57 protein-coding genes, 2 tRNA genes and 2 rRNA genes (2 of these 61 cut by a window edge) are annotated in these 56,174 nt (G+C 47.5%); 23 read left to right on the forward strand and 38 right to left on the reverse strand.

Annotated features, from left to right (window positions below; all coding sequences use genetic code 11):
- The 3 genes from R3P39_RS13800 to R3P39_RS13810 form a co-directional block, all read left to right on the forward strand.
- Positions 1-1,049 (forward strand): 23S ribosomal RNA (locus tag R3P39_RS13800) (it extends 1,842 nt beyond the left edge of the window).
- A gap of 141 nt (positions 1,050-1,190) precedes the next feature.
- Positions 1,191-1,304, forward strand: a 5S ribosomal RNA gene (gene rrf / locus R3P39_RS13805).
- A gap of 354 nt (positions 1,305-1,658) precedes the next feature.
- Positions 1,659-1,847, forward strand: a complete 189-nt coding sequence (locus tag R3P39_RS13810) for a hypothetical protein (RefSeq protein WP_336568155.1) — start codon at positions 1,659-1,661, stop codon at positions 1,845-1,847.
- Here the strand turns inward: R3P39_RS13810 and R3P39_RS13815 are convergent, their stop codons facing one another.
- The 5 genes from R3P39_RS13815 to R3P39_RS13835 all read right to left on the reverse strand — a co-directional run bounded on the left by R3P39_RS13815 (position 1,848) and on the right by R3P39_RS13835 (position 4,868).
- A complete protein-coding gene (locus tag R3P39_RS13815) occupies positions 1,848-2,237 on the reverse strand; it encodes a hypothetical protein (RefSeq protein ID WP_336568156.1) in 390 nt (129 codons plus the stop codon).
- Between the two features lie 9 nt (positions 2,238-2,246).
- Positions 2,247-2,726, reverse strand: coding sequence for a hypothetical protein (locus R3P39_RS13820; protein ID WP_336568157.1), 480 nt, complete (start codon positions 2,724-2,726; stop codon positions 2,247-2,249).
- Between the two features lie 92 nt (positions 2,727-2,818).
- Positions 2,819-4,195 carry a class II fumarate hydratase gene (locus R3P39_RS13825; RefSeq protein ID WP_336568158.1) on the reverse strand — a complete coding sequence of 459 codons (1,377 nt, stop codon included), beginning with the start codon at positions 4,193-4,195 and terminating at the stop codon, positions 2,819-2,821.
- 8 nt (positions 4,196-4,203) lie between these two features.
- Positions 4,204-4,560, reverse strand: coding sequence for a hypothetical protein (locus R3P39_RS13830; RefSeq protein ID WP_336568159.1), 357 nt, complete (start codon positions 4,558-4,560; stop codon positions 4,204-4,206).
- A 125-nt stretch (positions 4,561-4,685) separates the two neighbouring features.
- Positions 4,686-4,868: a hypothetical protein gene (locus tag R3P39_RS13835; protein ID WP_336568160.1), complete on the reverse strand. Its 183-nt coding sequence runs from the start codon at positions 4,866-4,868 to the stop codon at positions 4,686-4,688.
- A 165-nt stretch (positions 4,869-5,033) separates the two neighbouring features.
- On the opposite strand from R3P39_RS13835, the gene R3P39_RS13840 reads away from it, so the two are divergent.
- A complete protein-coding gene (locus R3P39_RS13840; RefSeq protein WP_336568161.1) occupies positions 5,034-5,624 on the forward strand; it encodes a DUF938 domain-containing protein in 591 nt (196 codons plus the stop codon).
- On the opposite strand, the gene R3P39_RS13845 is transcribed toward R3P39_RS13840, so the two are convergent.
- The 3 genes from R3P39_RS13845 to R3P39_RS13855 are packed head-to-tail and all read right to left on the reverse strand — an operon-like array spanning position 5,610 to position 8,526.
- Positions 5,610-6,731: a GNAT family N-acetyltransferase gene (locus tag R3P39_RS13845; RefSeq protein WP_336568162.1), complete on the reverse strand. Its 1,122-nt coding sequence runs from the start codon at positions 6,729-6,731 to the stop codon at positions 5,610-5,612. The genes R3P39_RS13840 and R3P39_RS13845 overlap by 15 nt on opposite strands.
- Positions 6,731-8,047, reverse strand: a complete 1,317-nt coding sequence (locus R3P39_RS13850) for an alpha/beta hydrolase (protein ID WP_336568163.1) — start codon at positions 8,045-8,047, stop codon at positions 6,731-6,733. The genes R3P39_RS13845 and R3P39_RS13850 overlap by 1 nt, the downstream gene beginning before the upstream one ends.
- 17 nt (positions 8,048-8,064) lie before the next feature.
- On the reverse strand, positions 8,065-8,526 hold the full coding sequence (locus R3P39_RS13855; protein ID WP_336568164.1) for an Lrp/AsnC family transcriptional regulator: 462 nt from the start codon (positions 8,524-8,526) through the stop codon (positions 8,065-8,067).
- A gap of 120 nt (positions 8,527-8,646) precedes the next feature.
- On the opposite strand from R3P39_RS13855, the gene R3P39_RS13860 reads away from it, so the two are divergent.
- Positions 8,647-9,828, forward strand: a complete 1,182-nt coding sequence (locus R3P39_RS13860) for a PrnB family protein (RefSeq protein WP_336568165.1) — start codon at positions 8,647-8,649, stop codon at positions 9,826-9,828.
- Entirely contained in the window at positions 9,821-10,942 is a 1,122-nt protein-coding gene (locus R3P39_RS13865; RefSeq protein ID WP_336568166.1) for an aminotransferase class V-fold PLP-dependent enzyme, read from the forward strand. The genes R3P39_RS13860 and R3P39_RS13865 overlap by 8 nt, the downstream gene beginning before the upstream one ends.
- On the opposite strand, the gene R3P39_RS13870 is transcribed toward R3P39_RS13865, so the two are convergent.
- The 4 genes from R3P39_RS13870 to R3P39_RS13885 all read right to left on the reverse strand — a co-directional run bounded on the left by R3P39_RS13870 (position 10,931) and on the right by R3P39_RS13885 (position 12,381).
- A complete protein-coding gene (locus R3P39_RS13870) occupies positions 10,931-11,680 on the reverse strand; it encodes an MBL fold metallo-hydrolase (RefSeq protein WP_336568168.1) in 750 nt (249 codons plus the stop codon). The genes R3P39_RS13865 and R3P39_RS13870 overlap by 12 nt on opposite strands.
- A 128-nt stretch (positions 11,681-11,808) precedes the next feature.
- A tRNA-Ser gene (locus R3P39_RS13875) sits at positions 11,809-11,901 on the reverse strand.
- A 20-nt stretch (positions 11,902-11,921) separates the two neighbouring features.
- Positions 11,922-12,012 (reverse strand) — tRNA-Ser (locus tag R3P39_RS13880).
- Positions 12,013-12,237: 225 nt separating this feature from the next.
- The gene (locus R3P39_RS13885; protein ID WP_336568169.1) at positions 12,238-12,381 is read right to left on the reverse strand and encodes a hypothetical protein; all 144 of its coding nucleotides are present in this window, start codon (positions 12,379-12,381) and stop codon (positions 12,238-12,240) included.
- A 283-nt stretch (positions 12,382-12,664) separates the two neighbouring features.
- Here R3P39_RS13885 and R3P39_RS13890 point away from each other — a divergent pair, with 283 nt between their 5' ends.
- On the forward strand, positions 12,665-13,519 hold the full coding sequence (locus R3P39_RS13890) for a diacylglycerol/lipid kinase family protein (RefSeq protein WP_336568170.1): 855 nt from the start codon (positions 12,665-12,667) through the stop codon (positions 13,517-13,519).
- A gap of 30 nt (positions 13,520-13,549) precedes the next feature.
- Here the strand turns inward: R3P39_RS13890 and R3P39_RS13895 are convergent, their stop codons facing one another.
- Complete coding sequence (locus tag R3P39_RS13895; RefSeq protein ID WP_336568172.1) at positions 13,550-14,464, reverse strand: DMT family transporter; 915 nt, start codon at positions 14,462-14,464, stop codon at positions 13,550-13,552.
- 109 nt (positions 14,465-14,573) lie between these two features.
- On the opposite strand from R3P39_RS13895, the gene R3P39_RS13900 reads away from it, so the two are divergent.
- Positions 14,574-16,028 carry an aminotransferase-like domain-containing protein gene (locus tag R3P39_RS13900; protein ID WP_336568174.1) on the forward strand — a complete coding sequence of 485 codons (1,455 nt, stop codon included), beginning with the start codon at positions 14,574-14,576 and terminating at the stop codon, positions 16,026-16,028.
- 34 nt (positions 16,029-16,062) lie between these two features.
- Here R3P39_RS13900 and R3P39_RS13905 read toward each other — a convergent pair whose 3' ends face one another.
- Entirely contained in the window at positions 16,063-16,848 is a 786-nt protein-coding gene (locus tag R3P39_RS13905) for a DUF2884 family protein (protein ID WP_336568175.1), read from the reverse strand.
- A gap of 289 nt (positions 16,849-17,137) precedes the next feature.
- Here R3P39_RS13905 and R3P39_RS13910 point away from each other — a divergent pair, with 289 nt between their 5' ends.
- Positions 17,138-17,323, forward strand: coding sequence for a PA3496 family putative envelope integrity protein (locus R3P39_RS13910; RefSeq protein ID WP_336568177.1), 186 nt, complete (start codon positions 17,138-17,140; stop codon positions 17,321-17,323).
- Between the two features lie 147 nt (positions 17,324-17,470).
- On the opposite strand, the gene R3P39_RS13915 is transcribed toward R3P39_RS13910, so the two are convergent.
- The 3 genes from R3P39_RS13915 to R3P39_RS13925 are packed head-to-tail and all read right to left on the reverse strand — an operon-like array spanning position 17,471 to position 18,961.
- Entirely contained in the window at positions 17,471-17,917 is a 447-nt protein-coding gene (locus tag R3P39_RS13915) for a c-type cytochrome (RefSeq protein ID WP_336568178.1), read from the reverse strand.
- Positions 17,918-17,977: 60 nt separating this feature from the next.
- Complete coding sequence (locus tag R3P39_RS13920) at positions 17,978-18,442, reverse strand: DUF2721 domain-containing protein (protein WP_336568179.1); 465 nt, start codon at positions 18,440-18,442, stop codon at positions 17,978-17,980.
- 9 nt (positions 18,443-18,451) lie between these two features.
- A complete protein-coding gene (locus tag R3P39_RS13925; protein ID WP_336568181.1) occupies positions 18,452-18,961 on the reverse strand; it encodes a TlpA family protein disulfide reductase in 510 nt (169 codons plus the stop codon).
- A gap of 133 nt (positions 18,962-19,094) precedes the next feature.
- Here R3P39_RS13925 and R3P39_RS13930 point away from each other — a divergent pair, with 133 nt between their 5' ends.
- Complete coding sequence (locus R3P39_RS13930) at positions 19,095-19,532, forward strand: YqaA family protein (RefSeq protein WP_336568182.1); 438 nt, start codon at positions 19,095-19,097, stop codon at positions 19,530-19,532.
- A 12-nt stretch (positions 19,533-19,544) separates the two neighbouring features.
- Here R3P39_RS13930 and folX read toward each other — a convergent pair whose 3' ends face one another.
- The 6 genes from folX to R3P39_RS13960 all read right to left on the reverse strand — a co-directional run bounded on the left by folX (position 19,545) and on the right by R3P39_RS13960 (position 26,303).
- Positions 19,545-19,907, reverse strand: a complete 363-nt coding sequence (folX, locus tag R3P39_RS13935; protein ID WP_336568183.1) for a dihydroneopterin triphosphate 2'-epimerase — start codon at positions 19,905-19,907, stop codon at positions 19,545-19,547.
- Positions 19,908-19,910: 3 nt separating this feature from the next.
- Complete coding sequence (folE, locus tag R3P39_RS13940) at positions 19,911-20,465, reverse strand: GTP cyclohydrolase I FolE (RefSeq protein ID WP_336568185.1); 555 nt, start codon at positions 20,463-20,465, stop codon at positions 19,911-19,913.
- Positions 20,466-20,472: 7 nt separating this feature from the next.
- A complete protein-coding gene (gene folM / locus R3P39_RS13945; protein ID WP_336568186.1) occupies positions 20,473-21,201 on the reverse strand; it encodes a dihydromonapterin reductase in 729 nt (242 codons plus the stop codon).
- Positions 21,202-21,327: 126 nt separating this feature from the next.
- Positions 21,328-22,164 carry an ammonia-dependent NAD(+) synthetase gene (gene nadE, locus R3P39_RS13950; protein WP_336568187.1) on the reverse strand — a complete coding sequence of 279 codons (837 nt, stop codon included), beginning with the start codon at positions 22,162-22,164 and terminating at the stop codon, positions 21,328-21,330.
- A gap of 62 nt (positions 22,165-22,226) precedes the next feature.
- Positions 22,227-22,850, reverse strand: a complete 624-nt coding sequence (locus R3P39_RS13955) for a YceH family protein (protein ID WP_336568189.1) — start codon at positions 22,848-22,850, stop codon at positions 22,227-22,229.
- 108 nt (positions 22,851-22,958) lie between these two features.
- Entirely contained in the window at positions 22,959-26,303 is a 3,345-nt protein-coding gene (locus R3P39_RS13960) for an ATP-binding protein (protein ID WP_336568190.1), read from the reverse strand.
- Positions 26,304-26,538: 235 nt separating this feature from the next.
- Here R3P39_RS13960 and R3P39_RS13965 point away from each other — a divergent pair, with 235 nt between their 5' ends.
- Entirely contained in the window at positions 26,539-28,821 is a 2,283-nt protein-coding gene (locus tag R3P39_RS13965) for a penicillin acylase family protein (protein ID WP_336568192.1), read from the forward strand.
- Here R3P39_RS13965 and R3P39_RS13970 read toward each other — a convergent pair.
- The gene (locus tag R3P39_RS13970; protein WP_336568193.1) at positions 28,818-29,993 is read right to left on the reverse strand and encodes a GGDEF domain-containing protein; all 1,176 of its coding nucleotides are present in this window, start codon (positions 29,991-29,993) and stop codon (positions 28,818-28,820) included. The two genes, R3P39_RS13965 and R3P39_RS13970, sit on opposite strands and share 4 nt — an antisense overlap.
- Positions 29,994-30,031: 38 nt before the next feature.
- Between R3P39_RS13970 and R3P39_RS13975 the strand changes: the two genes are divergently transcribed.
- The 3 genes from R3P39_RS13975 (at position 30,032) to R3P39_RS13985 (ending at position 32,545) form a co-directional block, all read left to right on the forward strand.
- Positions 30,032-31,558 carry a carbon-nitrogen hydrolase family protein gene (locus R3P39_RS13975; protein ID WP_336568194.1) on the forward strand — a complete coding sequence of 509 codons (1,527 nt, stop codon included), beginning with the start codon at positions 30,032-30,034 and terminating at the stop codon, positions 31,556-31,558.
- Positions 31,559-31,560: 2 nt separating this feature from the next.
- Entirely contained in the window at positions 31,561-31,875 is a 315-nt protein-coding gene (locus R3P39_RS13980) for a DMT family transporter (protein WP_336568195.1), read from the forward strand.
- Positions 31,876-32,158: 283 nt separating this feature from the next.
- Entirely contained in the window at positions 32,159-32,545 is a 387-nt protein-coding gene (locus R3P39_RS13985) for an MAPEG family protein (RefSeq protein ID WP_336568196.1), read from the forward strand.
- On the opposite strand, the gene R3P39_RS13990 is transcribed toward R3P39_RS13985, so the two are convergent.
- A complete protein-coding gene (locus R3P39_RS13990) occupies positions 32,523-33,239 on the reverse strand; it encodes a pseudouridine synthase (RefSeq protein ID WP_336568197.1) in 717 nt (238 codons plus the stop codon). The genes R3P39_RS13985 and R3P39_RS13990 overlap by 23 nt on opposite strands.
- Before the next feature lie 73 nt (positions 33,240-33,312).
- On the opposite strand from R3P39_RS13990, the gene R3P39_RS13995 reads away from it, so the two are divergent.
- Complete coding sequence (locus tag R3P39_RS13995; protein WP_336568198.1) at positions 33,313-33,618, forward strand: DUF6482 family protein; 306 nt, start codon at positions 33,313-33,315, stop codon at positions 33,616-33,618.
- On the opposite strand, the gene R3P39_RS14000 is transcribed toward R3P39_RS13995, so the two are convergent.
- The 8 genes from R3P39_RS14000 to lptM all read right to left on the reverse strand — a co-directional run bounded on the left by R3P39_RS14000 (position 33,615) and on the right by lptM (position 41,071).
- Positions 33,615-34,484, reverse strand: coding sequence for a dTDP-4-dehydrorhamnose reductase family protein (locus tag R3P39_RS14000; protein ID WP_336568199.1), 870 nt, complete (start codon positions 34,482-34,484; stop codon positions 33,615-33,617). The two genes, R3P39_RS13995 and R3P39_RS14000, sit on opposite strands and share 4 nt — an antisense overlap.
- A 357-nt stretch (positions 34,485-34,841) precedes the next feature.
- Entirely contained in the window at positions 34,842-36,353 is a 1,512-nt protein-coding gene (locus R3P39_RS14005) for a peptide MFS transporter (protein ID WP_336568201.1), read from the reverse strand.
- A gap of 84 nt (positions 36,354-36,437) precedes the next feature.
- Positions 36,438-37,139 (reverse strand): HAD-IA family hydrolase, encoded by a 702-nt coding sequence (locus tag R3P39_RS14010; RefSeq protein WP_336568202.1) that lies wholly within the window; start codon positions 37,137-37,139, stop codon positions 36,438-36,440.
- Positions 37,140-37,144: 5 nt separating this feature from the next.
- Positions 37,145-38,065: a tyrosine recombinase XerC gene (xerC, locus tag R3P39_RS14015; protein WP_336568203.1), complete on the reverse strand. Its 921-nt coding sequence runs from the start codon at positions 38,063-38,065 to the stop codon at positions 37,145-37,147.
- Positions 38,062-38,688, reverse strand: coding sequence for a DUF484 family protein (locus R3P39_RS14020; RefSeq protein WP_336568204.1), 627 nt, complete (start codon positions 38,686-38,688; stop codon positions 38,062-38,064). Before R3P39_RS14020 ends, xerC begins: the two co-directional genes overlap by 4 nt.
- Positions 38,685-39,515: a diaminopimelate epimerase gene (dapF, locus tag R3P39_RS14025; RefSeq protein WP_336568206.1), complete on the reverse strand. Its 831-nt coding sequence runs from the start codon at positions 39,513-39,515 to the stop codon at positions 38,685-38,687. Before dapF ends, R3P39_RS14020 begins: the two co-directional genes overlap by 4 nt.
- A 118-nt stretch (positions 39,516-39,633) precedes the next feature.
- Positions 39,634-40,890, reverse strand: a complete 1,257-nt coding sequence (lysA, locus tag R3P39_RS14030) for a diaminopimelate decarboxylase (protein ID WP_336568207.1) — start codon at positions 40,888-40,890, stop codon at positions 39,634-39,636.
- Positions 40,877-41,071, reverse strand: a complete 195-nt coding sequence (gene lptM, locus R3P39_RS14035; protein WP_336569322.1) for an LPS translocon maturation chaperone LptM — start codon at positions 41,069-41,071, stop codon at positions 40,877-40,879. The genes lysA and lptM overlap by 14 nt, the downstream gene beginning before the upstream one ends.
- A gap of 156 nt (positions 41,072-41,227) precedes the next feature.
- Here lptM and cyaY point away from each other — a divergent pair, with 156 nt between their 5' ends.
- The 7 genes from cyaY to add all read left to right on the forward strand — a co-directional run bounded on the left by cyaY (position 41,228) and on the right by add (position 48,195).
- Positions 41,228-41,548, forward strand: a complete 321-nt coding sequence (cyaY, locus tag R3P39_RS14040; protein WP_336568209.1) for an iron donor protein CyaY — start codon at positions 41,228-41,230, stop codon at positions 41,546-41,548.
- Positions 41,548-42,204, forward strand: coding sequence for an alpha/beta hydrolase (locus tag R3P39_RS14045; RefSeq protein WP_336568210.1), 657 nt, complete (start codon positions 41,548-41,550; stop codon positions 42,202-42,204). Before cyaY ends, R3P39_RS14045 begins: the two co-directional genes overlap by 1 nt.
- Positions 42,205-42,233: 29 nt before the next feature.
- Positions 42,234-43,070: a DUF2914 domain-containing protein gene (locus tag R3P39_RS14050; RefSeq protein WP_336568211.1), complete on the forward strand. Its 837-nt coding sequence runs from the start codon at positions 42,234-42,236 to the stop codon at positions 43,068-43,070.
- Positions 43,071-43,150: 80 nt separating this feature from the next.
- Positions 43,151-44,089: a hydroxymethylbilane synthase gene (gene hemC, locus R3P39_RS14055; protein WP_336568212.1), complete on the forward strand. Its 939-nt coding sequence runs from the start codon at positions 43,151-43,153 to the stop codon at positions 44,087-44,089.
- Positions 44,090-45,907, forward strand: coding sequence for a uroporphyrinogen-III C-methyltransferase (locus R3P39_RS14060; protein ID WP_336568213.1), 1,818 nt, complete (start codon positions 44,090-44,092; stop codon positions 45,905-45,907).
- A complete protein-coding gene (locus tag R3P39_RS14065) occupies positions 45,904-47,010 on the forward strand; it encodes a heme biosynthesis HemY N-terminal domain-containing protein (RefSeq protein WP_336568214.1) in 1,107 nt (368 codons plus the stop codon). Before R3P39_RS14060 ends, R3P39_RS14065 begins: the two co-directional genes overlap by 4 nt.
- Before the next feature lie 189 nt (positions 47,011-47,199).
- The gene (gene add, locus R3P39_RS14070; RefSeq protein ID WP_336568215.1) at positions 47,200-48,195 is read left to right on the forward strand and encodes an adenosine deaminase; all 996 of its coding nucleotides are present in this window, start codon (positions 47,200-47,202) and stop codon (positions 48,193-48,195) included.
- Positions 48,196-48,236: 41 nt separating this feature from the next.
- On the opposite strand, the gene R3P39_RS14075 is transcribed toward add, so the two are convergent.
- The 3 genes from R3P39_RS14075 to ubiD all read right to left on the reverse strand — a co-directional run bounded on the left by R3P39_RS14075 (position 48,237) and on the right by ubiD (position 51,157).
- Positions 48,237-48,644 carry a CBS domain-containing protein gene (locus R3P39_RS14075; RefSeq protein ID WP_336568216.1) on the reverse strand — a complete coding sequence of 136 codons (408 nt, stop codon included), beginning with the start codon at positions 48,642-48,644 and terminating at the stop codon, positions 48,237-48,239.
- A 192-nt stretch (positions 48,645-48,836) separates the two neighbouring features.
- Entirely contained in the window at positions 48,837-49,550 is a 714-nt protein-coding gene (gene fre, locus R3P39_RS14080) for an NAD(P)H-flavin reductase (protein WP_336568218.1), read from the reverse strand.
- A gap of 134 nt (positions 49,551-49,684) precedes the next feature.
- Positions 49,685-51,157 carry a 4-hydroxy-3-polyprenylbenzoate decarboxylase gene (gene ubiD / locus R3P39_RS14085; protein ID WP_336568220.1) on the reverse strand — a complete coding sequence of 491 codons (1,473 nt, stop codon included), beginning with the start codon at positions 51,155-51,157 and terminating at the stop codon, positions 49,685-49,687.
- A 298-nt stretch (positions 51,158-51,455) separates the two neighbouring features.
- Between ubiD and R3P39_RS14090 the strand changes: the two genes are divergently transcribed.
- On the forward strand, positions 51,456-54,062 hold the full coding sequence (locus tag R3P39_RS14090; protein WP_336569323.1) for a sensor domain-containing protein: 2,607 nt from the start codon (positions 51,456-51,458) through the stop codon (positions 54,060-54,062).
- Positions 54,063-54,065: 3 nt separating this feature from the next.
- Here R3P39_RS14090 and R3P39_RS14095 read toward each other — a convergent pair whose 3' ends face one another.
- Positions 54,066-54,839: a tetratricopeptide repeat protein gene (locus R3P39_RS14095; protein ID WP_336568222.1), complete on the reverse strand. Its 774-nt coding sequence runs from the start codon at positions 54,837-54,839 to the stop codon at positions 54,066-54,068.
- A 105-nt stretch (positions 54,840-54,944) separates the two neighbouring features.
- Positions 54,945-56,174, reverse strand: the 3' portion of a protein-coding gene (locus tag R3P39_RS14100; protein ID WP_336569324.1) for a M20/M25/M40 family metallo-hydrolase. 138 nt of this gene lie beyond the right edge of the window; the window shows 1,230 of its 1,368 coding nt (coding positions 139-1,368); its start codon lies off the right edge, out of view — the gene reads right to left on this strand; the stop codon is at positions 54,945-54,947.

A 56,174-nucleotide genomic window follows, 5' to 3' on the forward strand; every position in this document is an offset into this window, starting at 1 on the left:
GATGGGGTTAGCGTATGCGAAGCTCTTGATCGAAGCCCCGGTAAACGGCGGCCGTAACTATAACGGTCCTAAGGTAGCGAAATTCCTTGTCGGGTAAGTTCCGACCTGCACGAATGGTGTAACCATGGCCACGCTGTCTCCACCCGAGACTCAGTGAAATTGAAATCGCAGTGAAGATGCTGTGTACCCGCGGCTAGACGGAAAGACCCCGTGAACCTTTACTACAGCTTGGCACTGAACATTGACCCTACATGTGTAGGATAGGTGGGAGGCTTTGAAGCATCGTCGCTAGATGGTGTGGAGCCGACCTTGAAATACCACCCTTGTAGTGTTGATGTTCTAACTTAGGTCCCTGGATCGGGATTGAGGACAGTGCCTGGTGGGTAGTTTGACTGGGGCGGTCTCCTCCCAAAGAGTAACGGAGGAGCACGAAGGTTGGCTAAGTACGGTCGGACATCGTACGGTTAGTGTAATGGTAGAAGCCAGCTTAACTGCGAGACAGACACGTCGAGCAGGTACGAAAGTAGGTCATAGTGATCCGGTGGTTCTGAATGGAAGGGCCATCGCTCAACGGATAAAAGGTACTCCGGGGATAACAGGCTGATACCGCCCAAGAGTTCATATCGACGGCGGTGTTTGGCACCTCGATGTCGGCTCATCACATCCTGGGGCTGAAGTCGGTCCCAAGGGTATGGCTGTTCGCCATTTAAAGTGGTACGCGAGCTGGGTTTAGAACGTCGTGAGACAGTTCGGTCCCTATCTGCCGTGGGCGTTTGAGAATTGAGAGGGGCTGCTCCTAGTACGAGAGGACCGGAGTGGACGAACCGCTGGTGTTCGGGTTGTTATGCCAATAGCATTGCCCGGTAGCTACGTTCGGAACTGATAAGCGCTGAAAGCATCTAAGCGCGAAGCAGGCCTCGAGATGAGTTCTCACTTGGGCTTTGAGTCCACTAAAGGGCCGTTGAAGACGACAACGTTGATAGGCAGGATGTGGAAGTGGTGCGAGCCATTAAGCTAACCTGTACTAATTACCCGTGAGGCTTAACCATACAACGCCAAAGTGGTTTAGCGACAGAAGTTGATAAGATACTAAAGTAGCAGCGGTTTTAGACCGCGACGAAGACGAAGAATTTAAGCAGTTTTTTCCAGATTTTAATTAATGAGGGCGACCTCATTGATGAACCGAATTTCCTGGTGACTATAGCGTTTTGGAACCACCTGACTCCATGCCGAACTCAGAAGTGAAACAAAACAGCGTCGATGATAGTGTGGGCTTCCCATGTGAAAGTAGAACATCGCCAGGGCCTTATAAGCGAAACCCGCTGCAGCAATGCAGCGGGTTTTTTGCGTTTACAGCACCATAAAACATCGCGGGGTAAACCTGCGCCTACAAAATCTAAACAGCCTGGAAGCAATAGGATAGAGACAAACCACAAGCCTTGCTCTGACAACCCTTGGACACACATCCCTGTGGAGGGCTTCCGGCTCGGTATCCATATCTCGCGTTCATTGCGCTGCGAAGCGGTGCTTCGGTCGCAATGAACCCACGCCTATAAGTGGCTTAATTCGCGGGTATAGGCTTTTCTTCAGCATTTTAAGGGGAATGGCTATTAGCGCAGCAGGATCCGCGATATGATGGGCAAAAAAGAGGAGGCACAGTGACCTTTCAACTATTAGCTTTATTAGTAATCTTTGCCTTATTTGGCACGTCGGCTACTTATTTAATCCGCTTTATGTATTGCTATTGGGTTAAGCATCAGCTGGAAGTAAAATATTTAGTTAATGCGGGCCTATGTGCCTTGATGGTCATGGTGGTGTCATTAATTAATGAATTTATTGGCCCATAACTATTTAATCGTTATGGGTTTGCATTGGTTATCAATACAAAGCGTTTGCACAGGCATTACTGGTTCGCAACTCTGTGCTGGCGGTTTTGACTGGTTTTCCTGTTGCTCTTGTTGAGTTAAGGTAGCCACAAGCTGCTCTACCTGCTTTTCATCGCTATGTTTAGTTGAGTAAATCAGGTATTCACGGGGGCCACCACAGGTTAAACGTTCACCCAAGCCGATCACTTTGCATTGATAGCTAGCATCACACCCTAATTGCTGTTCAATGTCGCTCAAACTGATATTGCTCTTGCTGTTACTGCTTTGGCTATTGTTTGCTGTGGTAGTTTCGCAGCCTGTTAACGCGATGGTTAGTGTTGCTAAAGCAGTGAGCAAAAAAGGTGATTTCATTGTAAGCCTCTATTGTGTCGGGTGATTGCTTGCTAGTTTAACACATTTATTTTCAACACATTGAGCGCTTGGTTTGGTTAAATGCTCACAAATGCTCATGACCTGATTGTTTAAGTTATAAGCCTTTTCTGCCGCCGTGATCTTATCTGCCAGTTGCGTCACAGTGGTTGCATTATTGTGTTTAGTAGAAAATATTAGGTAAGAAGAGGGCCCGCCACAGGCGCGATCACCGACCGCAGTGACTTGGCATTGTGAACTGTTGTCACAGCTTTTATCCGCGGTAAGCGTGTCCAGCTGTTGTTTTAAGTCGCTTAATTGTTCTTGTGTCAGCTCTGCTACCTTTTGCTCTTGCAGCTCTAGCTTAGGTTGTGGGGCATTACTGGTCTGAGTCGTTTCAGCTGTGGGTTGCTGTTGGTTATCACTTTGTGCTTCTTTTTGGCAGCCGGCCAGTAGGACTGAGACCAGCAGTGCTAATACGGTTTTATTCATTTACTATCTCCTGTTGTTGCTTATTAAGCTACGCAAATAACACGGTAATAGCAAGACAGAAGTAGGCTACTGTCGCAGCCTACTATGAGTAATCATAGCCCGCCAAGGGTCAGCTTTTGCGGATCCAACAGTCGCTGTAACTCTTCCTCGCTGAGATCCGTTTGCTCCTGTGCCACGGTAATAATCGGTCGCCCTTCTTGATAAGCTTGTTTAGCGATTTTAGCGGCTTTTTCATAGCCAATCACCGGGTTTAGCGCGGTAACCAGAATCGGGTTTTTGGCTAAGGCTTTACTAATATTGTCTTCATTGACGGTAAAGCTGGCGATGGCCTTGTCGGCGAGTAACCGTGCACTGTTTGCAAGTATTTCTATGCTTTGCAAAATATTAAGCGCAATGACTGGCAACATGACATTGAGTTCAAAATTACCAGACTGTCCTGCCACTGTAATGGTGGTGTCGTTACCTATGACTTGGGCGCTGGCCATAGCGGCGGCTTCAGGAATAACCGGATTAACTTTGCCTGGCATAATAGAGGAACCAGGCTGAAGCGCCTCGAGCTCGATTTCTCCCAGCCCTGCTAAGGGTCCTGAATTCATCCAACGGAGATCATTGGCCAGTTTCATTTGTGCAGTGGCGTACGTTTTTAACTGCCCAGAGAGGGCAACGATGGCATCCTGAGAGCCAATGTGATAGAAAAAGTTCTGACCTTTACTAAAGCGGATCCCAACGTTACTGCTTAGGCAATTATTGAATTGCTCAGAAAACTTAGGGTCGGCATTAATTCCAGTGCCGACAGCGGTTCCCCCTTGTCCTAATTGGTATACCTTTTCTAATGCTTGCACAATGCCTTGGCAAGCGTTATCCACTTGGCTTTGCCAGCTGCTGAGTACTTGTGCAAAACTGACGGGCATGGCGTCCATTAGATGGGTTCGGCCTGTTTTTACATGGTGGCCAACCGATGATGACTTTTGTTCAATGGTGGCTGATAGGTGTTTTAGGGCTGGCAATAATTCATACACAGCGGCAATGGCGCTACTGACGTGAATAGTGGTGGGTATAACATCATTGGAGCTTTGCCCCATGTTGACATCGTCATTAGGGTGAACCTTAATGCCGCCAATTTGTGTTGCTAAGGTGGCGATGACTTCATTAGCATTCATATTGGAGCTGGTGCCCGAACCGGTTTGAAAGACATCGACAGGAAATTGCTCAAGATGTTTACCATCAATCAATTGCTGGCAAGCCGCCACAATCGCTTTTGCTTTTTCGGCTTCTAGGTGACCAAGAGACTGATTGGCTTCAGCGGCAGCCTGTTTAATATAGGCCAGCGCTTTAATAAATTGCTGTGGTAACGTGATACCGCTAATGGGAAAGTTATTAACTGCGCGCTGGGTTTGGGCTTGATATAAGGCTTCTTTTGGCACATCAAGTGTGCCCATACTATCACTTTCTTGGCGGAACTTATCCATAGTTACTCCTATATAAACGGGTTAAACTGTTGGCATACTTGGCACGCCTCTCGTTGCAGCCGTAAAAAATGTTGCTGCGATGAGTGGTTTAGCCGATAAAAGCGCTTCAGTGCCAACAAAGGTTTGAATAGCTGATCCATACACTGTTTTCTAATGCTTAAGGCGATTAAAGGATCAGCTATGGCTTCTAATAATGTTGATAAGGCATGCTTAAGATAGAATTCTTGTAGCAAAGGGTTGTTGCGGCGGCCATAGTATCTGGCAGTATTTAACTTGGCAGAAATAAACTCGGCGACCATGACCGGAGCACATAGATCGCTATTCGGGGACTGCAATAAGGTGTCGTGCCATAATGGTGAAGTCATATTCCGCATGTATCCAACGCAACAATGTAATGATAATTATTATCATTACATTGTTGCGTTGTAAATTCAAGCTCGTGTCGAGCCTCATTATTGAGGTTCTGGCATTGCGAGCTGCAGGGATAAAATTAGTTATATCCGAGGAGATAGTTTTGCTCGGTATGTTCCTTTTCCTGCTCATCTAACTGCATCAGATTAGCGATCTCTTGCCGGTAAGACTTGCCTTTCATAAAGGCATTTTTACGACGCTTTAAGAGTAAACCTTGACTCTTAACTTCGCTAGGCATGTGTGTGATCTCTGAAATTTTCATCTTGCTTCTCCTCTAGTTCCTCTTTAAACGTAGCAGAAGTTATACCAAAATAAATTTCTTTCATGATTTTAATTGCTTAACAGACTTACTGATGACACCACTTGCAATTGTTGCTGATCCTTGCCTCAATAGCGGGCATAGATTGATCAAATTAGTGCAAAAACAATGACAAAACCCTTCTCTCAAGCATGTGAAAACAACAAAGATCCCATCCTGGAAAAGTTAAAACCTCACTTAACTGGTCGCTTGCAATTATTAGAAATAGGGTCGGGCACTGGCCAACACGCCGTGCATTTTGCGCAACATCTGCCTGAATTGACTTGGCAGACTGCCGATCAGCAAATGCATCATGAAGGTATTAATGCTTGGCTGGCAGAAGCGCAGCTAAGTAACCTTCGTCCTCCTTTAGCTATAGACTTACATTTCTCCTGGCCTGTGAAGCAGCAATACGATGCTATTTTTACCGCCAATACTGTGCATATCATCTCAGAGCAACTGGTGGTTAAGCTTATACAAGGAGCAGCAATGCACCTCAAGCCTGCTGGGTTGTTATTTATTTACGGCCCTTTTAATTATCATGGCCAATACACCAGTGCCAGTAATGAGCGCTTTGATGCGTTGTTACAACAGCGCGACCCACAAAGCGGTATACGGGAGCAAACTTGGTTGGTCTCGCTGGCACAACAACATGGCTTTACCTTATTAGAGGATCACCAGATGCCAGCCAACAATCGTTTATTACTATTTAAACGGTAGCTTGTCCTGACACTGTTGAAAATACTCACCCAGTGCTTGCGTTTCGCGGCGGCTAAAATCTTGTAGCGCACGGTGAAAGTCAGCTTGAAATAAATAGTGGAAGGAGTGTCGCCAAACCGGCTCAAACCCTCGTGCGAGTTTATGCTCGCCTTGGGCGCCAGCGTCGAAGATCTGAAGTTGTTGGGCAATGGCCAGCTCTATGCCTTGATAATAACAAAGCTCAAAATGCAAGAAGTCAAACTGGTCTTGAATGGCCCCCCAGTAACGGCCGTATAGCGTATCTTGGTCGATAAAATACAAGCTTGTGGCCACCACCTCGCCCTGATGATATGCACAGCAGAGCCGGACATGTTCAGGCAAGGTTTTACACAGTTGCTGGAAGAAGCCTTTAGAAAGGTAACCATGATGGCCCGAACGCTTTAAATAGGTTAGGCGATAACTAAGGAAAAAGGCATCGAGTAGCTCAGCTGTCACCTCATCACCTTGGAACCAACGGATCGCTATGCCCTGTTGTGCAACTTTACGGCGCTCCTTTACTACCATTTTACGTTTTCTGGCATTAAAGCGGCTAAGAAAATCGGCAAAGTCGTGATAATCACGGTTATACCAATGAAACTGAACGTTGCGTCTTGTCACAAAGCGGGTATTAGCCAAGGTAGCAGGGTTAGCAATAAAGTTTATATGCACACCACTTAACTCTGTGTGTGATAGTTGCAGTAACACCTGTTCAATGTAATTACATAACTCCTGATTGAGTGTTTTGGCTAATAGCCTTGGCCCTTGCACTGGGGTAAATGGCACGCCACACAGCCACTTTGGGTAATAGGGTAGGCCATGTTGTTGATACGCTTCTGCAAACGCCCAATCAAAAACGTATTCGCCATAAGAGTGTGTTTTAATATAACCGGGCAGGATGGCAACAATGTCATCTTGACAGCGGATAACTAAGTGATGAGGGGTCCAGCCCGTTTTATGGCTAACACAGCCAGTTTCCTCTAAGGCTCGTAAAAATGCATAGTGAGTGAATACCTGCTTACCAGATAGCGCCTGCCAAATTTGCTCTGGAATGTCGCTTATTGCGTTTTTGAAGTCATGACTAAACGACATTAGTGGCTACCATCCCCATGCGTTGAAAAGAAGTCGATAAGAGCGCTAACGAAGCCTTGATAGTCTGGGTTGAACGTGATCCTAGCAAGCGGCAAGGGCTGCTGCAGGTTGGCTTGGTGACGCTCACCATACACTACTTTTTCTCCCAGTCGACAGCGGGCAAATTGGGCCTTATCTAAATGGTAACTCGTGCAATTACGATAGGGGCCGTTGCTGCCATAGTAGCTATGCTCTGGTGGCTGCAAAATACCAATATGTGACATGTCTAACACGCGTTTAGAGGCAACACGACGGATAAAAACCTCAGGACGGTTGCTTTGTGGCTGAGTTTCACTATATAGCCATTGCACAGGGGGGATGGTATTGCTGGGGTGTTGTTGCCACTGCTTTAGCAGCTTTGCTGTTGTCTGGTTATCGATGGTGGTATCGACATCACTGAAGCTAACAAAGGTAGCGACATCGGGCAGTGCGGTCATCGCTTGTACAGGTGCCATTGCTTGATGGGCTAGGGTGGCGCCATGCCAAGGGAAGGACTCATACTTAGCAAAATCAAGGTCGGCATCTTCATCGATCCACTCTACAAACGGTAAGTAATCGAGCCACTGCGCCAGCCAAGCGTGTTTATTATGTGGCTCTGTGGCCGGAGAAATGAGCGCTAAGGCACTGAGATTATCCGGTACTTGTTGGTCAAGATAGTGCAGAGCTAACGCTGCACCAGTGGAGTATCCTAACACCGCAAACTGCTTAAAGTCCTCGCTGGTTTGTTCGATGGCATAAGCAACATGGCGTTGCCAATCTTGTATAGATACCTGAGTTAAATCACTCGCTGCAGTGCCATGACCAGGTAATAGCACCGTGCGCACGCTATATCCCTGTTGATGTAAGGACGCCGCCAGATAATGAAAGGTAAACGGCGAGTCAGTTAACCCGTGCAACAGCAAAATAGCCTTGTCTGAATTGCTCTGAGGTAGTTCAAAAGGAGCCACTAAATCGGCCACCGAAGTGGCATGCAGCTGTAATATTGCTGTTGTCGGAGTGGTGACGGGACAGGGAAGGTTGCCACGAGGGTTGCGACGCTCAATGAGTGCTTTAGTAAGGCTGAGGTACTGATTGAAACTCATCTGGGGAGTTACCTTGATAACCGCAGGACCAGAGTCGATAGCAAAGCGCAGTTTACCATTGGCTTTACTGTGTTCGAACAATGCCAAGTCATTAACCTGAGTTAAGCAGTCGGTTGCCATGACCTTTGCGGGTAGCATAACCAAACCAAGTAGCAGGGTGTGAGTAACAAAGTGCAGTATTGTCTTCTTATTCACAGGCTCTCCAGAGCGAATTACCGAATGGGCAGTGTGCGTTTAGCAAAGGTTTGTTTGAGTACAATGGTTGACTCAATGGCAGCAATGGCATTGCACGCACCTAACTGGTGTTTGACGAATTGCTCATAGCTGGGCAAGTCTTTCGCGACTATTTCAAGTAGGTAATCATAACTGCCTGAGATCACAGAGCAAGTGATCACATGATCTTGCTCACCGACATGTTGTTCAAACTGGTTTGCTGCACTGGCACTGTTTTCATGCAGGCGAATAAACGCATACACGAGAATACTTAAATCAACTTGAGCTCGGTCTATGGCAGCATGATAGCCACTAATGATGCCACTTTGCTGGAGCTTGTTGATGCGCCGCAAACACGGCGTGTCGGATAAATTGGCTTGCTCTGCTAACGCGGCATTACTCAAGCGAGCGTTATGCTGTAAGGCGTTGAGCAATAGTTTGTCTTTACGGTCTAAATTCACATTAAACGCTTAGATTTAGTGGATATTGCTAGTTAGTATTATTTTTTTAGCGAAAATTAGCAAATTATGCTCGTGCTACTTTGATAGCCTGTAGCTATTTAGAATAGCTAGCAGAGACTAATGAGCACCTTATCGTTACAATTCGACAACTGGATCCGCGGACCTTTCGTCACCATTAACGACCAACTTGAACAGTTATACTGGCAGCAAGAAGATAAAGCCAATGTTGCTGGAGTGGGCGAACCATATAAACAGCAGTTACTAGAGCAGGGCAATGCCCTAATTTCAGCCTTATTAGCAGAAGGTAACACCGACGAAGGCTTTGAGCAGGCCTTTGATTTACTGGGTAATGTCGGCTTATTTATGGCGGCATGCCGGCGCCATGAAATCACCGAGCCAAGTCGCGAAAGCCATTCACCACTGACAGAGGCCTCGGCATTAGCCATGCATATTGGCGCTTCCATTGGCGTCACACCACGCTTTGCAACGGCACACCTAACCACCCACAACCGAGCAATAAATGGCGTGTATAAACGCTTTACTTCACACCCTGCCGAGCGCTTGTTTATTGACTACAATACTCAAGCCATACTGGCTTATAAACGCGGTGCTGAGGCATTAATGAAGGTACATCATGTCGGCATATCTCACCCTATGGCGGTGGTATTATTACAGCAGGTAAAACAGGCGTTGCTGGATGTGATTGAGTCTAATCAGACGCTGTTTAAGGCGTTGGATGCCGATGCTTTTTTTCATGTTGTACGACCATACTATAAACCTTACCGGGTTGGTAAGGAGGTTTACCGCGGCGCAAATGCGGGGGACTTTGCTGGTATTAATGTGATCGACATGATGTTGGGCCTATGCCCGGCTAATGACATTAGCTATGGACAAATGCTGGTGGAAAAGTTTTTATATATGATGCCTGAGGACCAAGCTACACTGCGTGAGTGTATGCGCACCCCAAACCTGATGGATGCCTTTTTAGAAGCTCTTGAAGGTCCCCATGGGGAGTGGTTTGAGCCTGCGGCACGCTTGTTTATACAAGTGTGTAAACTCCATGGTGACACGGCAATACAGCATCATAATCAATTAGTTGAAAAGTATATCGCTAAGCCATCGCAGCAGATGCAAGAGCAGCACCTGAGTAAAGTCACCGCCAGTGGCCCACCACTAGACGCATTATTGCAGAGTTTAGCCGATCTCAGAGACCGACGCGCGGCAGCGAAGCGTGATGATATTTTTACCCGACACACCGACTTGCAGCGCTTAAAAGGGGCACTTGGAGCTGATAATGACTGAGTTTAACGCTGATTTTCACTTACCTGAAGGCCATTACTTACTGAGTCACTCAGTGGGCAGAATGCTGCGCTCTGCAGCGCAAGACTACCATCAACATTTTGTTTTGCCGTGGCAGAGTGAAAGCACAGAACCTTGGCCGCAATGGTTAAAAAGCATAGAGCGGTTTCAAGGAGCACTGGCGCAACTACTTAACTCGCAACCGCAGTGGTTTTGCCCGCAAGTCAATCTTTCCAGTGGTTTAAGCAAATGGTTGATGAGCCTACCCGAGAGTAACTTGCGCAAGGTGCGGGTGCTGATGAGTGAAGACGACTTTCCGAGCATGGGGTTTGTTTTCCAACACGCCTTAGACAATGTCGAAGTGGTCTTTATTCCGGCGCACTTAGATATGCACGACAGCAACGTTTGGCAAGAGTATATAAATGAGCAAATAGATTGGGTGTTTATCAGCCATGTCTATTCTAATAGCGGTGAGCAGGCTCCGGTAAAAGACATTATTACGCTGGCAAAACAGTCGGGATGTCGCACCATTGTTGATATTGCGCAGTCACTCTGTGTATTACCGATAGATTTAACTCTGTGGCAAGCCGACTGCGTTATCGGCTCCAGTGTAAAGTGGAGTTGTGGCGGCCCTGGGGCTGGATTTCTTTGGGTGCACCCCGATGTTTTACCCTATTGTGAACCGCAAGATGTTGGCTGGTTTTCCCATCAAAACCCATTTGAGTTCGACATTCATCACTTTGCTTTTAATGATACCGCATTGCGTTTTTGGGGAGGCACGCCATCGGTGGCGCCATTTGTGTATGCCGGACACAGTCTCGATTACTTTGCTCGGCTTGGCATAGACACGGTTCGTGCTCATAACCTTAAGCTGCTCACGCGTTTACAAACTGAACTCGCGCCATTCTACCGCTCACCAGTGGCTGCCGAGCATTGCTCTGGTACGGCAATCTTAGATTTTGCTGAGCAACAAGAAACGGTTAGCCAAGCGTTACAACAGGCTCAAGTTGCCACCGATCAGCGTCGCTATGGCTTACGGGTATCGCCGCATATCTACAACACGGAAGCAGACATTAACCAGCTGATCGCAGTCGTGAACTCGGTGCTAGCGACCTAATCCAAGGGCCTGCTTGGTTTTCTTTTTTACCGAGCGCCAGTGCGTCATTGGTTGTTTGGGCGCGCGTGCTATCAAGGCTGCAAAGTCAATCTCTGGCGTGTCCACTTCCCCTTGGTGGGCTAAGATCACTGAGTGTGGCTGGAGCTGTTGCACCTTGTGTAATGATTGGCGATACAGTCGCGGATAAAAAACCGGAAATGGCGCGATAAACTGGCCTTTGACCTTTACCATTAAGTCGGCGACATAGATGCGTTTGCTAGGCATATGTAGTAGGCTCAAATCACGGTCGGTATGGCCTGGGGTATGTATGGCCAGCCACTCATCAAAGCCGGGCAGGGTATCACCATCGGCGAGGAAATAGTCTGCAACGAGCTTACGCGGGTACCAGAGGTTGCGCTTCGCTTTGCGTTTTCTCCCGGCTACCCATAATGCTAAAGCCATGTCTGACAGGTGCATCATGATGCCATCAAGTCCTTGATACCACTGGCTAGGTGCATTGGCTGTGGCAATTTTGGCTGCGGTTAACTGGCGTAGTGCGTGCGCTCCCCCAGCATGATCAGGGTGCATGTGCGTAACCACTATTAGGGCTAAATCCGTGATAGGGCGGTTTAACTGCTTTATATAATCACATACTAAAGTGACATCGGCACGGCAGCAGCCATCGAGCAGTAAGAGTTGGTGTTGATACTCAACCAAGTAAATGCTTTGAATGTAGCCTTCTAGTACATGTAGTTTCATTCGGGACGGTGTTTTAACTAACAGAAGAACCAATTTAGCACAGCTCGATGTGGTCTGACCAGAGTGTGGGGGAAGGTAAATTTTGGCAATAAAAAAACCGCCATAATAGCGGTTTCTTTACAAAGAAATGGCGGAGGGGGAGGGATTCGAACCCTCGATAGGGCTACAAACCCTATACTCCCTTAGCAGGGGAGCGCCTTCAGCCACTCGGCCACCTCTCCGACGCAATACTTTTTAAAAATGGCGGAGAGATAGGGATTTGAACCCTAGATACGCTATTAACGTATGCCGGTTTTCAAGACCGGTGCTTTCAACCACTCAGCCATCTCTCCATGGGCAAAGATAATACTCAGCCAATTCGGCGCTGTAAACCGTTTTTAAACCGTTTGCTTAAAAAATACTCGAAAAGGCGGTTTTTTTTAAAATACGGCTAAAAATGAGCGCTTTGTATGACAGTCGAAGGAAAAACAGTGGTGGAACAGATGCTTTTATGCTCTATTGAGCACAGTGGAGGGAACAGCAGCATGGCGGGTTGGGGCGCCATGCTCTGTGCAGACTTACTTATACATAATCACGTCTTTAAGTGCCAAATGCTGAGCACATAAGGTGAGCCATTTGCTCCAGTTAAAACGGCGCTTAGATGGCCCAGTGGTATTAAACGTATTTTGTGAAGGGCTGCAAGGCGCAGCTGAATTAAGCATGTCTGACTCCTAACTGGTTTAATTGAAAACAAGGCTATTTTGCCGCCAAATTGATTAAATTAACAACGATAAAAAGTATCTCTTTCGCATTAGTTTTTCTTATCAATTAATGTGTGGTTAAGCTTTGTCTTGGTGTTTTAAATGAATAGGTATTCACTTTTTTATCTTGTGTTTATCTTTATAAGGTTAATAAAATCATGGTTTTATATGGGGTTGTTTGAATTCAGTGCTTTTGGGTTGGTTTTTTATTCATATAAAATGATTTTTTGCTTTTGGGGTTTTTATGTTGGTGGTTGTTAATCCACTTGCTGGGCCTGCTGCGGCGCAGCATATTGCTTGGTTAGAACAACAAATAAAACGAAAAAAATGCTCGGTGAAGTGGCTTTATAGCAGCGGAAATTATGCTTCTGATTGCTCGATAGTTGCTAAATTAGCGACAACAGAAGATACCGTGGTGGTCATTGGTGGTGATGGCACCCTAAACTTAGTCATCAATGCCGTAGCGAACTTAGCGTGTGACATTGCGCTACTGCCAGCTGGGACCGGCAATGACTTTGCAAGGCAGTTTCAGTATAGCACTGAGCAATGGCGCAACAGTGTGTTTTCATCACACACAATGGCGATTGACCTAGGCCGCGTAAACCAACATTGGTTTGTTAATATCGCAGGCGTTGGTTTTAATGCCCATGTGGTAAGTAAACTTCAGCAGGGCAAGCGGTTGGGCCGATTAAGCTACACTTTGGCGGGATTAACTGCGCTGTGGAGTGCCAAAACAATGCGGCTAGAGCATTCGGATTGGCCACAGCAGGGCATGATGCTATTAGCCGCCAATGGTAAGCACTTTGCTGCGGGTCTGACACCTGCACCGATGGCATCGATTGCTGATGGTCAACTGGAGTTAATCTGGTTCACACCCAGAACCATGTGGCAACGAGTTGGCTTATTTGCAGCCATGTTGCTTGGCCGTCATATGAAGGTTACAAATGTTTATCATCAGCCAATGCGCCATTTTGAAGTAAGTGAACCTGGTTTACCGGTGGAGGCAGATGGAGAAATCGTTGCAACAACTCCAGTGGAGATCCGTTGCTATGCCGGACAAATACGCATAAAAAAAGCGCCATCAATAAATGGCGCTTGAAGAGTAAGAAGCTAAAGCATTGGTAAGACTTCAACTTCTAACTGGGGACCGTAACGACAACCAAGCGGCAATACGCTCAAGGGGTGTCAGCACAATGGCGTTACCCACCACAACCAGCAAAAAGCCGATGAAGGTATTTTGTTGCCACTGAAATCCTTCAAAAATAGTACTTAAAATCACTGCCACAAAAGGGAATAACACAATGAGATAACTGGCTTTCTCTGGGCCAATGTTTTTCAGTAAAGAAAAATAGCAAGCAAATGCGATCACCGTGCCAAAGACGCTTAAATACACCAGTGACCACCAGTAAGAGGCTGGCGCAGCATTAATAAACTGGTGTTCGCTCAGCGCAATATAGCCTGCTAGCATCACTGTGCTATACAGCATGCCCCAAGCGTTACCTGCCATTATATTAATTTGGCGATTGGAGTTACGAACACTCACCATATTGCCAAGTGAGGCAATCACTGTACCTATTAACGCTAATGATAACCCGAGTACTGCACTGCTGCGCAAATCAAATGCGACCAAGTCCTGCCAAAACAAGCTGATTATCCCCCCAGTGCCAAGGGCGGCACCAAAATAAATGCGTTTGGCAATTGGCTTGGCGAAAAACAACTTGGTATTAATAATATTCACCACCAGTAGGAGCGAGAAGGCGATGGAAGCCATGGCTGAGGTTAAGTGCGCTTGAGCCCAGTACAAAAATAGGTAATTGGCACCAAAGTTACAAATGGCAAGCAACACAAAAAAGCCATGATCGGTCAGTGAAAACTTCATATCGACGCGTTTGTATAAAACCAGCATCCACATACAGATGGCCGCGAGACCAAAGCGATAAAATAGTGAAACAAACTCATTGACACTGCCGAGTTGATATTCGATGGCAAGCCAGGTCGATCCCCAGATCAATACCGTTATGGTGTACAGAAAAAGATTTTGCATGACAGACGCTCAAGGTTAAAACAATGCTAGAAGTGGGTAGTCTACGCTGTTATTCTGTATATGCTATATACAGAAATTGCTAATTTTAACCTATACAGATTTAATGCTTATGAGTACCGTAATTCAGCGCCAAGATGCCAGCTATTTATATCAACAAGTGATTCAAATGATATTAACCATGGTAGAACAAAAATCTCTGTTGCCAGGCGAAAAGCTGCCGTCGCTGCGCACCATGGCGCACAACCTCAATGTCAGCGTACCTACCGTTAAGCAGGCTTATCAGTTACTGGAAGCCCAAGGGTGGGTGGTGGCACGAGAAAAGTCAGGTTACTTTCTTAGCACTCGCCGTGAAGCCAATGTTTATCCGAAGCGCACCCAATTACCTAATAAACCGGTGGTGGTAAATAAACAAGCGCTGATTGAGCAGGTTTACAGCGGTATTCATCAGCCACACACAGTGCCGCTGGGTATTGCTAACCCCATTGCGGTGGCTGGTACAGAGCAAGTATTGGCCAAGTTAATGCGCAGAGCCATGAAGCAGGCCGGTCATGAGCTGATTAACTATGGTCCTATGGATGGCTTGGAAAGCCTAAAAAAACAGATTGTACGTCGTTACTTAGATATGGGCCTGGCCATTGATATGGCGGAATTAGTGATCACCAATGGCGCTCAAGAAGCCTTAGCAATCGCGCTGCAAGCGGTGACTACTAAGGGCGATGTCGTGGCGGTTGAATCACCTTGCTATTTTGGCATTGTTGAGCTGGTTGAGAGCTTGGGTCTTCAGGCCATTGAGATCCCAGTGTGTCATGATGATGGTATTTGGCTGGAAGACCTGGAAAAAGCACTGGATCAGCATGATATTCGTGCTTGTGTGTTTTCTACCAGCATTAATAATCCCTTAGGTAGCTTTATGCCCGATAGCCGCCGCGCTGAATTAGTTGCGCTGCTGGAATCTCGCGATGTGGTACTGATTGAAGACGATGTCTATGGAGACTTGTACTTTACTGAGCAACGCGGCATTCCTGCCCAAGCGTTTAGTCGCAAAGGCATGGTGATCACCTGCTCTTCCTTTTCAAAAACAGCAGCACCAAGCTACCGTGTCGGCTGGATGGTAGCAGGGCAGTTTGTGGCTAAGGCGAAGCGTATCAAGCGTGCGTTAAGTTGTTCTTCATCGCTGATGAATCAGTGGGCGTTAGCTGAGTTCCTCAGCTCGGGTGGCTATGAGCGTCACTTAAAGCTAGTACGTAAGCGCTTAATGGAAAACCGGGACCGTATGGTGCAAACGGTGCGTCAAGCATTCACAGACGACATACGGGTTAGCCGGCCGCAAGGAGGGTGCGTACTGTGGCTGGATCTGGGGAAGCAAGTGAGTGGAGCGGCATTATTTCAACGGGCACTGGAAAACGGCATTAGCATTACTCCTGGCACCTTGTTTAGCGCCAGTAACCGATATCAGCACTGTATTAGAATTAGCTATGGATTACCGTGGAGCAGTGACGTAGAGCAGGCAGTTTATCAATTAGGCAGGCTGACGACAGAGCTTAAAAACGCCAGTGGACGCTAATAGCATGCACTGGCGGTGAGCAGAGGGTTATCCTTTATTTAAAACGAAACAGTTGAAAATTAGACATTTCTGGTACCGCTTTGGCAACCATTGCTTCACTGTGAGCGATTTTTTCGAAGTCACCACACAGGGCATTGGCTTTTGCTTCGATGGCTTCGGCTTGGTGTTCAACTTTGCTTTCAATTTGCTGAGCAAAGTTCGTCATGCGCTTTTCGAAGTTGCCCATGTCGCCATTGGCATCAGACATCTCATTACCTAGTGCCACTAAAATACTGCCGATAGATTGCATCATGGCCTCTTCCATGGCTTCTTCAATTTTCTCTTCAAATTGACCGTTGAAGTTCTGACCAAAGTCTTCGAAGGTTTGTTTTCCCATCACAAAGGCACCCTGTTGATAAAAGGTGCGATGTACTTCACTTTCTAAGTCGGCAATCACCGCATGAATATTGTCTAAGCTATTTAGGTTAAATGCTTGCGCCACCTCATCTAACGCGACACCGGCCAGTTTAATGCCTTCAAAAGCGATGTCGGCCACTTGCGGTAAGCGACCACGTAACTGGTCACCGTATTGACTCAACTGCGCTTGCTGCTCAGCCGTTAAATTGACTTTTTCGCCATTGATGGTCAGCTCACCGTATTGTGTGATAGCGGCGGTATTATCTCTGGCAGTGGTAATGGTAAGGTGGTTGGGCGTAATTTTTACGTCGTTTTGAAACTCGACTTCACAGTTGTCACCGCTAAATGTGATGTGATTCTTTTGGTGTGCCATAGCGGTGCTGCTGATCATGGTTGCAGCGCTTAACAATAAAACTTTATACATGGTTTATCCCCTTTACTCTTGATTACGATAAGAAATAAAACAAGAACAGTGCCAACAATTAAAGTTCATATAAAACAGTGTGTTGAGGTTTTTTGGGGATATAGGTAAAAGAAAAGCGATGAGTAAAATGACGATTATTTGGTGAGATTCCGCACTATTTTTAAGAGGATAAATAAAATTTATTGTCATGATAAAAAACTCTCACTTTTCAGATCGTGATTTTAGCGCTAAATAGTGATCTTGAGAGTTCGCTCTCATCATTTTTAATTCAATATTTTTGGAGTGAGTTGTGGGTAAGACATTTTCTTACGATGCCCTTGATGATGACTTTGCAGATGATGAGTTTAAAAAGCTTGGGCGTAACCAGCATGACAAACAAAAGCGTAAAATTAAACGCAAGCTAGATGACTACCTAGAGCAAAAACGCTTACGCAGAAATTTAGGTGACGATGACTTCGATTACCTAGACGACTAGTGATCTTAGTTACCTATAAGCTGTGGCGATGACGACAGGTTATTATGCAATTCGGCTTATGGTTTCAGCCATTTACCAGCCGTATATGGTGGTGGGTGCCTGAGAATAAACAGCCGCGTTATGCGGCTGTTTGGTATGATAATGTTATTAGTCTTTGAATGACTTATGGCAGTCTTTACAGCCCTTTGCCCAATCACGGAATGCTGGCGCAATTTGTTTTTTATCACCACTTTGAGCGGCAACCGCAAGCGCTTGAGCGTATTCGGCAAATTGCGAAGCTTTGCTGTCGAACGTGGCTTTATCTTGCCAAATAGCAGGTAAGGCGTCGGTATCGCCCTTATCTGAACCTGTGATAAATGCTTCCCATGGCATTTGCGAAAGTTGTGCTGCGTTTTCTGCGCGCTGCTTAAACACTTCGGCATCAAACGGTACTTTACCCTTTAGCATGTCGCCCATATTACCAATCTGAAAACGGATCAATTGGAAAGAAGCTTTGCGATACTCAATGGCGTCCTCGGCAGATTCAAACATCGGATTCGCTTGTACGCTTGCTGCTAGGCAGCTTAATAGTGTGACGGTGATGAATTTTTTCATGAAATACCCTTAATGTTTCCTTATTTTTCAAAATATAAACTGGCTTATACCACCCTAGTATTAACTTTCTATGTCTTTAAAAATCATGCCACGGCGCATGCTTCGAGTGGCAAGAAATATTTCCCCTAAGAGCGAAACAAAAGCCCCGATTAACAGGACCATAGCCGCAATAAAACACGATGATAGCGTGATCCCAAGAGGCATGCTATAGAGGTGAGACATAAACAACAGCATGACCACGGCACATACTAATAAAGCACTTAATACACTCATACTGAAAGCCACGTGAATAAAACGCGAGCGCTTAAGCAACGCCCGCATTTCACGACTAAAATGCATGGTTAAGTCTTCATCTTGTATGGAGTTGAGCTTGCGGTCTAGTAGCCGTGCTCTGTCGGTGATCCGGGCTAGGCGGTTGGATAGCACCCCCAATGTGGCGGCAATACCGGTGATTAAAAATACCGGGGCGACGGCAGTTTGAATAACTTTTGCCATAGTGAGAATGCTCACGACATCGTTTTGCATTATGCCTCCTTAATTGCTCAAGTTGAGCTGCGCTAGTGTATTAGGCTGCTCACCTATTAAAGTTTGCATCACTGTATTTTGCTCATCCAATAAAATCACTCTGGGGATCCCTTGATTGGCATAGCGACTATAAATAGCACGCTGTTCATCGGCGACAAAGTAGATGGGCAGTGCCATGGTTTGTTTGAATGCTGCTAAGGTGGCGGCATCTTGTTCACGGCCAATGGCAATAATGGCAAGACTAGGATCTTGTAACAGTGCGGAGTGTTTTAACTCGTTGAGTAAGCGCTGTGAATCGCTGCACCAAGTGGCGAAGAAGATCACCAGCTTTTTCTGGTGCTGATTTAGTGGCATAACCTGACCCTCAATGGTCTCTAGCTTGAGGTGCTTGAAGGTGTCTCCAGGCTCTATGTAGGTCTCATAACCAGGCTTTGATGGCGCAGTGGTAGCTGTGGAGTTACAGGCACTGAGCACAGAGACCATCAGTATTATCAAGCTGGAGTTAAGTAGTGATTTCATGGCGTATTGTTTTCCTTATGATGGCGCCGACAGGTCGCTAGCACTTTGCAGTTACGCAGCTATTTCAGTATATTGCCTGACAAATCGACTTTGTTAAAGCGATAAAATAATTGCACCCTAGAGCGCGACTGCTATGACTCTCTACTTAACTTTGTTTGCCGTGGCGTTAGTGGCTGCGACTTTGTTTCCAGCTTCCTCAGAGCTTATGTTGACCACTTTGGTGGTGCAGCAGCAAGGCCTGCTATGGGGCTTATGGTTAGCCGCTACCTTAGGCAATCTGTTGGGCAGTTGCATTAATTATTACCTCGGCTTTTTTATTGCCCGCTTTCGAGATAAACGCTGGTTTCCAGTGTCTGAGGCAAAGTATGATAAGGCGTGTGACTACTTTGCTCGGTATGGCAAGTTTTCTCTGCTGTTCGCGTGGTTGCCCGTTATTGGCGACCCACTAACGCTGGTTGCCGGCTCTTTGCGTACTTCCTTTGTGTGGTTTTTTACTTTGGTTGCGATTGGCAAGGGGGCACGTTATGCCGTGGTTATCTATTTGGCATTACAGATGAGCGAGCACCTGTAATGCCAAATCTGATCACTCGCGGTGCCAATCTAAGGTGAGTGAGACGGAATCGGCAAACCGCAACGCATGCGGCTTGTCTACTGTTACCTTGGCATAGGTGACGTCACGATGACGATGGCACTCAGTTAAAATATCAGCGACCAGTTTCTCAAGCAGCAAGAAATGACCGTTCTCGACCAGTGCAATCACGGCTTTAGTGACGGTTTTGTAGTTGAGAGCATGCTCAACGTCGTCATGGTTTAAGCATGCGGTATCTGCGGGGTAATGAATTTCAATGTTGATAACGACATCTTGTTTCTTTTCGCGCTCTTCGGGGTTAAAACCGATGAAGGTACGTAACCGCAGATTAGTCACTTTAATGATGGCGTTAGACATGGCTTACCCCTTTACTAGTTGCAAAAACTCATTACGGGTTTTCGGATCGCTACGGAAATTTCCAAGCATCACAGAGGTGCGCATCCTAGAGTTTTGCTTTTCAACTCCGCGCATCATCATACACATGTGTTTGGCTTCAACGATAACACCTACGCCTTTCGCTCCAGTTACTTCTTCCACTGCCTGAGCGATTTGATGGGTCAGTTGTTCTTGAATTTGAAAACGGCGAGCAAACATGTCGACGATGCGGGCAAATTTGGATAACCCCAGCACTTTACCATCGGGGATGTAGGCAATATGACAACGACCAACAAAAGGCAGTAAGTGGTGCTCACACATAGAGTAAAGCTCAATGTCTTGGATTAATACCATATCGTCAGCATCAGAGCTGAATACCGCATTATTGGTGATCTCAGTTAACGTTTGGCGGTAGCCTTGGGTCAAATATTCCATGGCTTTTGCCGCGCGTTTTGGCGTATCTAATAATCCTTCTCTGTCGGCATCTTCACCAACGGCTTCAATGATTGATTTATAACTGTGTTTTAATTTGTCATGCATGATGTTTCTACCTTAAATGGCGACCGCCGTCGATTTGTAACGTCCGTCCGGTCATATAGCAGCTGTTGAGGATCATAGCGACACTATTGATCACCTCATCGGTGCCCGGCTCAACCCCCATGATTGACTTTTTCAACGTTTTTTCACGATACGCGTCACTGTCATCTGGATTAAAAATTATGAGCGAAGGGGCAATACTGTTTACTTTAATTTTGGGTGCAAATTTAGCAGCAAAAGAACGAGTTAGGTTGTCTAATGCGGCTTTACTTGCGGCATAAGCAATGTGCTTTGGACTTCCTTTCTCTACAATGTAGTCAGTGATATGGATCACATCTGTGGTGCTTGGCGTAGCCATGAGCAACTCACTTAAGCCTTGATTTAATAAATAGGGCACTTTTGCGTGTATACGCATCATATTGTCGAATAACGCATCATGATCGGGGTTTTTTGCTTCACAATCCCAGCTTGACGCGTTGTGAATAATGGCCCTAAGGCAGTCGGTATGCTGCCTTATTTGAGCGATACACTGAGTCACCGCTTGTGGTTCATCGAAGTCAACTTGAAGGCAGATAACGCCTTGCTGTTCGAGTCTTCTAACGACCTCATGTCGGGTGCGGTAAGTAATGATAACAGGTTGGTTTTGCTCGATAAAATGATTAACCAGCGCCAGACCTATGCGCTGTGCTCCGCCGGTAATCAGAATCGGGGCTGGTGTTAATGCTGTGGTTGAGCTCATGCAGTAAATCCCTGTAGTCGAGTGCTGGCCTAGCGGTTTTTGTCTATACCGTCTTAGGCGGTGATACAACTGGAGTTAGACAGAGGTAAACGCAGGGGTGAGTGGAACTGATCACCCCAAGCGTAATTATTCGTCGTCATACACGGTTGGAATAGCTTGACGCTTATGTTGTGTGCGCTGGTAAATGGCAATTAGTTTGTCGCTGACGGCGTCGCTTACCGGCTTACCTTCAAGAAAGTCATCAATATTATCGTAGCTAAGACCAAGCGCCTCTTCGTCAGCAAGTCCTGGGCGGTCACACTCTAAGTCTGCTGTTGGTGTCTTTTTCACCAATAGTTCTGGCGCTCCTAGGTGCGCAGCCAGCGCCCTAACTTGACGCTTTGATAAGCCAAACAGAGGAGCAAGATCGCAGGCGCCATCGCCAAACTTAGTGTAAAAGCCGGTAATATTTTCTGCGCTGTGGTCGGTGCCCACCACTAGCCCTTGGGTCAACCCTGCGATTTCGTATTGCGCTACCATACGCTGACGTGCTTTAACGTTTCCTTTGACAAAATCGATACTTGATTGCGCCGGTAAGCTGGTGCCCGAGCCCGTCATGGCGCTGAGCGCTTGCTCATGCATGGCGTCTGCCGCCGGCTTGATGTTGACACTCAGGCGCCTACTCGGTTGAATAAAGTCCAGTGCCAGTTGTGCTTCATCTTCATCGGCTTGCGTACCGTAAGGAAGGCGCATCGCAATAAACTGGTAGGTGTTTGCGCCTTGCTCTAAGTTAAGTTCATCCACCGCCAGCTGGCACAAGCGACCACAGGTTGAAGAGTCAACACCGCCACTGATCCCCAGCACCAACGAAAAGCAACCTGCCCCTTGTAAGCGGGATTTGATAAAAGCCACACGCCTTTTCACTTCAAATTCTGGGTCGATTACAGGCTGAACTTTCATTTCTGCCATGATTGCTTCACGCATGCGGGTTCCTCAATTTTGTCAAAATACACTAAACCTCTATTATGTTGCTACGGGGTTGGTTTTTAAAGCCCTAAATGCTGTTTGATGGTGGCCAATTCTTGTTTTAGTAGTTCAATTTCACGATTGAGCCCCGCAAGTTCGCTTTCGGCACTGGGTTGAGCAATTTCATCAGGCTGTGGGCTGGTCGCTATATTGCCTGAGAATAAGTGTTGGTAGCGGCTTTCTCGCTTACCGGGCTCACGCTCCAGTTTAGTGACGTACTCCAGTTGCTGTAACTCGGTTAATGCCTGTTCAACATCAGCAACGGAGTTAAATTCTGCCAAGCGGCCACTGCGCGTTCTCAGTTCACCGGGTGTTTGCGGACCACGCAACAGTAATAAGCAAATTAATGCGCGCTGTTGTTCGTTCACTTTTAAGTGGCCAAAGTCACTGTTACAAAAGCGTTGACTGTATTTATCCACCCGTCCAGATAAAGCTTCATCACAGGTGACCAGGCGCTTTTGTTGCAGCGCATTAAGGGTATCGAGCACCTCGTGCTGACTCAACTCCATCACGGGTTCTCGGTTGGACTTTTGATTACAGGCATTGGCCAGGCCGTTGAGCGACATTGGGTATTGCTCAGGTGTGGTGACTTGCTTTTCGATCAAGCTCCCTAGCACGCGTTGTTCTAAGCTACTTAATTGCATAATTCTCCTTATTGTTATTGCGTTAGGATATGCATCAGCTGCAGACTTGCAGAGATCACTTAGCGCTATGTAATTAATATAACTGGGTACGTTGTTCAGGCAAAGCTTTCATCGCTCATTTTCTTGGTTTTCTGGTAATGCTTCGGGGTTGATAGCGAGGTTTAGTTTGTGCCACAGATCATCAAAATTAATCGGTTTACTGAGGTAATCGTCCATCCCAGCGTCGAGGCATTTTTCTTTATCACCTTGCATGGCATTGGCGGTCAAGGCCAAAATAAAGCTGGATTGGTGTACTTTTCCGGCAACACCACTGCGGATCTGCTGGGCTGCTTGGTAGCCATCCATTACCGGCATTTGGCAGTCCATCAAAATAACATCGTATTTAACTCTCTGTTTTTGTAAGTGTGTGAGTGCTAACTCACCATTTTCAGCTAAGGTCACCTCTGCCCCCATTTTTTGCAAAAATGATTGCGCCACCATTTGATTAACTTTGTTATCTTCAACTAACAAGGCAGTAAAGGGCGAGTGCTTTACATCGCGCAGCAGCTGCTTTGGTTGTGCTTTTTTGGCAGGCTCTGCTTTGTTCACATCGAACAAAGCTAATGCTGCATCTGGTGTGATGGGGTAGTAAATTTTCCGCCATGAGGAAAGTGAGCTAAGGGGCAGAGGTTCAACCTCGGCTTGGGCGATAGCACAAGTTAACTGCTGTTGCGATAGTTGCGATAGCAGTTTGTCTCGTGTGGCTTCATCTAATGTTGCGAGTATGTCGGCTGCAACTATCACCACACTGTGTCTGGGCGCAGTTTGTAACTGCTTGAGTAGTTCCTCTATATTTTCAAGCTGAAGCGTGGCTATGTGCCAAGGGGCCAGTAGCTTACGGTAATCGAGTGGTTCCGAAGTTAAGATAAACAAGCTCGACTCGCTGGCCTTATCAAACGGGGTGATTGCTTTTGCTTCACTCAGGCGAACGTGAAAGGTAAATGTGCTGCCTGCTCCCTCCTTGCTAAAGGCATGCAAGTCGCCACCCAGTAACGCAGTGAGTTGCTTGGCGATAGTAAGGCCTAATCCGGTGCCTCCATATTCACGGGTGGTAGATAAATCGGCTTGGGTGAAGGAATCAAAAATTCGCTTGAGCTTATCCTTTTTGATGCCAATGCCAGTGTCTTCGATGCTACACCACAACTGCGTTTCGCCACCAGAGTTCTCGCTATGGCAGCTCAGCGTGACCAAACCATCTTGGGTAAACTTTATGGCGTTACTAAGGAGGTTATTGAGTATCTGCTTGAGGCGGTGCGGATCGGATTTGGCGTGCGATACAGTGACGCCCGAGAGATCAATATGGAGGCGGTTATGTTTTTGTCTGGCACTATTGTGAAAGCTTGCCATGACACTACTGAGCAGCTCAATGACATCGAACTCCATTAATTCCACATGGAGTTTTCCCGCTTCGATTTTTGAAAAGTCTAAAATATCGTTAATGATGGTCAATAAAGACTGGGCTGAGCTTTGTGCCATGGCCAACTGGTGGCGCTGGTCCTCGTTAACGGTTGAGTGCATGGCCAGCTCAATCATACCCATTACGCCGTTTAATGGGGTGCGGATTTCGTGACTCATACTGGCAAGAAATTCGGCTTTCATCTTGGTCGATTGCTCGGCGAGATCTTTGGCTATAATAGCGCGATTTTTAGCATTTTGTTGTGCACGGCTAGAAAACAGGCTGCCTAACATGGCAGCGATGGACTTTATCAAGCGAATGTCGCTTTGGCCCCACTCTGGAGATGGCAGATCGTACTCTGCACAGAGTAACCCTAATACCTGCCCTTTGTGACTTATAGGACAGCAGATCATCGCTTTAATATCAAAAGGCTCAAGGTAAGTGGTACTGAGCGCCATGGTGATGGGGTGGCTATCGGCTTGCTCGGCAGTAACAAGCCTGGCATTTTCTATTTCGCTAAACAAGGCTGGTGCAACCGCTCGGCGCCAAGGTGGGAAATGCTCTAAGTTTTTGCTGCCAGAGTTAGAAAAATACACCGGACAAAACTGACTGGCGTCGTCGTTCAGCTGCCAAATGCTGATCTTATTGGCAGCAAGGCCATGCTCGCAAGTGCTGGCACACAATGGCAAAGCTTCTTCCAACTGATTGTTCAGTAACGCTTCACTGGCACTGAGCTGGGCCAATAGCTCGTTATTTTGGGCGTATTTATCATGTTCGAGCTCCATGATTTTACGCTTGTGGATGTTCTGCACAGAACCAAAAATATGGCTGGTACGTTGTCCTCGCCGTTTAGCCAGGCCTTTGATTAACACCCAGACTTCGTGATTATCATAAGTGGACGCAAGCAACTCTTCTTCAAATGCTTGGCCTGTTTTTATCAAGTTGCGCATCACTTCTTGTAGCTTTTGGCGATGTTCCCCGGGCTTAAAAAAATCGGCTGTGCTCATCCAGCTAGGTTGAAAATCAGCAGGAACGTGAAAAATGCTGCGGGTAACATCAGACCAAGTAATTTCACGGCTTTCCACATCAACCTCCCAAGCTCCAACTTCAGCGAGCACTCCCATGTTGGTTAGGGCGGTGGCGTTGCGTTGTAACTGTGACAGCAACCGTGTGATAAAGATAAAGGCACAAATAAAAATAGCGATGAGCGCTAACATGGCTAAACGGAAGGGCCATATTGCCGTACTCGGAGGTTGCCAACCATCCCTTGGCACGGCATAGAGAACCCAAGTGCCTGATGGTACCTTGATTTGAAATGACAAAGGCGAAAAAGAGTGGATATTCTGGTTACCATAAAAGTATTCACCATCCAGCCCTTTACCATCAACGCCGCGCATGGCAATGAGGTAGTCACTTTCCAAGTTTCTCAGCTCAGTCTTTCGATACAAGCTATCAATATCAAGTACCACGGAAAGCAAGCCCCAAAAACCCTGTTTAGCATCAAACACTGGAACGCGTGCAATTAGACCGGTTCCTCCTTGAAGTAGCTCCAAGGGGCCGGCCATAACGATACGGCGCTCTTGTCGCGCTCTTATGGCACCATACTTTTGCACCGGGTGAGTTTGGTAATCGAGCCCCAATGCGGCTTCATTTCCCGCTAAAGGGTAGATGTAACTTAACTTCATGTCTGGAGCCGCGCCAATATTGCGCAGGATTTCACTGCTGTTAAACAGTGGCTTTGCAAGCTGTTCAAAGCGTTGTTGTGATAGCGTGGCTTCTCCTGATAACGCCACGCCTAGGCCCCTAACCAGTTGAATGTTTTCAGCCAATAAGCCTTCCATTCGAGTGCGGTAAACGTTGACCTCTTCGGTTGAGTGACTCTTTTCAGTGGCAATAAGGCGGCGATAATTTACTTGGTCTACATACCAAGCCACAGCAATGACTATCACCAGTAATAGCCAAAAGCTGTACTTTATATAGCGAAATTTTTGTGGAGATTTTGAGAGCTCAATCGTCATGATATCGAGTTAAGGTCGTAGATGACTTAACTATAGTTCAGACCTTGGCAAGGCAACAAAAAACTTTACATAGAATTGTCTGTAGTGATGAAAAAGCGAAGCAGATGAGAGCACCATATGGTCAGGGTTAACGCCCCTGTTTAGTCTGTTGGTAATGGTTTATTTGTCATAGTCATGCTATATCTTGAGCACATAATAATAACAAACTGCTCACGCTGATATAAAAGGGAACGCAATGCTTATCTGGTTAAAACGACTTACCATTACTCTACTCATACTATTGTTGGTGACCACTGCCAGCGTGTACGGGGTGTTGTCGCTGAGTTTACCCACACTTGATGGCAAGGGCAGCAGCGCCTATGTGTCAGATTCAGTAGAAATAGCGCGTGATGGTTTGGGACAAGCCGTGATCTCTGCGCACAGTCGAGCTGATGCGGCCTATGGTTTAGGCTACGCCCATGGTCAAGACCGCTTTTTTCAAATGGATTTATTGCGTCGTAATGCCGCCGGTGAACTCAGTGAGTTATTTGGTGCTGCAGCCATAGAGCTGGATAAAAGCATGCGCTTTCATCAGTTTCGTCAGCGTGCCAAGCAAATTGTGCAAACGTTACCTGCAGCCCAACAGCAAGTATTGCAGCGTTATGCTCAAGGAGTGAATGAGGGGCGACAGCAAGCGGGTTATACGAGTTTTGAATATTTACTGTTGGCAGCAGAGCCCACACCATGGCAACCAGAAGACAGCTTATTAAGTATTTTTAGTATGTATTTAGACCTCCAAGCTGGCACGATTGAGCGGGATGAAACCTTGTTGCTGCTAGAGCAACAGTTTGGTCAGCCGATGTTGGATTTTCTGTTGCAACCAAGTCAATATCAGGCTGCGTTAGACGGTAGCCGCCTAGCTCGTGAGCCGGTTGCGATACCTAAATTAGATCCGGACTTAGCCTTTCAGCCTCAAGCCATTGCCGATAAACCTCATTATGGCAGTAATAATTGGGCAGTGACTGGCGCTTACACTAACACGGGGGCGGCGATGTTATCGGATGATATGCACTTAGGTCTGGATGTGCCCTCGATTTGGTATCGAGCGCAACTTAATTACCAGCAAGATGGTCAGGCGGTGCAAGTGACCGGCGTTTCTTTACCCGGGGCTCCGGCTATTGTGGTGGGCAGCAACCAGCGCATCGCTTGGGGATTCACCAACGCATACCTAGATACCGCTGATTGGATTGCACTGTCGCCAGACGATGACATTCATACCACCACCGAAGTGATTAAACTAGCCGATGGCAGTGAGCACCGCTATGAATTGAAACTCAGTGATTATGGCCCGGTTAAAGAAATCGCAGGAAAGCAATACGCGCTCAGTTGGGTGGCACATCAAGACTATGCCGTTAACTTAGATCTATTAAAGCTAGAGACCGCCAGCACCACTACGGAGGCATTGAGCATTGCCCGCTATGCAGGCATTCCAGTACAGAACTTGCTGGTGGTTGATGACCAAGGCAGTGCGGCTTGGACGCCAATGGGCGCGCTCCCAGCTCGGCAACGCCATAGTGATACCGCAATACCTGCCGCGCAATATCAAGCCAGTTGGCGGCAAAATGAAACCATGCGGCCACAGTACGTTAATCCAGCAACTGGAAAGCTTTGGACCGCCAACTCGCGGGTGGTTTCTGCCAACGCTCATGAGCGTTTTGGCGATGGCGGCTATGCGCTTGGGGCAAGGGCGGTGCAGATCCGCGATGTCCTCACTGCCAAGCACTCGTTTTCAGAGCAAGACTTTTATGACTTACAGCTCGATAACCGAGCCTTATTTTTAACCCCCTGGCAGCAGCAGCTGAAAACCTTGCTAGCAAGCCAAGACACGGCACGCTTTCAAGAGGATTTAAACGCGCTTAACAATTGGCAGGGCTGCGCCTGCCCTGACTCGGTAGGCTATACACTGGTTAAATATTATCGTAATAGCTTGATTGAACATATTTTTGCTCCTTTAGAGCAGGCGCTGGTGGAGCAGCAGCTGTCCTTAGCGAGGATTAAGCGTTACCTTGAGCCGGCGTTATGGCAAATTTTAGAGCAACAGCCCACTTCTTGGCTCGGAGATAATGACGATTGGTCGCAATTGCAATTGCGAGCCTATCAAGATGCCAAAGCCAAGTTGCGCCATCGCTTTGGCAGCAATATGGCGGCCTGGCGCTGGGGAGATGTCAATGCGTTGCAAGTGCAGCACCCATTCTCTAAGCAAATGCCAATTCTCAGTGGCTTTTTAGATATGCCAGTGGCACAAGGCTTTGGCGATACCTTTATGCCAGCGGTGCAGGGGCGCTCTTTTGGCGCTTCACAGCGCTTGATTGCTCAGCCTGGGCACCTGGAGCATGCCATATTAACCATTGCTGGAGGCCAAAGCGGCCATCCATTGTCGCCTTTTTACCGCGCTGGATTTGAGCAGTATGTGGCGGCGAAAGCAACTCCCTTATTACCGGGCACTATCACCCACCGCATAGAGATACAGCCAGATTAACCGTTCGTTTCAGAAACGCGTAATGTCGGTGCCGTCGTTACGCGATTTCTTCCTGAGTGCTTACTATCATAAAGCGCGGCATCGGCGTGTTGGATCACCACCTCAAACGATTGCTGCGCGCCCCAACTAGCGATGCCAAAGCTCATGGTGACCTGCAAAATATCGTTTTCAAAGCTCGCCGCGGCGATGGCTTGGCGCAGTGCCTCCACTCTTCTAATTGCCTCCCCAGTAGAGCAAGGAGCCAGTACCAATAAAAACTCTTCACCACCCCAACGCACGGCGATGTCTGCAGGGTTAACATGGGCTTGAATAATCTCGGCAACGGCTTGTAAGATGCGGTCGCCTTTGTCATGACCATAGGTGTCATTGATGGTTTTAAAATGGTCAATGTCTGCCATTACTAAACACAGTGGCGAGTGGGTTGAAATACAATTTTCTTTGGCATGAACAATGAGCTCTTTGGCATAACGGCGATTAAACATTTTCGTCAGCGGGTCGCGGGCAGCGAGTTCGGCCAGTTTGTCCCGTTGTTTGACGGTCATAGTGCGAATATGGGCGATGGTATAGATCATCGGGACGCCGCAAATCATGACGTTGATAAAGTGAATGTAAGGCAGCAACTGCGGATATTTATATTGATAAACTACATCATTAAATAGCAGGTGTAACAGGGCAAACAACGAAATGAGTGCCAGTGAGTAAAGCACCGCGTTGCGTAAGCGTAATTGATAGTCCAGCAGCATTAAGCAAGACACTGTCCAAAGATAATATTGAAAACCTAGCTGCATGCCGAGCAGTGCACAGACTAAGGTGGCATGGAGTGCAACTTCGAAACAAAAGATCCGCAGGGCAAGTGAGTAGTAAGCTCTATCAATAAGTTTAATGCCGCTGTACCACAGCGCCACACTAAACACATTGACGAGCGCGAGAGTAGGCACCTCTACGTGCCAAAACACCCCTATTAAAGCTACATGTAGCCACAAGCAGTAAAAGGCAACACGGCGCAGTAGGGCAAATTTAAATGTTTCTACCTCATCGGGCTTGCTGTAAGGGTGGTATTTGGTCAAGCTGTCACTCATACTCATGGCTTTATAATGCAAGTATAGAAGCTTTACTCGAGTTTGCTGGCAATGGTGCTCAGGCCACAGTAAGCCAAGGGTTGTTAACGTCATCTTAAATCGGCCTTATTTGCCAATCAATGGGAGTGGTTATGTCAATAGAAAAAGCACGCATCAGCTTATGTAACTTAGAAAAGTCAGACTATGATCAGGTTAAGCGCCTGATGGATGAGGCGTATCCAGACCTTGGCGGCGCTTGGCCTAGTCACACCATATTTCGACTAATTGACCAGTTTCCAGAAGGTCAGATCGGGGTGAAAGATGGTGAGCAGCTGGTGGGGATTGCGCTGAGTGTTCAGGTCGATTATCAAACCTTTTCTAACCCCCACACCTATGAAGACATCGTTGATGCCCATAATCGTATTTTTAGTGATAGCAATGCCGATGCACTGTATGGCCTCGACGTGGTGATTGCCAAAAGTCACCGCGGTTTGCGTTTAGGGCGACGTTTATACGATGCCCGCAAAGAGCTGTGTCGTCAGTATAACCTGCGCGCGATTTTAGCTGGGGGGCGGATCCCGCTTTATAAGCAGTACTGCGATGCCATGTCACCCATGGAATATATTAATAAGGTAGACCATAAAGAGTTACACGACCCCATTTTAAGCTTTCAGCTGGCCAATGACTTCCAAGTAAAGCGGCTGCTGAAGCAATACCTGCCAGAGGATCAGAGCTCCGAAGGGTATGCCACGCTGCTGGAATGGAACAATATCTTATTTGAGCCCACAGACACCGTGATTGAAAGTCAAAAGAGTATCGTTCGTGTGGGAGCGGTGCAGTGGCAAATGCGCCAGGTTGAGTCCGTGGCGGATTTAATGCAGCAAGTGGAATACTTTATTGATACGGTGTCAGACTATCAAAGTGACTTTATCTTGTTCCCTGAGTTTTTCAATGCGCCCTTGATGGGGTTAGAAAACGCCAAAAACCAAACTGAAGCAATTCGTACTTTGGCCACCTATACCGAGCAGTTTCGTGAAGCCATGTCGCAAATGGCGATAGAATATAATGCCAATATTATTACTGGCTCTATGCCGTTGTTAGAGGGTGATAAGCTCTATAATGTCAGTTATTTATGCCACCGTTCTGGCAAAGTAGACGAACAGCGCAAAGTGCATATTACCCCTCATGAAGACTACGATTGGGTGATTAAGGGCGGCGACAAAATCGAGGTGTTTGAAACCGATGCTGGACGCGTCGGCATTCAAATTTGCTACGATGTTGAGTTTCCTGAGCTGTCGCGGATCATGGCTGAACAAGGGCTTGATATTTTATTTGTACCGTTTTGGACTGACACCAAAAATAGCTATTTGCGGGTGCGCCATTGCGCTCAAGCACGCGCCATTGAGAATGAGTGTTATGTTGTTATTGCTGGTAGTGTCGGGAACTTGCCCCAAGTGGAAAGCCTCGATGTTCAGTATGCCCAGTCTGCCGTGCTAACACCTTCCGATTTTGCCTTCCCCCACGATGCGGCCCTCAATGAGGCCACGCCGAACACAGAAATGCTGCTGTTTAGTGATCTGGATTTAGATAAACTCAAAATCTTGCATAGTGAAGGGACGGTGCGTAACTTACGTGACCGACGTAAAGATCTTTATGATGTGGAGCTAAAACAGAAGTAGTTATGGCGTGGATTTATTTAATCGTAGCAGGGCTATTTGAGATTGGTTGGCCTGTGGGCTTAAAAATGGCGCAACAGGCCGATACTCGTTGGCAAGGCATTGCCATCGCCATTGGCTTTATGGCAATGAGTGGCTGGATGTTGTGGTTAGCGCAAAAGCAAATTCCCTTGGGTACTTCTTATGCGGTATGGACGGGAATAGGCGCCGCTGGGACATTCTTAGTCGGAGTATTCTTTTACGGCGATCCCAGCTCATTTATGCGCTATTTAGGCGTGTTACTGATCATCAGTGGCGTCGTGGTGCTTAAGTTAGCATAACCAAAGCCGCGGCAATGGCGATGAGGATTAAGCCCAATGAATCTCTCACCTTGACCGCGGTTTTTAGCCAGAAAAGATAATAGTTTCAACAAATAGTCAGCATATAGAGCGACTATTTTTCGCGCCAAAATGGGCTGCGACAAAGTGTCGCATTCCCCAGCAAACACAACTGAGCTATGCTGTCACCGATGCTACAGTATTGGCCATAAGTGGCTGCGGTTGCTTATGGCTTTTCTTTTTGCTCTACTGAGTTATAGCAAGGCTTTCTGGTAAGGAGCATCTTATGAGTGTATTAATTATCTGTGCCGTGTTGGCGGTATTATTACCCTATTTTGCCAAAGTCCCCGTTGCCTTAGAGATGAATAAACTCGGTGGCTACGACAATAAACACCCGCGTCAGCAGCAACAGGAGTTACAAGGTCTTGGTGCGCGCGCCTACGCAGCCCATCAAAACTGCTTTGAAGCCCTTGCAGTGTTTGCCGTGGCATTGGCGGTTGCGTTTGGCACGCAAACATTTACCCCCTTAGTGGAGTGGCTAGCGATTAGCCATATTATTGCCAGAGTGGTTTACTGCGTACTGTACTGGACGAATATTGACGTGTTGCGTTCAATTGTTTGGGTGATTGGGCTCGGCTGTGCTGTTGCCATTATTGTGGTGTCTGGCCTTTAGCCGTGATATCGGCGAAGTAGTCGTGCGGCAGTTCGCGCATTTCTCCTGGCGCTATCGCGAGCGGTTCTAACTTTAACCCGGCTATGCGGATGCGTTTTAAGTCAATGACATGATGACCGCAGTAATGGGCCATGCGGCGTATTTGGCGGTTTAGCCCTTGTTGTAACACGATGGCAAAACTGGTGGCTGTGAGCTGGGTCACTTGGCAAGGTTGGGTGAGTTGGCCCTTTACCGGTACTCCTGCGGCCATTTGCTGGCAAAACGCCTCATTAATCGGCTTATCAACCACAACAACATACTCTTTTTCTTGGTGTTTATCGGGGTGAATAAGTTGCTGACATAATGCGCCATCATTGCTTAGTAGTAGTAAACCATGACTGTCTTTATCTAGGCGTCCAATAGGGTATACCCGGACATCGCTGGGTAAATGATGGTAGATACTGTGGCGGTCATCGGGCTTAACCTTACAATCGACGCCAACCGGTTTGTAATAGGCAAACAGTCTTCGCGGTGGTGGTTCGCTGACCTCTTTGTGGTCAACTAAAATGATGTCGCTAGGGCAAACGTGATCAATGTGGTTGGCATGTTGGCCATTAACCCTGACTCTGCCTGCATCAATAAGCCGAGAAGCCTGCTTGCGGGAGCACACACCACAGTGGCTTAAATATTTTGCCAAACGCATTGGATAAGACATAACAGCTAATGATCAAGACAGCGACGTTGCACGTATTATACTGCAAACAACCCAGTGGAGCTATGACAGCCCTATGCCAATCCCTTTTTCTAAGCTAAAGCAACACCAGCCGTTGCAAAAAGTCGTGGTGCACTCCATTGAGCAAGCTCTGTATCAAGTGAGTGTGGTTATCAATAATGTTGAATATTATGTCACTGAAGCGAACGGTGAATTCTTAAAAGCACATAACCCATTGCAAATCCAAAAGCGCTTAAGTGACATCGCTTACGCTGAAATGGTGATCCGCCATGCCAGTGCCTACGATGAAATGATAGGGCACCCTGAGGATAAAGCAGACAATACCCTCGAGGTGCCATTTGGCCGCAATGAGCTTTTCTAGCTAGCCTGTTGTTTGATAATGGCCGCAATGGCTTGACTAAAATCGCGTTGATGGTGAATTCCCAATGCCGCTAAGCGGGTATCTGCCAAGGCGCAGTTATGTGGTCGAGTGGCATCATCACTGGGGGTGGTGTTGGCCGTGATAGTGGTGGTTGGCAGTCCTTGTACTTGAGCCATAATGCACGCCATCTCATACTTGGTGAGAGCTTGCTTGGCAGAAATATGATAAATGCCGCTACAGTCGTGCTGAGTAAATAAATCTCGTAGCGTCAAGGCGATGTCTTCAACATGGGTTGGGTAGCGTATTGCCCAGTGGTCCTGAACACAATGCTCCCCGAGCAGTTGCTCTGCAATCACGGTTACTGCAGACTCGCCAAGGTACTCCACGTCACCATAGAGCACGGGCACACGAATAATAGTGTGCTGCTCACTATCCGCTAGGATAGCTTGTTCGGCTGCATATTTTGTTTCGCCGTAAAAATTTACTGGCTCTGGCTTGGCCTGCTCGCTATAAGGTGGGTGAGTGCCAGCGAACACGTAGTCGGTGCTAATAAAGCAAAAGCGAATGCCCCGCTCTCGACAAGCTTCAGCTAGAAACTTGGTAGCGGCGACATTGAGCTGCTTGGTGGCCTCTGGGTGTTGCTGGCACTGATCTGGGCGGCGCTCTGCGGCAGCATGAACCAAGATATCTGGCTGATGGTCATCGAGAAAGGCTAACACGGCTTGCTTATCTGCTAAGTCTAATTTGTACAGTGGTGCGGTCGCACGGCTAAAAGCACAGCCGATAACATTAAAAGAGGCACTAAATACCTGCATAAGAGAGCGACCGAGCAGCCCAGAGGCGCCAGTAATCATAATTGAACGCATGATAATGTATTCCTTATAGTGAATTACTTACAGCTTACCAGAAGGAATCTTTTTGCTACAAATACGGTGTTATTTGAGCTGGCTTAGTAGCAAGCGTGGCAAAGGAAATAACGGTAATGAAAAAAACACTAATAATAAGCGCATTCTTAGCTAGCACATCGGTGCATGCTGTTCAGGTTATATGGCACCTTAGCGGTGAGTAATGAGCAATGAGTAATGAGCAATGAGTAATGAGTAATGAGTAATGAGTAATGAGTAATGAGCAATGGGTAGGCACTTTGAATCTTATGAGGGCAAACTCGTTGCCGCAGAGCTGGAAAAACTGTAGGAGTGCTGCGCACTCCTACTTAGAGGTGATTAAGCCGTTTTTTCAGTAAGCGGCTTTTCAGCTTGGCCTTCCCACACTTTTGCCTTAAAGCTAATTAAGACTAAGAAGATACCGATACCGATAGAGAATAACGCGATTTGTAGGTACAGGTTAGGTAGGTCTTCCACACGATTTGGATCAAACTCACCTGCCAACAGACCAGAAAGTAAGTTACCAATCGAGTAGGTCAATACGAATACACCCATCATTTGTCCGGCAAAACGTTTTGGCGACAACTTACTCACCGCACTCAGTGCTACAGGGCTCAAGCAAAGCTCACCCACCGTGTGTAAGAAGTAGGTCGTAATTAACCACATAGGCGCAACTTTCAAGCCTTGTGCAGCATACTGTGAGGCAAAGAACATCACGATAAAACCACTCGCCATAATGATCAAACCAATTGCGCACTTAACGCTATAAGTTGGTGTGATCATGCGCTTGGCTAAGTTAACCCATAGTGCGGCAAAGAAAGGCGACAGAATAATGATGAAAAAAGCATTGGTTGACTGGAACCAAGCAGTAGGAATGGTAAAGCTGCCGATCAGTCTGTCGGTGTAATCACGTGCGAACAAGTTCAATGATGAACCGGCTTGTTCAAACCCTGACCAAAAACAGGTTGAAGCCACACAGACCAAAAACAACGCCCACATGCGCTTTTTCTCACCTTCGTCAAGGTTACCAGCAAAGTAGATATAGCCATAATAAAGGAAGAAGGTAATAGCAAAAGCCACAGCCACATATTTTGCTAACACCACTGGGTTAATCACCAGTACGCCAAGGTAAGCCGAAACCGTGATGGCGCCTGTTACAGCAACGACCGCGGCAATGACTCCCCAAGCCTGGGTATTTTTACGACCCACTAGAGGGTTGCTTGGCTTATCACCAACGTTGGTGATGTGTCTTTCGGTCATGCGGTAATTTACCAGGCCAATTGCCATACCGACAGCCGCAGCACCAAAGGCCCAGTGCCAACCGACGTTTTCCATAAAGTAGCCACATACCATGTAGCCGATAACTGAACCGAGGTTAATACCCATGTAGTAAATGGCATAGCCACTGTCACGGCGATTATCTTCGTCTTGATATAATTGCCCGACCATGGCGCTGATGTTGGGTTTGAGTAGTCCCGTACCGGTGGCGACTAAAATGAGGCCAATGAAGAAAGAGGCCTCAGTGGGGATGGCTAACACTATGTGGCCACACATAATGATAATACCGCCATACCATACGGCGCGTTGACCACCGAGTAATCTATCTGCAATCCAACCACCTGGGAGGCCTAAAAAGTATACTGAACCGGTATATAAGCCATAAATGGCGGCTGCAGAGGCAACTGTAAAGCCAAGCCCTTGCTCTTGTAAGCTGGCGGTCATAAAAAGTACTAACATGGCGCGCATGCCGTAGTAGCTCATGCGCTCCCACATTTCAGTGAGGAACAGAGTTTGCAGGCCTTTTGGATGGCCAAAAAAGCCGGTATCACTCTTGGTGTCCTGAGATGACATAATTCACTTCCGTTCTTATGGTTGTTTGGAGGCCATTATTAGTACGTGATTAGCGCTGTGAATGCAACCTCATGGGCTAAATCGTCACAACAGGATTTCCAGAGAATGTATATTATCTATTTCAAGGTGAGCAAGGCCCTTATACTGGTACGAAGTAAACTGATTGCGTAACCAAACACTGTTACAGCCGGCTCGGTGTGCTCCCTGAACGTCGGTGTCTAAGCTATCTCCAACGTGCAATAAGGTGCTTGGTGACAGGTTAAAATGGTTACACGCCCGCTGATATAGCTCCGGATGAGGTTTGGCGCGACCATCAATGCCAGCTCTTAATACCAAGTCAAAGCTGTCTTTGAGGTTAAACTTTTCCACTTCAACATTGCCATTGGTGATGGCAATAATGGGGTATTTATTGCGTAATTGCGCCAGTAAATTAATCACAGTATCTGAGACAGTGATATTGCTTCGGGCATCAGCAAATGCTTGGTAGGCGGATTGAGCCGCTTGTTGCTGCTCGGTTTCAGAATAGCCTAGCTTAGCAAAGCCATACTGCAGTGCCGCTTGGCGCCACAGGGTAACGTCTTCCGCTAAGCGAGGTTGTTGCTGTAGTGCCTGCTTGCGGCAATGGTGCCAAAAATCAGGGCCTTGTTGCTGCCACGCGGCTATTTTATTGAGGTGAGTATCCATTGCTTGCACCGCAGCCCTAATAATGGGGCGGTTATCGTAGAGGGTGTCGTCTAAGTCAAAACTAATGGCTGAAATCGCTGGGATGGCTTTATTAAAACGCATAACGGTTAGTCTTTTTGTTTTTTGGCTCGAGGGTGGGCATTATCGTACACCTTAGCAAGGTGCTGAAAGTCGACATGAGTATACACTTGAGTCGCCGACAAGCTGGTGTGGCCAAGCATTTCTTGTACTGCCCTGAGATCGCCACTGGACTCCAGCATATGGCTGGCAAAAGAGTGGCGCAACTTATGCGGGTGAATGGGGGTGCTTACGCCTTGCTTTAAGCCCCATTCTTTCATGCGCTCTCTGACATGTCTGGCGCTAATGCGCCGTTTTAATTTGCTGACGAAAAGCGCCGGCTCTTCAGCATTGGCAAACTGTTCGCGTAACTTGAGCCAAGCCGCTAGGGCCGTTAAGGCTTTGCCTCCCACGGGCACTACTCGCTCTTTGTTGCCCTTACCAAGGACGCGGATCTCGCCTTCTCGGACATCATAAATATTGGCATTAACCAGTTCACTTAAACGCAAGCCGCTGGAGTACATTAGTTCCATCATGGCTTTGTCGCGAATAGCTAAAGGGTCGTCAGCAGGGATCTCCAGCAGTTGCGCCATTTGGTCAACATCGAGGTTTTTTGGCAGCGGACGTTGAAACTTAGGGCCTTTTATCTGCTCTGCTGGGTTGCTGACGGTGTGTTGTGAGGCCGATTTTAGCTTTAAAAATTTATAAAAGCTGCGCACACAGCTGAGTTTTAAGTTAATGGTGCGGGGGCTGTAATTTTTCCCTCTTAGCCACATACTGTAACGGCGAATTTGCTCACTGCTCACCGCTAGCCAAGACGAAGCCTGCTGACTGAAAAATTCCGCCGCTTGAATGAGCTGCGTCTGGTATTGTGTGATGGTATGTTGAGAGTAACCCCGTTCATGGCGCAAATAGGCCATAAACTCAGTTATTGCTGATGTCCAAGATGCATCAACCGTTGCGGTGGTCATGCTAGCTCTGCAAGTTTTAAAGTCAGGGTTTGAATAAAGGCATCGATGAGCATGTTGTCGTGCTGTGGTGAAAAATGCTCAGCGCTGTTACTGGCAAATGCCAGAATATACTCGCCTTTGGTTGCTGCATTGACGCGATATAAGGCCACAGAGCCCACTTCAGCATCACTAAAAAGCAAGCCTGCTAATGCTGGGCTTAAGCGGCCTAAATAGTGATCATGGTGTGCCAATTTCGCTTTGATTAAGTCGTCGAGCTCATCACTAACGGGCAGCAGCTGACATGCTTGAATATCAGGGTGAGTGGCAAAGCGCTCTGCTAAAGTGTGATTGATATCACTCAATGCTTGGCACTGCATAATCGCCAGCTGACATTGACTCAATTGTTTAAACACCAGCTCGTTGGACTTTGCGTATTGCACCATGTCCTGCACTTGTTGCTTTAAATTATCGAGCTCGTCTCTGAGCATGCGCTGCTGATGCAAGGCTAAATTCGGTAAGCCCTGCTGTTGTTGCTGCAACTGCAAATCAACCAACAAGTAGGGGTGGCGTAATAAAAAGTCTGGATGATGGCGCAAGTAATCAACCACTTGCTGCTCTTGCAAAGGGGGTTGCTGTTTCGTCATATTGCTATTTGCCCATCAAAAACATGCTCTGCGGGTCCGGTCATTTTAACGACCTGCCCATGCCCTGACCAACGTACTTGCAAGCTACCTCCCGGAAGGTCAACACGCACGGTTTCGTCGAGTTTGCCTTGTTCAATTCCAGCAACCACCGCGGCACAAGCACCGCTGCCACAGGCTAAGGTTTCTCCGGCACCACGCTCCCATACTCGCAATTTAATGTATTCACGAGAGACAATTTCCATAAAGCCAATGTTGGCTTGTTGCGGAAAACGCTCATGATGTTCAAGTAGTGGGCCTAAGGTGGTGATGTCGGCCGTCTCGAGGCTGTCTACCATCACCACGCCATGGGGATTGCCCATAGAGACGGCACTGCAAAAGACGGTATGCTCCTGCGCTCTTATAATATAGGTACTTTCTTGTTTGTTGGCACGAAACGGGATGGCACTCGGGGTAAAATTGGGCTTGCCCATGTTGACCGTTACTTGGCCATCTTTTTCCGTGTAAAGGGTGATATTTCCGCCTTTGGTCGAGACCGTAACCTTGTGCTTATTGGTCAAGCCTTTCATTCTAACGAAACGAGCAAAACACCGTGCGCCATTGCCGCATTGTTCCACTTCGTTACCATCGGCATTAAAAATGCGGTAATGAAAGTCTAAATCTGGAGAATAAGGAGCCTCAACCATTAACAGTTGATCAAAGCCGATACCAAAATGACGATTGGCAAGCTTTTTTATTTGATCTCGTGACAAAAACACATTCTGGGTGACATTGTCGATCACCATAAAATCGTTGCCTAGACCATGCATTTTTGAAAAGTTTATAAACATAAAGTGGAATCTTCTGGGGCTATTAACCCTGAGCCTCGCTTAACTATTACTTTGCCATGGATGAGGTGATTAGGAAAGCTGAGTACAGCATTGCTATTGACTCATCCACACTACGGACTTAAGACTGCGGCGGTAATTGCTCATATTGCCACAGTGATTCGAGTGGTTCACGCTGACGTATTACATAGTGTTGCTCGCCATCCACCATGATTTCAGCACAACGGGGCCGCGAATTATAGTTAGAGCTCATGGTAAAGCCATAGGCACCGGCACTGCGCTGAGCGAGCAAATCACCAGGGGCAATTTTCAGCATTCTATCTTTACCGAGAAAGTCTCCAGTTTCGCAGACCGGGCCGACCACGTCATAGTTAGCCGCGGCGACATCATCTCGCGGTGTTACGGCAATGATATTTTGCCAGGCCTGGTATAATGAAGGTCGTAGCATGTCATTCATGCCAGCATCCACTATGGCAAAGTGTTTATGTTCGGTGGGTTTTATAAACTCAACCTTGGTGACTAAAATGCCGGCGTTGGCTGCAATGGCGCGGCCAGGCTCAAAAATCAGTTGTAGCTTAGGAAAGCGCGCTAACTTTGCTTTAATTTCAGCGGCGTAGGCGCTAGGGTGGGGTGGCTTTTCACTGTCATAGGGAACCCCTAAACCACCACCAATATCTAGGTGTTTAAGGGTAATGCCAGCCTTTTCGAGCTCATCAATGAGTGCCAACACCTTATCTAAAGCAGCTAAAAATGGAGTTACTTCAACCAATTGTGAGCCGATGTGGAAATCGATCCCAACCACTTCTAACCCAGGGAGAGCGTAGGCCAGCTGATAGACATCCAACGCCGCTTTAATATCAATGCCAAACTTATTTTCTTTTAAGCCCGTGGAAATATAAGGGTGGGTTTTGGCGTCAATATCTGGGTTTACCCGTACCGAAATAGGCGCTGTGGTTGCCATGCTTGTGGCAACTTCGCTGATGCGATGCAGCTCCGCAACTGACTCAACATTGAAGCACTTAATACCTTGCTCTAGCGCGTATGCGATCTCGTCGGCGGTTTTTGCAACCCCAGAAAAGACCACTTTGTTGGCATCGCCACCGGCTTGTAATACTCGCGCCAACTCACCTTTTGATACGATATCAAAGCCGGAACCTAGCTTTGCTAAGGTATGCAGCACGGCAATATTGGAATTGGCTTTAACGGCGTAGCACACTAAGTGAGGGTGACCTTTGGCGGCGTCAGTAAAGGCATGATAGTGTCGCTCAAAGGTTTTTTTGGAGTAGACATAACAAGGTGTACCATATTGCTGGGCAATGTCACGAACCGCGACTTGCTCGGCAAATAGCTCACCCTCTTGGTAGTTAAAGTAGTCCATCTTCGCCCTCCGATTGTTTAGCCGTGGCTTCACGCTTGGGCTTGGTACTCGACTGCGGCTGATTTTTTTGCTGCTGCGCTTCGGGTAGGTAGAGCGGACCGCTTTGACCACAGCCAGATAATCCGATTAAAGTAACAAAAACAAGTGCAAATACGCTAAAGTTGTAAGGTGTCGCTTTCATTAGATAATTCATGTTAGTGCCTTTATAATCGCAGAGTAACAGAATTGATAAAAAAAGCAGCTTTTCGCTGGCGAAATTTCACCTTCATGGTATTGCATTCGTATTGTGATGCAATACAGTGAAAAGCCTTCTCGCAAAGGGTAAGAGGAAACCATCATGACAGACAGTGAATACCATGCGTTAGCCGATGCGCTGATGTTGACAATTGAAGAACAAATTGATGATTGTGGCGCCGATTTAGACTATGAATCTGCAGCGGGCATTCTAGAGATTATTTTCCCTGACAAGAGCAAGATTGTTATCAACAAGCAAGCACCATTACATCAAGTATGGGTTGCCACTAAGTTTAACGGTCACCACTTTGAACTCCGTGGTGAGCAGTGGATCGACAATCGCTCAGGTGCAGAGTTTTGGCAGTTTATGAGCGATGCTGCAACGAAACAAGCCAATGTTGCCATAGAGTGGCAGCACGATTAATGCTTGAGTTTGTAGAATACCCAGCAAAGGGGCAACATCAAGCGAGTGTGATCTGGCTGCATGGCCTGGGCGATTCGGGTAATGGCTTTTTGCCAATTGCCCCAGAGTTGCAACTGCCTGACGAGCTTGGAGTAAGCTTTATTTTTCCTCACGCTCCAGAGCAACCGGTCACCATTAATGGCGGCATGGTGATGCGCTCTTGGTATGATATTAAATCGTTTGATCTAGATAAAAGAGCCGACGAGCAAGGTGTGAGAGACTCGGCAGCGCAAGTTGAAGCTCTGGTGCAAGCTGAACTCGACCGCGGTATTGCGCCGCAGCGCATTGTACTGGCAGGGTTCTCACAAGGTGGCGTGATTGCATTACACCTCGCACCTCGACTGCCAGTGAAAGTGGCTGGGGTGATGGCATTATCAACGTATATGTGTGCGCCCGACAAGTTAGCCACTGAGGCTGAGCAGCAAGATCTGAATATTTTTATGGCTCATGGCAGCGCCGATCCCGTGGTGCCCATCGCGGCAGGCCAACAGGCATATCAGGTGTTACAGCAACAAGGCTATCAGGTCAGCTGGCAGGATTATCCAATGGAACACCAAGTGTGCTTGGATGAGATAAAAGCGATCCGCGCTTGGTTAATTGCGACCTTGAGTGAATAATTACCAGTGACAGACACAGGAGCGAAGCAATGTCACAAAAAATTGTCATAAAAACATCGGTAAGCAAAACCCCGCCAGAGACCACCTCGGTTACTTACCAATGGCATTGGAAACGTATTTTTATGGCAACGGCTGTGTTCACTGGTATTGCCAGCGCCGGTGTCTATGGGGTGGTAAACAGTGTTAATGCTGACGAAGCCAATGCCATCGTTGCTAGCAATAATGAGGTTACCGTGACCCCGGCCCCAGCGATGGCTATAAACGATGAAGCCAATACGCCAGATTTAGCTTCACCATCGGGTAATGACAACCAAATGGTTATGGCTGCAACGGCGTCTCTTGACCAAAGTGCCAGCACAGAAAATACTTTGACAGAAACAGAAACAGAAACAGAAACAGAAACAGAAACAGAAACAGAAACAGAAACAGAAACAGAAACAGAAACAGAAGCAGAAACAGAAGCAGCGGGCAATAGATTTGATAATGAAGCGCAAGTAGCCAGTGTTGCGCTCGGTGCTAAAATTGATACTCAGTACATTAGCCGCGCGGTGCTCACTACGGCGGTGAGTCAGCGTGAGCCAGAAAATGTACTTAAAGATATTGTTGCCAGCAATGATTTCAGTGACAAGTTGATGTTTTTTACCGAGGTACGCAACCTTGATGGTCAAAGTATCTCACATTTATGGTTTCACCAAGATCAACTGATGGCAGAAGTTGAGTTGGCCATTAGAGCCAATCGCTATCGCACCTATTCCAGCAAAAATATTATGCCTAGCCAAACCGGAGACTGGCGTGTTGAAGTGGTTACAGGCTCAGGCAAGTTATTGGCACAAAAAGTATTTCGTGTAGTGGATGGCACGCGTTAGGTTTTCACCAGGTAAATGAATTTCAATTTTGCTCCAAAGAGCAAGCATCACTGTCACAGCAGTGAATAAGAAGGCAGAACATGACAGAACAACACAGTGTATTACGTATCGCAACAAGAAAGAGCGCATTGGCTTTATGGCAAGCGGAGTTTGTTAAGGCGGAGCTGGAAAAGCATCATGCCAATCTAACCGTTGAGTTAGTGCCAATGTCCACTAAGGGCGATAAAATCTTAGATACACCTTTGGCCAAGGTCGGAGGCAAAGGGCTCTTTGTTAAGGAACTGGAACAGGCGATGATGGATGGCCGTGCTGATATTGCTGTGCACTCAATGAAAGACGTCCCGGTGGATTTCCCTGAGGGCTTGGAACTGCACACCATATGTCAGCGTGAAGATCCTCGCGATGCGTTTGTTTCTAACCGTTTCAGTAACTTATCTGAGCTACCTGAGGGAGCTGTGGTTGGCACTTCGAGCTTGCGTCGACAATGCCAGATCCGCGCGGCACGACCTGATCTGATCATCAAAGACCTGCGTGGTAACGTCAATACCCGCCTGGCGAAATTGGATGCTGGTGAATACGATGCCATTATTCTGGCTGCGGCTGGATTAATCCGACTGGAAATGGCCGAACGTATTGCCAGCTACATTGAAGCGTCTGAATCATTGCCAGCGAATGGTCAAGGCGCTGTTGGTATCGAGTGCCGCAGTGATGATGCCAAAACCAAAGCCCTTCTTGCCCCCTTAGAGCATTCAGAAACACGTATTAGAGTATTGGCCGAACGTGCCATGAACCGACGTTTAGAAGGGGGTTGCCAAGTCCCTATTGGTGCCTATGCTGAAATACAAGGTGAACAAATCCATTTGCGTGGTTTAGTGGGGGCGGTAGATGGCAGTGAGATCCTTCGTGCAGAACAAACCGCCAGCGTAAATGATGCCGAGCAGCTGGGGGTTGAATTAGCGGAGTCGCTGCTGGCTCAAGGTGCGGATAAAATTCTCGCCGAAGTATATAAGGACGCTTAAATGAACGTTGCGCTAACTCGACCGGTGGGTAAATCAGAGCCTTTATCTGAGCTGCTGACCGCGCAAGGGATTGGATCTGTTATTTGCCCTGTGTTACAGCTGGATGCAGTGAGTGTCTCCGACACCGCCAGTGCCATGGTCGCTGAGGCTGAGTTAGCCATTTTTGTGTCTCCTGATGCCGTCGGTTTTTTTCATAGCCTAGATATTGCTTTGCCTAGCCATTGCCAAGTATTGGCTGTAGGCCAGGGCACAGCCAAAGCACTGCAAGATAAACTAGCGGTTAAAGCCAAATATCCCCAGCAAGCGGATTCTGAAGGGCTGTTAGCACTCCCTGAGCTGGCTCAAGTTGAGGGTAAGCGGGTACTGCTAGTTAAAGGCAAAGGTGGACGAACACTCATTGCCAACACCTTAAAATCTCGTGGTGCCATTCTCGATAATCTTGTGGTTTACCAAAGAACCCCAATCAAAGCCAACTCGGACAGCTGGTTAGACCACTGGCGAAGCCAACAGATTACAGGTATAGTCATTACTAGTAATACGGCAGCTGATGCGATATTTAATGTGCAAGACACAGTCTGCAAAGACTGGTTACAGGGCAATACCTTTTTTGTCGTAAGCCAACGTACCGCAGACTATCTGCAACACACTTATCACATCATCCCGTCGCATATTGTGGTTTGTCCTGGTCCAGATAACCAGGCCATAGCGGCGACAATCGCCGATCACACCAAACAGCAAGGGAGTAAAATGACGCAGTCTGAATCGCAAAAAAACAACGCCAAAAAGGACGCAGAACCGAGTGCAGCAGTAACACCCGCTGCAACTCAGGCGCTAAAACCGGGTATCAGTAAACTGGCGTTATTGGCTTTAGTGGTGGCATTAGGCAGTAGTGCTGGCGTGGGTTATCTCTATTTACAGCAGCAACAGCAGTTACAACAAACGCAAATGGCCAATCAAGCCATTGCAGCTGAAAATAACTTACTACAGAGCCAGCTCAGTGACACCAAATCACAACTGCAGCGTTTGGATAATGCCTTTGCCGGCGTGCAGCAGCACGTCAAAGAGCAGCTAGCGCAACAGCAATTGCAAGTGGATGAGCAGCTTTCACAGACGCTAGCACAGGCAAAACAACAGGTCAGTGGCGCGTTGGCGGCAGAGGTGTTGTACTTGCAAAGACTTGCCGCTTTCAAGGTCGCTGCAGAGCAGGACTATCTTGGCGCCGTGGCCGTGTTAACACGACTGGATGAGATTTTGGCTGCCGAGTCGAACAGCAGTACCGTCAGAAAGGCTATTGCTGCAGACATTGCAAAATTAGAGGCGTTGCCCAAACCACAGACTGAGGCGCTCTACTATCAGCTACACGGGATGCTAGAGCAGGTCGACACCTTAGCAGTAAAAAGCCAGTCATTACCACAGCCACAACGCACTGAAGAGTCGCAACTGTCGCAAAATATGAATGACTGGCAGAGCAACCTTAAGCGCTCTTGGCAACAGTTGGTGGATGACTTTATTACCGTTCGCCGCCACGACGAGGTGGTCATCGACCCATTGCTCGATAAAAATGAAAAGTTGCTTATTCGTGCCCAGTTGCGAGCTTATCTAACCCAAGCGCAAACCGCGGTGGTAGAACAGCAAGCCAGTATTTTCTTTGCCGCGCTGAGTGGGGCCAAACAAACTATCATTCGCTATTTTGACAGTGACGATGCCAATACGGTTGCCATGTTGCAAACCTTGAAAGAACTGAGCCGTAGCGAAATTCAAAGCCGCACTGACATTACCTTGAGCACGCCGAAGGCGTTACAGGGGTGGTTACAATGATAGCGAACGTGGTGACCTTTCTACTGATCCTAGTGGCACTGGCAGCAGGGCACTTACTAATTGATGAGAAAGGCTATGTGCTAATAGCGTTTGATAACACGACTATTGAAGGCACCATAGTGTCTTTCAGTATCTTAGCGCTACTGGCTGTTTTTGGCTTGTTGCTGCTGGTAAAAGTGCTGCGCTTTGGCTGGCATAGTGTCATGAAAACTCAAGGGCATTTTTCTCGTAAGCGCCGTCTAAAAGCCGAGCAAGCGTGGCAAGAAAGCCTTTGGTTGCTGATTAATGACGACATTGAACAGGCTGCAAACCTACTTAAAAGCGTGCCTCAACCTGCAGAGCGACAAGACTTCGTTCAGGCTATTGCGGCGCGTGCGGCACTGCAATCAGGCGATGTGGTGAGAGCTAATACCGAGCTTGAAGCCATAAGTGATCAGCATCAAGGCCAGCTCGCGAGCTTATGGCTTGCGGCCAATAACAACGAACAAGCCTTAGCCCTTTTACAGCAAAAAGTCACAGTGAAAAAGCCAAGCACTGCTGCTATTTCAAGCTATATCAAGGCTTGCATTGCAGCCCAGCAGGGGCAAGAAGCAATCAGTACCATCGCTCAGTGGCATAAAAAGCTGCGCTGGGAAAGTCAGCAATGGCAAAGTATGTTTGAGCAAATCTTTAGCCAAGCGCCAGAGCAAGCGGATGAACTGTTCGCTATGTTACCAAAAGCATTACAGGCGAAAGCCAGTACCGCCCTATATCAGGTGAAATTACAGCAAGGTGACATCGCGCAGTTGACGGGAACCTTGAAAAAGCTGTTAAAACAAGGGCAATACCATCAATTAAGCAGCTTATTAAGCCACACCACAGCCGCAGACCTTAGCTTGAAAACGGCCATTCAACAGCAGCTTAAGAAGACCCCGGAGGATCAAGAGTTACTGTTTGCTTTGGCGTGCTTGTGTAATGCCGAGGGCGATCACGAGTTGGCGGCGAAGATCTTTGATAGCCTCAGCGCGCAGCCATGGCAACCGCGCTGGAGTCAACAGGGGCAACTGGCTTATCAGCAAACACAGCAGTTTGAAAAAGCTTATTTAATCGCAAAGTCAGCATGACTGTTATCCTTCAGCACTGGTTAGGCTCAAACTAGCCAGTGCTGCCTCACTTGTGGTATTGACGACAAAAGTTCCCGACGCTGATTAAGCGAACCGATATGAACTATAATTGCAGCTAGACATATGTCCTTGATCTTCTCTTTAGGGGGCGTATGATCCTAAAAATTTTAACTGCAAATCGGGTACGCTATGATCAACAACACACTTCCATTATTAGATTTACATCGTCACTTAGATGGTAACGTTCGTGCGTCAACGATTCTTGAGTTGGGTCGACAGTTTAATATGGCGCTTCCTGCGAGCGACATTGAAGGGCTACGTCCACATGTTCAAGTGATTGATAATGCGCCTAACCTGATGGCATTTTTAGAAAAGCTTGATTGGGGCGTTAAGGTACTGGGGGATTACGATGCTTGTCGTCGAATTGCAGTTGAAAATGTCGCAGATGCCGTAGCGCAAGGCATTGACTACACCGAATTAAGGTTTAGCCCATATTACATGGCACAAAGCCATAACCTTCATCCTGAAGGCGTTGTTGAGGCCTTAGTGGATGGCGTGAAAAGCGCCGTTGCCGAGCAAGACATTCAGGTCAATCTGATTGGTATTCTATCGCGCACTTATGGGGTGGATAAGTGTCAGTATGAGCTTGATGCGCTGCTAGCCCATCGTAACGATCTAGTGGCCGTGGACTTAGCCGGTGATGAATTTAACTTCCCTGGCGAACTGTTTGTTGAGCACTTTAAACAAGTTCGTGATGCTTACCTTGGCGTCACCGTGCACGCCGGTGAAGCTCGGGATGCTCAAAGTGTCTGGCAAGCGATCCAAGAGTTAGGTGCAACGCGCATTGGCCACGGCGTCAAAGCCATTGAGGATCCTCAGTTAATGGACTACTTGCGTGATAACCGCATTGGTATCGAGTCGTGCTTAACGAGCAATATCCTTACCAGTACGGTTGCCGAGCTCCACAATCACCCGCTTAAGCAGTTTTTACAGCATGGTGTATTAGCTACTATCAACACCGATGATCCTGCTGTACAGGGAATTGAACTGGATAATGAGTATAACCATGCCGCCGCCGTGGCAGGGCTAGACAATAATCTCATCCAACAGGCACAAGCTAACGCCGTTGAGATAGCTTTTCTTAGCGATACAGAAAAAGCCGCACTGTTGGCAAAAAAGCAGTAGCGAGTGCTCGCCTTAGGCATTAGCAATGCAGTTGTGCTGGGTTATCCGGCACAACTTAAGTAGCTTTTGGTTAATGCCGCAACCACTTGTGAACGCGTCACTATTCCCACCACTTTTTGCTCTGCTACTACTGGGTACACTTTAGGGCTATTCGACTGCATTTGCGTGGCCAAATCCACTACGGTGGTTTGCGGAGACACCTGCAGTGCTGGGCTCGCCAGCAACTCACCCAAATGGTTTTTACCATCGCAAAAATAGCTCGAGTCGAGTAGTGGTTTCAGTAATTGCTGCTCAGAAATAAAACCCACTAGCCGTCGCGCCTCATCCACCACTGGGGCACCAATTAAGTGATGCTTTTGCAGTTGCTGAATGGCGTCAGTGAGCTCTGTTTCTGGTGTCAAGATAGGGTAGTCTGGCGACATAATGTCGCGAATAAAGAGTTGGCTCATTGCGTGTACTCCTAATGTAGTCGCGTTTAGCTAATCAGCTAACGCCTTGGTTATGAATTATCTAGCACCAGCGTATAAGGAATACTTTTATCGGTAAAATGACTTGTTTTGATTGGTGTGTTCGGTTTTTTGGAAGGGTGTGTGACACACCCTTGCGCTCAGTGTGGTTGTGATGCCGCCAGTCACATGGCCTTATTTGATAAAAGCAAAGGCGTCTGCAAACATGTATTCACGCTCGGCTCCGTGATTGATAAAGTCATCGCGAACAATGCCAATCATATCAAAGCGCCCAGCCATATAGATGCTATAAGGCTCTAGAGAAACAATGTCTTTCATCACTGCTTGATGAACAAAGCCACTGTGACCTTGCCATGAGTTACTTGGGTGCTCAACCACAGGGATAAATTCAAAGTGTTTGTTAGCAGCAGCCCATGCTTCCATTTCAGCTTTTGCGTAGAGGGCTGACTCTTCTTTTACACCCCAATAAAACAACACTGGCTGATCGTAGTTAATTTCAGCGAGGTAATCGGCCATTGATTTAACGTAAGAGAAGCCGGTACCGCCAGCCAGTAAAACCAGAGGACGAGCCTGCTCAGGGCGCAACTGGGAAACCCCCAGGCCTACTTCAACAGCGACCGACTGCTTTTGGTCATAGGCGGCACGAAGGTGATCCAGTGACTGCATGGCATAGGAGTCGGCACCTGAGGCACCAATGTGCAGCTCGAGGTAGTCGCTTTTCGATGGACTGTTGGCGATTGAAAACGCACGCTTATCTTTTTCGCCGAGTACCAGTTGCAGATAATGCCCTGCAGCAAACGTTACTGGTTCTGCCGGCTTTAATATGACTTTATGAACGAACTCTGTGAGAGGCGTGATTGATTCTACCTCTGCTTTTAATACTTGCATGTCTTACCTTTATTAAGCACTTGGCCAAAGAGTGGGCACTCTAACATAGCTATAGCAACAATGTTAGTTATCATGGTGTGCCTCTGCTTGACCTTATTATTCCATTTTTAATTACAGGTGCCTGCATCATGCCTTTATTTTGGCATGATCCCCAGGCTATCCCAAATTTCGTCTACACGCTGTTTAACGTCTTTAGCCATCACAATCGGTTCACCCCACTCACGGTCGGTTTCACCAGGCCATTTATTGGTGGCATCCATTCCCATCTTCGAGCCTAGGCCAGATACTGGCGAGGCGAAATCGAGATAATCGATGGGGGTATTTTCCACCAAGGTGGTATCGCGAGCTGGATCCATGCGGGTGGTGATGGCCCAGATCACATCATTCCAATCACGGGCATTGACATCGTCATCGCAGACGATGACAAACTTGGTGTACATAAATTGCCGCAAGAACGACCACACTCCCATCATCACGCGCTTAGCATGACCAGGATATTGTTTTTTCATGGTCACTACCGCCATCCGGTATGAGCAGCCTTCAGGAGGCAGATAAAAATCGACAATTTCCGGGAACTGCTTTTGCAGTATAGGCACAAAGACTTCATTGAGCGCAACACCTAAAATGGCTGGCTCATCGGGCGGTCTGCCAGTGTAGGTGCTGTGATAGATGGGTTGTTCACGATGGGTTATATGGGTCACCGTCATCACAGGGAAGTCATCGACTTCGTTGTAGTACCCAGTGTGGTCGCCATAAGGCCCTTCAGGTGCGACTTCGCCGGGTTGAATATACCCTTCTAGCACGATTTCAGCGCTGGCAGGAACTTGTAAGTCGTTGGAGACGGACTTAACGACATGAGTTTTACTGCCGCGGAGCAAGCCGGCAAAGGCATATTCACTTAAGGTGTCGGGAACTGGCGTCACGGCTCCGAGGATGGTTGCTGGGTCGGCGCCTAACGCCACAGAAACCGGGTAAGGCTTATCTGGGTTTTCTTTACACCACTCTTGAAAGTCTAAAGCGCCACCTCGGTGTGACAACCAGCGCATAATGATCTTATTTTTGCCCAATAGCTGTTGGCGATAAATGCCTAAGTTTTGACGTTTTTTATAGGGACCTTTGGTCACGGTCAGTCCCCAAGTGATGAGCGGTGCCGCATCACCGGGCCAGCAGTGTTGAATGGGTAACTTGGTGAGGTCCACTTGGTCGCCGCTGAGTACCACTTCTTGGCAAGGGGCCTTTTTGACTTCTTTTGCTGGCATATTCAGCACTTGCTTAAATACTGGCAATTGGCCAAGCGCTTCTTTGAGTCCCTTAGGTGGCTCCGGCTCTTTTAAAAACGCCAGTAATTTCCCCACTTCTCTAAGTTCGCTGACGTCATTTTGCCCCATACCCATTGCCACTCGTTTCGGGGTGCCAAATAAGTTGGCAAGCACTGGGATGTCATATCCCTCTGGGTTTTCAAACAGGATAGCTGGGCCGCCGGCTCTAAGGGCTCTATCGGCAATTTCGGTCATTTCTAATTTTGTTGAAATGGCTTGTTTTACGCGAACAAGTTCACCTTGCTTTTCTAATTGCGTAATAAAATCTCGCAGGTCTTTGTATTTCATTGGCGCTTCTGACATTGGGTTTGGGTTAGTATATCAAGACGATATATTTTTCCTAGGTATACGTCGGCAAGCCAGAATGCGATTAAGGCAAGTTAGTAACATTAGGCTACACTTTGCTGTGCGATGAACTTGTCACCGCACTCGGTGGCGTGTATAAGTTGTTATAAAAAAGTGAGCGCAGAGTGTTGTTTTGATATGAGACAAGCTTGAAACGGCTAATGGTTTAGTATCTAAATCCATTAAGTTATAGTCGCCACGCTTTACGATTCACTGTCCTTGGGGGGCTGCATTGAAGTTGATGTATAAACTGGTGTCGGCGTTATTGTCATTGTGCAGCGCTATGGTAACTGCTACAGAGCTTCCTAATTACGTGTTTTCGGATCACAGCGCAGTGATGCTCGTAATTGACCCAAATACGGGAAAAATTATAGATGCAAATGCCGCCGCTGCAGAGTTTTATGGCTACAGTGAGTCTCAGCTGGAAACCATGGCCATCCAAGACATTAATACCTTCACTGCCGAACAAGTGGCTAATGAGCGCCAAGCTGCCCTGAATGAAGGAAGAAGCTACTTTATCTTTCAACATCGTCTCGCCAGTGGTGACCTCAAAACGGTGAATGTTCACTCCTCTCCATTTGAAGATAAAAACGGTCAAGCTCGGCTGTTGTCCGTAGTGCAAGATTTAAGTAAGCAACGAGCGCTGCAGCAAGAGCTTTGGCATTATCAAGCGAACCTAGAACAGCAGGTGATGGTGCAAACCGAAGAGATCAAACAAGCCAATATGGTCAAGGTGATCTTACTTATTACCGTGATCGTGGTCTTGGTGGTATCTCTGGTCATCTTAGTCTTTACATTACTGCGCCTGAAACGCTCTAACCAGCGCGCCCAAGCACAAGGGGCCAAACTTGAGGCCATTTTCCACAGTATCAATGTTTATTTGGTGTTTACCGATGAAAGCCATTGCATCAACAGTGTTAACCAAGCGGCGATTAACGACTTTGGCGACATTAGCGAGTTAAAGTCACAGTCTATCTATGCTTTATTTGACGTGCTGGATGCCGAGCAGCTGCTCGAAGCCGGCGAAGTTGAATGCCAGTTGCATCAGCGCTTTGGTCATCGTGATGTTCGAGTCTCTTGTACCCCAGTTGTCAGCGACAGTGAGCAACAGCTAGGGTTTATTTACGTTATTCAAGATATAACTGATGAGCTAGAAGTCGAGCGTGAGCAGCGTTTGGCCAGCACTGTGTTTGCAACGACCACCGAAGGGGTGTTGGTTGCCGACAAACACAATTATATCCAAATGGTGAACCGAGCCTTTAGTGAAATCACCGGGTATGGCGCTCATGAAGTGATTGGCAAAACGCCGTCGATACTAAACTCCGGCCGTCATGATAGCGCTTTTTTCCAGCAAATGTACGAGGACCTTTATAACCAAGGTCACTGGGAAGGTGAAATTTGGAATCAGCGTAAAAATGGCGAGGTGTATCCGAGTTGGTTGCAGGTGTCTGCGGTGTTTAATGAAAGCCGCGAAATCGATATGTACGTTGCACTATTTAGTGATATCACCTCACGCAAGCGTAATGAGCAACTGATGTGGCAGCAGGCCAATTTCGATAGTCTCACTGGGCTGGCAAATCGCCATCATTACCACATCAAGTTTGATATGGCACTGAAGCGCGCTGCGCAGCTCGAAGAGCGCATTGCGGTGTGCTTTATTGATCTTGACCGTTTTAAAGCCGTTAACGATACCCTTGGACATCATATTGGTGATTTGCTGTTAAAAGAGGCGGCTAGCCGTATTCAAGACTGTGTGCGCAGCTCCGATACCGTGGCCAGACTCGGCGGCGATGAGTTTGCCTTGTTATTGCAAGATATTGAAAGCTTTTCTGATATTGAGAGTGTGGCGGCAAAAGTGTTGCGCGCACTGGCCAACCCTTTTCATTTAGAAGGTCACGAGGCCTATGTATCAGGGAGCATGGGGATCACCTTATACCCAGACGACGGCAAAGACCGTAAGGTACTATTACGCAATGCCGATAGTGCTATGTACAAGGCTAAAGAGCATGGTCGTGATTGTTATCAGTTTTACACCTCAGCCATGCACCAGCATGCCCAAGCACGCAGTGTATTAGAAGGTGCGCTGCACAAGGCTTTGTCTAATCGCGAGTTATCTTTGGTGTATCAGCCTATATTTGGCCAACGCGGTGAGGGCGGCTTGAAAGGCTGTGAAGTGTTACTACGCTGGCGCAGCGAATTACTTGGCTTTGTGTCACCGGATGAGTTCATTCCTGTGTCTGAGGAGCTGGGGTTAATTATGCCTATTGGCGAGTGGGTATTGTATCACGCGTGTTCACAAGCAAAAGCATGGCAGGACAACTATGGCGAACAGTTTTTTATTGCCGTAAATGTGTCCAGTGTGCAATTTAAACGTCAAGACATGGTTGAGATCGTGAAAAAAGTACTGCGCGATACCAAGCTGGCGCCACACTGCCTAACGCTAGAAATTACCGAGTCGGTGCTGGTGGAAAACTCAGACAAAATTCTTGAGCAGCTGATTGCCCTTAGGGCGCTGGGCATTGAATTGGCCATTGATGACTTTGGCACTGGGTATTCTTCGTTAAGTTATCTGAAGCGCTTTCCACTCTCAAAGCTGAAAATTGACCGTTCTTTTATCAATGACTTACCAGAGGATGAAGAAGACAAAGCACTGGTCAGCGCCATTATTCTAATGGCCCATAAGCTCAACTTAAAAGTGATTGCTGAAGGGGTGGAAGCGGTTGAGCAATGTGTTTTCTTACGTGAACTCGGCTGCGATTTTACCCAAGGGTACTTTCACTCAAAACCAATTAGTGACAGTGAGTTTGAGCATCATATTTTAGACGCTCAGTTTGAGCGGATCAGCTAACGGCTAATCACACTTGTGCGTTTTACATAGCTCGCTGAGGGCGACTTTGGCCTTAGGGTTGTCTTGAGCGGCTGAGCGTTTAAGCCATTTCACTGCTGCGGTAAGGTCTTGTTCACCTCCTTCACCGTCACGTAGCATGGTAGCGTAGTTATATTGCGCCCAAGCATGGCCTGTTTCTGCGATGCTGGCAAACATATCTCGTGCGGTGACAAAATCACCCTGCGAATAAGCGTAAATGGCCTCTTGGTTTTGCTGTTGAATCTTGGGTCCATGGTATTGAATTTCAGGCTCTTTAAAACGTTGTCGCACCACGCCGCCAAGCGCATGGGTGCCCACAGGACGGTGTACTTCTAAGATCACCTCATCGGCTAGCAGGCTGGTTAACTGCTGACGCGCTAATGTTTTCGGTTGCCGCTTGAAGTAGTTATCGGTCATCAACATACTGACGCGAATGTCCATGGTGATTTTGCGCATGCTACTGTAGGTATAAGCGCTCTCTTTGGCCTCGATTTGCTGCTCTTCAACTGCTGTGATTTGCAATACCCGCAATTGCGTTTGATATTGCTTGTCACTGAGTTTACCGACGTCATAGATAATCAAGTCGTCTACTTCAGGGGCTTTTAGCAGGGTTTGGTACTTAGCTTGCGTGGCTTGGTGCTGAAAGTACAAATAGCAAGTGATGAGCAGGGCGACCAGTAGTATGAGGTAAGGCTTAAATCGTGCGACAAAACTAAATACCCAGTCGTAACCATTAATCAGTCGTGATGCTACTTGCATAGTGTCTTCCTAGACGAGAGTTAAGTGAGTTTCGAGGAAATGACTTCAGAGTAGAGTAGCGAGAGAAGAGGGACAAGCACCATTGCCCCTCAGTTTTGTAACAAACTATTTGCCAGACATGGTTCGCTTGGCATCTGCAGCCATTAAAGCAAATACAGCATAGGCTGCGGTATTTTGTTTTAGCTTTTCTGGGTCAACCTTATCTAAGGTGTCGTCGGCTGTATGGTGGTAATCGAAGTAGTCGGTACCATCTTGATGTAAAGCGAAAATTGGCGCTGACGTGGCGTTTTTGAGTGGAATAAGATCCGGCCCGCCATGGGCGCCGTTTTTGCCAATATACTTGACTCCAAGCGGCTCGAGTTGCTTGGCGATGGCTCTGACGACAGGGAGTGAGTGAGCATCCACATTCGATTCAAAAGCATAGACAACATCGGCGCCAAAGTCCGACTCCGCGGCAGCGACAATATTATCCAGCTCACCTTGATGTTGCTTAAAGTAGGCTTTGGCACCCCAAAGGCCCAATTCTTCAGCCGCAAACAGCACCACTCGAATACTGCGCTTGGGACGTTTTACATCGGCAATGTGCTTTGCTGCTGCCATGGTTAATGCCACACCTGCACCGTCATCCAATGCTCCTGTGCCTAAATCCCAAGAATCTAAGTGGCCGCCAATTAACACGTATTGCTGAGGTAATTCGCTGCCGGTGATCTCACCAATCACATTATAGCTGGTGCCTTCACCAAGATCTTCGGTTTGAATGTTCATTTGCACTTTGACGCGGTGACCGCCATTGATCAGGCGCTCCAGCTGGTCGGCGTCGGGGTTGGCGACAGCCGTGGCTGGGATCTTCTTAACCCCTGCTTGGTAATGACTACCACCGGTATGGGCAAAACGGTGAGCACTGGTGCTGACAGAGCGCATCATATAGGCAATGGCGCCTTTCTTGGCCGCTTCTACCGCGCCAACGCCCCGAGCTTTCACTGCAGGGCCGTAGCCGTTACCATCAATATCGCGATTCATACGGTAGTTAATAAAAGCGATTTTGCCATCAAGGCTGCCGTCAGGCGCTGCGATTAATTCGTCCAACGTCTCAAACAGCACAACCTCAGCGCTGAGGCCTTGCTCTGGTGTGCTTACACTGTTACCTAATGCCGTTAGGTGCAGAGGTTGCTCACTGGGGCTAAGGATAGTGGCGGACTCATGATAGCGACGCCAATGGGGAAAAGTGGCTTCTTCTACCCACACTTTATCAAACCCTAAACGCTCGAACTGTGCTTGCGCCCATGCGACCGCTTTTTTGTCGTTTTCAGTACCGGGTAATCGGGGGCCGATTTC

This window comes from Pseudoalteromonas sp. UG3-2, from assembly GCF_037120705.1.
Lineage (GTDB): Bacteria > Pseudomonadota > Gammaproteobacteria > Enterobacterales > Alteromonadaceae > Pseudoalteromonas.

What these genes read in the sequence shown, in the direction of transcription:
- R3P39_RS13860 (WP_336568165.1), top strand. Translation starts at nt 8,647, where the DNA reads ATGAGCACCTTATCGTTACAATTCGACAACTGGATCCGCGGACCTTTC.
- fre (WP_336568218.1), bottom strand. Translation starts at nt 49,550, where the DNA reads ATGCAAGTATTAAAAGCAGAGGTAGAATCAATCACGCCTCTCACAGAG.
- R3P39_RS13845 (WP_336568162.1), bottom strand. Translation starts at nt 6,731, where the DNA reads ATGTCGTTTAGTCATGACTTCAAAAACGCAATAAGCGACATTCCAGAG.
- R3P39_RS13965 (WP_336568192.1), top strand. Translation starts at nt 26,539, where the DNA reads ATGCTTATCTGGTTAAAACGACTTACCATTACTCTACTCATACTATTG.
- xerC (WP_336568203.1), bottom strand. Translation starts at nt 38,065, where the DNA reads ATGACCACCGCAACGGTTGATGCATCTTGGACATCAGCAATAACTGAG.
- R3P39_RS14090 (WP_336569323.1), top strand. Translation starts at nt 51,456, where the DNA reads ATGTATAAACTGGTGTCGGCGTTATTGTCATTGTGCAGCGCTATGGTA.
- R3P39_RS14020 (WP_336568204.1), bottom strand. Translation starts at nt 38,688, where the DNA reads ATGACGAAACAGCAACCCCCTTTGCAAGAGCAGCAAGTGGTTGATTAC.
- R3P39_RS13830 (WP_336568159.1), bottom strand. Translation starts at nt 4,560, where the DNA reads ATGACTTCACCATTATGGCACGACACCTTATTGCAGTCCCCGAATAGC.
- R3P39_RS13815 (WP_336568156.1), bottom strand. Translation starts at nt 2,237, where the DNA reads ATGAAATCACCTTTTTTGCTCACTGCTTTAGCAACACTAACCATCGCG.
- R3P39_RS14000 (WP_336568199.1), bottom strand. Translation starts at nt 34,484, where the DNA reads ATGCGTTCAATTATGATTACTGGCGCCTCTGGGCTGCTCGGTCGCTCT.
- folE (WP_336568185.1), bottom strand. Translation starts at nt 20,465, where the DNA reads ATGCATGACAAATTAAAACACAGTTATAAATCAATCATTGAAGCCGTT.
- R3P39_RS13925 (WP_336568181.1), bottom strand. Translation starts at nt 18,961, where the DNA reads ATGAAATCACTACTTAACTCCAGCTTGATAATACTGATGGTCTCTGTG.
- R3P39_RS13955 (WP_336568189.1), bottom strand. Translation starts at nt 22,850, where the DNA reads ATGCAATTAAGTAGCTTAGAACAACGCGTGCTAGGGAGCTTGATCGAA.
- R3P39_RS14005 (WP_336568201.1), bottom strand. Translation starts at nt 36,353, where the DNA reads ATGTCATCTCAGGACACCAAGAGTGATACCGGCTTTTTTGGCCATCCA.
- R3P39_RS13930 (WP_336568182.1), top strand. Translation starts at nt 19,095, where the DNA reads ATGACTCTCTACTTAACTTTGTTTGCCGTGGCGTTAGTGGCTGCGACT.
- dapF (WP_336568206.1), bottom strand. Translation starts at nt 39,515, where the DNA reads ATGTTTATAAACTTTTCAAAAATGCATGGTCTAGGCAACGATTTTATG.
- R3P39_RS13960 (WP_336568190.1), bottom strand. Translation starts at nt 26,303, where the DNA reads ATGACGATTGAGCTCTCAAAATCTCCACAAAAATTTCGCTATATAAAG.
- R3P39_RS13865 (WP_336568166.1), top strand. Translation starts at nt 9,821, where the DNA reads ATGACTGAGTTTAACGCTGATTTTCACTTACCTGAAGGCCATTACTTA.
- R3P39_RS13890 (WP_336568170.1), top strand. Translation starts at nt 12,665, where the DNA reads ATGTTGGTGGTTGTTAATCCACTTGCTGGGCCTGCTGCGGCGCAGCAT.
- R3P39_RS14060 (WP_336568213.1), top strand. Translation starts at nt 44,090, where the DNA reads ATGAACGTTGCGCTAACTCGACCGGTGGGTAAATCAGAGCCTTTATCT.
- R3P39_RS14050 (WP_336568211.1), top strand. Translation starts at nt 42,234, where the DNA reads ATGTCACAAAAAATTGTCATAAAAACATCGGTAAGCAAAACCCCGCCA.
- R3P39_RS13995 (WP_336568198.1), top strand. Translation starts at nt 33,313, where the DNA reads ATGCCAATCCCTTTTTCTAAGCTAAAGCAACACCAGCCGTTGCAAAAA.
- R3P39_RS14075 (WP_336568216.1), bottom strand. Translation starts at nt 48,644, where the DNA reads ATGAGCCAACTCTTTATTCGCGACATTATGTCGCCAGACTACCCTATC.
- folX (WP_336568183.1), bottom strand. Translation starts at nt 19,907, where the DNA reads ATGTCTAACGCCATCATTAAAGTGACTAATCTGCGGTTACGTACCTTC.
- R3P39_RS13990 (WP_336568197.1), bottom strand. Translation starts at nt 33,239, where the DNA reads ATGTCTTATCCAATGCGTTTGGCAAAATATTTAAGCCACTGTGGTGTG.
- R3P39_RS13870 (WP_336568168.1), bottom strand. Translation starts at nt 11,680, where the DNA reads ATGAAACTACATGTACTAGAAGGCTACATTCAAAGCATTTACTTGGTT.
- R3P39_RS13920 (WP_336568179.1), bottom strand. Translation starts at nt 18,442, where the DNA reads ATGCAAAACGATGTCGTGAGCATTCTCACTATGGCAAAAGTTATTCAA.
- R3P39_RS14065 (WP_336568214.1), top strand. Translation starts at nt 45,904, where the DNA reads ATGATAGCGAACGTGGTGACCTTTCTACTGATCCTAGTGGCACTGGCA.
- R3P39_RS14010 (WP_336568202.1), bottom strand. Translation starts at nt 37,139, where the DNA reads ATGCGTTTTAATAAAGCCATCCCAGCGATTTCAGCCATTAGTTTTGAC.
- R3P39_RS13970 (WP_336568193.1), bottom strand. Translation starts at nt 29,993, where the DNA reads ATGACGTTAACAACCCTTGGCTTACTGTGGCCTGAGCACCATTGCCAG.
- cyaY (WP_336568209.1), top strand. Translation starts at nt 41,228, where the DNA reads ATGACAGACAGTGAATACCATGCGTTAGCCGATGCGCTGATGTTGACA.
- R3P39_RS13900 (WP_336568174.1), top strand. Translation starts at nt 14,574, where the DNA reads ATGAGTACCGTAATTCAGCGCCAAGATGCCAGCTATTTATATCAACAA.
- ubiD (WP_336568220.1), bottom strand. Translation starts at nt 51,157, where the DNA reads ATGAAATACAAAGACCTGCGAGATTTTATTACGCAATTAGAAAAGCAA.
- R3P39_RS14045 (WP_336568210.1), top strand. Translation starts at nt 41,548, where the DNA reads ATGCTTGAGTTTGTAGAATACCCAGCAAAGGGGCAACATCAAGCGAGT.
- folM (WP_336568186.1), bottom strand. Translation starts at nt 21,201, where the DNA reads ATGAGCTCAACCACAGCATTAACACCAGCCCCGATTCTGATTACCGGC.
- R3P39_RS13835 (WP_336568160.1), bottom strand. Translation starts at nt 4,868, where the DNA reads ATGAAAATTTCAGAGATCACACACATGCCTAGCGAAGTTAAGAGTCAA.
- R3P39_RS13980 (WP_336568195.1), top strand. Translation starts at nt 31,561, where the DNA reads ATGGCGTGGATTTATTTAATCGTAGCAGGGCTATTTGAGATTGGTTGG.
- R3P39_RS13885 (WP_336568169.1), bottom strand. Translation starts at nt 12,381, where the DNA reads ATGCTTAATTCAGCTGCGCCTTGCAGCCCTTCACAAAATACGTTTAAT.
- R3P39_RS13820 (WP_336568157.1), bottom strand. Translation starts at nt 2,726, where the DNA reads ATGAATAAAACCGTATTAGCACTGCTGGTCTCAGTCCTACTGGCCGGC.
- lysA (WP_336568207.1), bottom strand. Translation starts at nt 40,890, where the DNA reads ATGGACTACTTTAACTACCAAGAGGGTGAGCTATTTGCCGAGCAAGTC.
- R3P39_RS13975 (WP_336568194.1), top strand. Translation starts at nt 30,032, where the DNA reads ATGTCAATAGAAAAAGCACGCATCAGCTTATGTAACTTAGAAAAGTCA.
- add (WP_336568215.1), top strand. Translation starts at nt 47,200, where the DNA reads ATGATCAACAACACACTTCCATTATTAGATTTACATCGTCACTTAGAT.
- R3P39_RS13895 (WP_336568172.1), bottom strand. Translation starts at nt 14,464, where the DNA reads ATGCAAAATCTTTTTCTGTACACCATAACGGTATTGATCTGGGGATCG.
- R3P39_RS13840 (WP_336568161.1), top strand. Translation starts at nt 5,034, where the DNA reads ATGACAAAACCCTTCTCTCAAGCATGTGAAAACAACAAAGATCCCATC.
- R3P39_RS13915 (WP_336568178.1), bottom strand. Translation starts at nt 17,917, where the DNA reads ATGAAAAAATTCATCACCGTCACACTATTAAGCTGCCTAGCAGCAAGC.
- R3P39_RS13825 (WP_336568158.1), bottom strand. Translation starts at nt 4,195, where the DNA reads ATGGATAAGTTCCGCCAAGAAAGTGATAGTATGGGCACACTTGATGTG.
- R3P39_RS14095 (WP_336568222.1), bottom strand. Translation starts at nt 54,839, where the DNA reads ATGCAAGTAGCATCACGACTGATTAATGGTTACGACTGGGTATTTAGT.
- nadE (WP_336568187.1), bottom strand. Translation starts at nt 22,164, where the DNA reads ATGCGTGAAGCAATCATGGCAGAAATGAAAGTTCAGCCTGTAATCGAC.
- hemC (WP_336568212.1), top strand. Translation starts at nt 43,151, where the DNA reads ATGACAGAACAACACAGTGTATTACGTATCGCAACAAGAAAGAGCGCA.
- R3P39_RS13985 (WP_336568196.1), top strand. Translation starts at nt 32,159, where the DNA reads ATGAGTGTATTAATTATCTGTGCCGTGTTGGCGGTATTATTACCCTAT.
- lptM (WP_336569322.1), bottom strand. Translation starts at nt 41,071, where the DNA reads ATGAAAGCGACACCTTACAACTTTAGCGTATTTGCACTTGTTTTTGTT.
- R3P39_RS13905 (WP_336568175.1), bottom strand. Translation starts at nt 16,848, where the DNA reads ATGTATAAAGTTTTATTGTTAAGCGCTGCAACCATGATCAGCAGCACC.